The sequence below is a fragment of the Stutzerimonas stutzeri genome (assembly GCF_000590475.1).
Classification (GTDB): domain Bacteria; phylum Pseudomonadota; class Gammaproteobacteria; order Pseudomonadales; family Pseudomonadaceae; genus Stutzerimonas; species Stutzerimonas stutzeri_D.
Genome location: NZ_CP007441.1, coordinates 3157470 through 3215140, shown reverse-complemented (window position 1 = coordinate 3215140; position 57671 = coordinate 3157470). Strand labels below are relative to the sequence as shown.

Annotated in this window: 47 protein-coding genes (2 of these 47 cut by a window edge); 15 read left to right on the top strand and 32 right to left on the bottom strand. The window is 60.9% G+C overall.

Annotated features, from left to right (window positions below):
- Positions 1 to 467: the 5' portion of a hypothetical protein gene (locus CH92_RS14575; protein ID WP_025242506.1), read on the bottom strand. It extends 352 nt beyond the left edge of the window; the window shows 467 of its 819 coding nt (coding positions 1–467); it begins with the start codon at positions 465 to 467; its stop codon lies off the left edge, out of view.
- Positions 468 to 497: 30 nt separating this feature from the next.
- Entirely contained in the window at positions 498 to 2498 is a 2001-nt protein-coding gene (locus CH92_RS14570; protein WP_025242505.1) for a peptidase U32 family protein, read from the bottom strand.
- Between the two features lie 419 nt (positions 2499 to 2917).
- On the opposite strand from CH92_RS14570, the gene CH92_RS14565 reads away from it, so the two are divergent.
- Positions 2918 to 4945: a TonB-dependent siderophore receptor gene (locus CH92_RS14565; protein WP_235206156.1), complete on the top strand. Its 2028-nt coding sequence runs from the start codon at positions 2918 to 2920 to the stop codon at positions 4943 to 4945.
- Between the two features lie 394 nt (positions 4946 to 5339).
- On the opposite strand, the gene CH92_RS14560 is transcribed toward CH92_RS14565, so the two are convergent.
- The 8 genes from CH92_RS14560 to CH92_RS14525 form a co-directional block, all read right to left on the bottom strand.
- Positions 5340 to 5951: an O-methyltransferase gene (locus tag CH92_RS14560; protein ID WP_025242503.1), complete on the bottom strand. Its 612-nt coding sequence runs from the start codon at positions 5949 to 5951 to the stop codon at positions 5340 to 5342.
- Positions 5952 to 6175: 224 nt separating this feature from the next.
- Positions 6176 to 14719 carry a GH36-type glycosyl hydrolase domain-containing protein gene (locus tag CH92_RS14555; RefSeq protein ID WP_025242502.1) on the bottom strand — a complete coding sequence of 2848 codons (8544 nt, stop codon included), beginning with the start codon at positions 14717 to 14719 and terminating at the stop codon, positions 6176 to 6178.
- Between the two features lie 315 nt (positions 14720 to 15034).
- Positions 15035 to 15370, bottom strand: a complete 336-nt coding sequence (locus tag CH92_RS14550; RefSeq protein WP_025242501.1) for a DUF3325 domain-containing protein — start codon at positions 15368 to 15370, stop codon at positions 15035 to 15037.
- The gene (locus CH92_RS14545) at positions 15367 to 17049 is read right to left on the bottom strand and encodes a PepSY-associated TM helix domain-containing protein (RefSeq protein WP_025242500.1); all 1683 of its coding nucleotides are present in this window, start codon (positions 17047 to 17049) and stop codon (positions 15367 to 15369) included. Before CH92_RS14545 ends, CH92_RS14550 begins: the two co-directional genes overlap by 4 nt.
- Positions 17046 to 17348 carry a hypothetical protein gene (locus tag CH92_RS14540; RefSeq protein WP_025242499.1) on the bottom strand — a complete coding sequence of 101 codons (303 nt, stop codon included), beginning with the start codon at positions 17346 to 17348 and terminating at the stop codon, positions 17046 to 17048. Before CH92_RS14540 ends, CH92_RS14545 begins: the two co-directional genes overlap by 4 nt.
- A gap of 130 nt (positions 17349 to 17478) precedes the next feature.
- On the bottom strand, positions 17479 to 19560 hold the full coding sequence (locus CH92_RS14535) for a TonB-dependent receptor domain-containing protein (protein ID WP_025242498.1): 2082 nt from the start codon (positions 19558 to 19560) through the stop codon (positions 17479 to 17481).
- 139 nt (positions 19561 to 19699) lie between these two features.
- The gene (locus CH92_RS14530; RefSeq protein ID WP_025242497.1) at positions 19700 to 21031 is read right to left on the bottom strand and encodes a sensor histidine kinase; all 1332 of its coding nucleotides are present in this window, start codon (positions 21029 to 21031) and stop codon (positions 19700 to 19702) included.
- Positions 21031 to 21732: a response regulator transcription factor gene (locus tag CH92_RS14525; RefSeq protein WP_025242496.1), complete on the bottom strand. Its 702-nt coding sequence runs from the start codon at positions 21730 to 21732 to the stop codon at positions 21031 to 21033. Before CH92_RS14525 ends, CH92_RS14530 begins: the two co-directional genes overlap by 1 nt.
- Before the next feature lie 156 nt (positions 21733 to 21888).
- Here CH92_RS14525 and CH92_RS14520 point away from each other — a divergent pair, with 156 nt between their 5' ends.
- The gene (locus tag CH92_RS14520) at positions 21889 to 22740 is read left to right on the top strand and encodes a CAP domain-containing protein (RefSeq protein WP_025242495.1); all 852 of its coding nucleotides are present in this window, start codon (positions 21889 to 21891) and stop codon (positions 22738 to 22740) included.
- Between the two features lie 112 nt (positions 22741 to 22852).
- Here CH92_RS14520 and CH92_RS14515 read toward each other — a convergent pair whose 3' ends face one another.
- Positions 22853 to 23431 (bottom strand): hypothetical protein, encoded by a 579-nt coding sequence (locus tag CH92_RS14515; protein ID WP_025242494.1) that lies wholly within the window; start codon positions 23429 to 23431, stop codon positions 22853 to 22855.
- Positions 23432 to 23445: 14 nt separating this feature from the next.
- On the bottom strand, positions 23446 to 24051 hold the full coding sequence (locus CH92_RS14510) for a hypothetical protein (RefSeq protein ID WP_025242493.1): 606 nt from the start codon (positions 24049 to 24051) through the stop codon (positions 23446 to 23448).
- 338 nt (positions 24052 to 24389) lie between these two features.
- Here CH92_RS14510 and CH92_RS22135 point away from each other — a divergent pair, with 338 nt between their 5' ends.
- The 3 genes from CH92_RS22135 to CH92_RS14495 all read left to right on the top strand — a co-directional run bounded on the left by CH92_RS22135 (position 24390) and on the right by CH92_RS14495 (position 26507).
- Positions 24390 to 24542, top strand: coding sequence for a hypothetical protein (locus CH92_RS22135; RefSeq protein ID WP_167332190.1), 153 nt, complete (start codon positions 24390 to 24392; stop codon positions 24540 to 24542).
- A gap of 517 nt (positions 24543 to 25059) precedes the next feature.
- A complete protein-coding gene (locus tag CH92_RS14500) occupies positions 25060 to 25518 on the top strand; it encodes an Rrf2 family transcriptional regulator (protein WP_025242491.1) in 459 nt (152 codons plus the stop codon).
- Between the two features lie 98 nt (positions 25519 to 25616).
- Positions 25617 to 26507, top strand: a complete 891-nt coding sequence (locus CH92_RS14495) for an NAD(P)/FAD-dependent oxidoreductase (protein ID WP_025242490.1) — start codon at positions 25617 to 25619, stop codon at positions 26505 to 26507.
- A gap of 116 nt (positions 26508 to 26623) precedes the next feature.
- On the opposite strand, the gene CH92_RS14490 is transcribed toward CH92_RS14495, so the two are convergent.
- The 7 genes from CH92_RS14490 to CH92_RS14460 all read right to left on the bottom strand — a co-directional run bounded on the left by CH92_RS14490 (position 26624) and on the right by CH92_RS14460 (position 34847).
- Positions 26624 to 26971 carry a cupin domain-containing protein gene (locus tag CH92_RS14490; protein WP_025242489.1) on the bottom strand — a complete coding sequence of 116 codons (348 nt, stop codon included), beginning with the start codon at positions 26969 to 26971 and terminating at the stop codon, positions 26624 to 26626.
- A 287-nt stretch (positions 26972 to 27258) separates the two neighbouring features.
- The gene (locus CH92_RS14485) at positions 27259 to 28074 is read right to left on the bottom strand and encodes a helix-turn-helix domain-containing protein (protein ID WP_025242488.1); all 816 of its coding nucleotides are present in this window, start codon (positions 28072 to 28074) and stop codon (positions 27259 to 27261) included.
- A 227-nt stretch (positions 28075 to 28301) separates the two neighbouring features.
- Positions 28302 to 29537 (bottom strand): ethanolamine utilization protein EutH, encoded by a 1236-nt coding sequence (gene eutH / locus CH92_RS14480; RefSeq protein ID WP_025242487.1) that lies wholly within the window; start codon positions 29535 to 29537, stop codon positions 28302 to 28304.
- Between the two features lie 107 nt (positions 29538 to 29644).
- Complete coding sequence (locus CH92_RS14475) at positions 29645 to 30409, bottom strand: SDR family NAD(P)-dependent oxidoreductase (protein ID WP_025242486.1); 765 nt, start codon at positions 30407 to 30409, stop codon at positions 29645 to 29647.
- 234 nt (positions 30410 to 30643) lie between these two features.
- Positions 30644 to 32566, bottom strand: a complete 1923-nt coding sequence (locus CH92_RS14470; RefSeq protein ID WP_025242485.1) for a methyl-accepting chemotaxis protein — start codon at positions 32564 to 32566, stop codon at positions 30644 to 30646.
- Between the two features lie 112 nt (positions 32567 to 32678).
- Positions 32679 to 33980 (bottom strand): SLC13 family permease, encoded by a 1302-nt coding sequence (locus CH92_RS14465; RefSeq protein WP_025242484.1) that lies wholly within the window; start codon positions 33978 to 33980, stop codon positions 32679 to 32681.
- Between the two features lie 30 nt (positions 33981 to 34010).
- Positions 34011 to 34847, bottom strand: a complete 837-nt coding sequence (locus CH92_RS14460; protein WP_025242483.1) for an amidohydrolase family protein — start codon at positions 34845 to 34847, stop codon at positions 34011 to 34013.
- A 209-nt stretch (positions 34848 to 35056) separates the two neighbouring features.
- On the opposite strand from CH92_RS14460, the gene CH92_RS14455 reads away from it, so the two are divergent.
- Entirely contained in the window at positions 35057 to 35794 is a 738-nt protein-coding gene (locus CH92_RS14455) for a GntR family transcriptional regulator (protein ID WP_025242482.1), read from the top strand.
- A 119-nt stretch (positions 35795 to 35913) separates the two neighbouring features.
- On the opposite strand, the gene CH92_RS14450 is transcribed toward CH92_RS14455, so the two are convergent.
- The 3 genes from CH92_RS14450 to CH92_RS14440 all read right to left on the bottom strand — a co-directional run bounded on the left by CH92_RS14450 (position 35914) and on the right by CH92_RS14440 (position 38797).
- The gene (locus CH92_RS14450; protein WP_025242481.1) at positions 35914 to 37098 is read right to left on the bottom strand and encodes a GGDEF domain-containing protein; all 1185 of its coding nucleotides are present in this window, start codon (positions 37096 to 37098) and stop codon (positions 35914 to 35916) included.
- A 76-nt stretch (positions 37099 to 37174) separates the two neighbouring features.
- A complete protein-coding gene (locus tag CH92_RS14445; protein ID WP_025242480.1) occupies positions 37175 to 37642 on the bottom strand; it encodes an RNA methyltransferase in 468 nt (155 codons plus the stop codon).
- Positions 37643 to 37735: 93 nt separating this feature from the next.
- Complete coding sequence (locus tag CH92_RS14440; RefSeq protein WP_025242479.1) at positions 37736 to 38797, bottom strand: SDR family oxidoreductase; 1062 nt, start codon at positions 38795 to 38797, stop codon at positions 37736 to 37738.
- A gap of 86 nt (positions 38798 to 38883) precedes the next feature.
- Between CH92_RS14440 and CH92_RS14435 the strand changes: the two genes are divergently transcribed.
- Complete coding sequence (locus CH92_RS14435; protein ID WP_025242478.1) at positions 38884 to 39270, top strand: winged helix-turn-helix transcriptional regulator; 387 nt, start codon at positions 38884 to 38886, stop codon at positions 39268 to 39270.
- Positions 39271 to 39319: 49 nt separating this feature from the next.
- Here the strand turns inward: CH92_RS14435 and CH92_RS14430 are convergent, their stop codons facing one another.
- Together CH92_RS14430 and CH92_RS14425 are read right to left on the bottom strand one after the other, a co-directional pair.
- Positions 39320 to 39706, bottom strand: a complete 387-nt coding sequence (locus CH92_RS14430) for an ester cyclase (protein WP_025242477.1) — start codon at positions 39704 to 39706, stop codon at positions 39320 to 39322.
- A 112-nt stretch (positions 39707 to 39818) separates the two neighbouring features.
- Complete coding sequence (locus CH92_RS14425; RefSeq protein ID WP_025242476.1) at positions 39819 to 40922, bottom strand: DUF2855 family protein; 1104 nt, start codon at positions 40920 to 40922, stop codon at positions 39819 to 39821.
- A 74-nt stretch (positions 40923 to 40996) separates the two neighbouring features.
- Here CH92_RS14425 and CH92_RS14420 point away from each other — a divergent pair, with 74 nt between their 5' ends.
- From CH92_RS14420 to katG, 4 genes are all read left to right on the top strand, one after another.
- Entirely contained in the window at positions 40997 to 41653 is a 657-nt protein-coding gene (locus tag CH92_RS14420; protein ID WP_051517612.1) for a TetR/AcrR family transcriptional regulator, read from the top strand.
- Positions 41654 to 41890: 237 nt separating this feature from the next.
- Positions 41891 to 42337, top strand: coding sequence for an SRPBCC family protein (locus tag CH92_RS14415; protein ID WP_025242474.1), 447 nt, complete (start codon positions 41891 to 41893; stop codon positions 42335 to 42337).
- A 167-nt stretch (positions 42338 to 42504) separates the two neighbouring features.
- The gene (locus tag CH92_RS14410) at positions 42505 to 43248 is read left to right on the top strand and encodes a class I SAM-dependent DNA methyltransferase (protein ID WP_025242473.1); all 744 of its coding nucleotides are present in this window, start codon (positions 42505 to 42507) and stop codon (positions 43246 to 43248) included.
- 558 nt (positions 43249 to 43806) lie between these two features.
- The gene (gene katG / locus CH92_RS14405) at positions 43807 to 46038 is read left to right on the top strand and encodes a catalase/peroxidase HPI (protein ID WP_025242472.1); all 2232 of its coding nucleotides are present in this window, start codon (positions 43807 to 43809) and stop codon (positions 46036 to 46038) included.
- A gap of 204 nt (positions 46039 to 46242) precedes the next feature.
- Here katG and CH92_RS14400 read toward each other — a convergent pair whose 3' ends face one another.
- Both CH92_RS14400 and CH92_RS14395 read right to left on the bottom strand, forming a co-directional pair.
- Positions 46243 to 47871, bottom strand: a complete 1629-nt coding sequence (locus tag CH92_RS14400; RefSeq protein ID WP_025242471.1) for a BCCT family transporter — start codon at positions 47869 to 47871, stop codon at positions 46243 to 46245.
- Between the two features lie 465 nt (positions 47872 to 48336).
- Complete coding sequence (locus CH92_RS14395) at positions 48337 to 49032, bottom strand: GNAT family N-acetyltransferase (RefSeq protein WP_025242470.1); 696 nt, start codon at positions 49030 to 49032, stop codon at positions 48337 to 48339.
- Positions 49033 to 49316: 284 nt separating this feature from the next.
- Between CH92_RS14395 and CH92_RS14390 the strand changes: the two genes are divergently transcribed.
- Positions 49317 to 49955 (top strand): hypothetical protein, encoded by a 639-nt coding sequence (locus CH92_RS14390; protein WP_025242469.1) that lies wholly within the window; start codon positions 49317 to 49319, stop codon positions 49953 to 49955.
- A 113-nt stretch (positions 49956 to 50068) separates the two neighbouring features.
- On the opposite strand, the gene CH92_RS14385 is transcribed toward CH92_RS14390, so the two are convergent.
- The gene (locus CH92_RS14385; RefSeq protein WP_025242468.1) at positions 50069 to 50788 is read right to left on the bottom strand and encodes an FMN-dependent NADH-azoreductase; all 720 of its coding nucleotides are present in this window, start codon (positions 50786 to 50788) and stop codon (positions 50069 to 50071) included.
- Between the two features lie 117 nt (positions 50789 to 50905).
- Between CH92_RS14385 and gcvA the strand changes: the two genes are divergently transcribed.
- Positions 50906 to 51811: a transcriptional regulator GcvA gene (gcvA, locus tag CH92_RS14380; RefSeq protein WP_025242467.1), complete on the top strand. Its 906-nt coding sequence runs from the start codon at positions 50906 to 50908 to the stop codon at positions 51809 to 51811.
- 80 nt (positions 51812 to 51891) lie between these two features.
- On the opposite strand, the gene CH92_RS14375 is transcribed toward gcvA, so the two are convergent.
- Positions 51892 to 52749 (bottom strand): DMT family transporter, encoded by an 858-nt coding sequence (locus tag CH92_RS14375; protein ID WP_025242466.1) that lies wholly within the window; start codon positions 52747 to 52749, stop codon positions 51892 to 51894.
- 362 nt (positions 52750 to 53111) lie between these two features.
- Here CH92_RS14375 and CH92_RS14370 point away from each other — a divergent pair, with 362 nt between their 5' ends.
- Both CH92_RS14370 and CH92_RS14365 read left to right on the top strand, forming a co-directional pair.
- Complete coding sequence (locus CH92_RS14370) at positions 53112 to 53684, top strand: TetR/AcrR family transcriptional regulator (protein WP_025242465.1); 573 nt, start codon at positions 53112 to 53114, stop codon at positions 53682 to 53684.
- On the top strand, positions 53681 to 54631 hold the full coding sequence (locus CH92_RS14365) for a DMT family transporter (protein WP_025242464.1): 951 nt from the start codon (positions 53681 to 53683) through the stop codon (positions 54629 to 54631). The genes CH92_RS14370 and CH92_RS14365 overlap by 4 nt, the downstream gene beginning before the upstream one ends.
- 48 nt (positions 54632 to 54679) lie before the next feature.
- On the opposite strand, the gene CH92_RS14360 is transcribed toward CH92_RS14365, so the two are convergent.
- The 4 genes from CH92_RS14360 to CH92_RS14345 all read right to left on the bottom strand — a co-directional run.
- Positions 54680 to 55204: a hypothetical protein gene (locus tag CH92_RS14360; protein WP_025242463.1), complete on the bottom strand. Its 525-nt coding sequence runs from the start codon at positions 55202 to 55204 to the stop codon at positions 54680 to 54682.
- A gap of 253 nt (positions 55205 to 55457) precedes the next feature.
- Positions 55458 to 55766: a hypothetical protein gene (locus CH92_RS14355; protein ID WP_025242462.1), complete on the bottom strand. Its 309-nt coding sequence runs from the start codon at positions 55764 to 55766 to the stop codon at positions 55458 to 55460.
- 363 nt (positions 55767 to 56129) lie between these two features.
- The gene (locus CH92_RS14350) at positions 56130 to 56822 is read right to left on the bottom strand and encodes a phospholipase D family protein (protein ID WP_025242461.1); all 693 of its coding nucleotides are present in this window, start codon (positions 56820 to 56822) and stop codon (positions 56130 to 56132) included.
- A 108-nt stretch (positions 56823 to 56930) separates the two neighbouring features.
- Positions 56931 to 57671, bottom strand: partial view of a restriction endonuclease gene (locus tag CH92_RS14345; protein ID WP_025242460.1) — the 3' portion only. Its footprint extends 156 nt past the window's final position; the window shows 741 of its 897 coding nt (coding positions 157–897); its start codon lies off the right edge, out of view — the gene reads right to left on this strand; it ends in the stop codon at positions 56931 to 56933.

Sequence of the window (57671 nt, the reverse complement as noted above, 5' to 3'; positions counted from 1 at the left end):
TCATGTGGCCAGCACCATGTCTCTTGTTCCACGCTGTTCGACTTGCCCAACGACCGCACGTGATTGCAGTTCAGGCGCACCTGGTGGGCGGGCGCTGCCCGGCTTGCGGGGCGAAAGTCCAACCGGGCCAGCTTTATCGGTTCACCACCATGGGTTGGTGTGGTTTCTATTTCAAGTCGCTGCAGGTACTGCGTACAGAGCCCTCTGTGAACTCTATCGGGGATCTTGAACTGCACAGGGCCGGTACTCGGCGATTCTAAACGACGTTCCTTTTCATGCATGTATATCCAGCGGCCCATGCCGATGCTGTAGCTTGCCCGGCAGCGATCGGACGTTTGATTGTGGTACACAACGTAAGCGGTGGCCCGATAGCCCTCGGGTTGTTCAATGGTCACCTGTTGCGTACTGGCGCAACCAGTTAGAGAAAGCGCCGCGAAAGCGGCGCAATGGTATGTGGATTTCTTCATATCACTTCCTTGTGAGTCGGAGCGGCAGTGTCAGCGTGCCGGCTTGCTACGGATGGTCTTCATCAGGTCGGCCGGCGTGATGTGGCCGACCACGCTGTTGGCGCTGCCTGGCTGCGGCAGATTGAGGATGTTGCCCTTGATCTTGCCGATCACGTGCATCTCGCAAGGCTTGCAGTCGAACTTCAGGGTCAGCACCTCGTCGCCGTGTACAAGCTGCATCGGGGCGACCTTGGTGCGTACGCCCGTCACGCCCTTGGCCTGCTTCGGGCACAAGTTGAAGGAGAATCGCAGGCAGTGCTTGGTGATCATCACCGGCACTTCGCCGGTCTCTTCGTGGGCCTCGAAGGCCGCATCGATCAGCTCGACACCGTAACGCTGGTAGAAGGTGCGCGCCTTTTCGTTGTAGACGTTGGCGAGGAAGGTCAGGTGCGACTCGGGATACACCGGCGGCGGCACACTGACAGCCTTGCGGCTGCCCAGCGGACGGATGGCTTCGCGGGCCTCGGTGAGTGCTTCGATGGCCTCGCGGCGCAGGGCCTTGAGTTGCGAGTTGGGGATGAAGAACGCCTGGGGCGCGTCGACGTCTACTTCTTCGGCGTGGTAGATGGTTGTGCCCAGCTGGCTCAGCAGGTCTGCGATCTGGGCGGGTACTTGTTCAGGCTTCTTGGCTTCGCCGAAGGGGCCGGCCAGCGAGACAGTAGCGTAGGCGCCTTCCTCGCTAGTGACATGCAGCTCAAGCTCGTCTGCCTGCAGTTTGGCCAACCAGCGGACCCCAACGCGGCGCTCGGCAGAGGTCTTCAGCAGTGCGTTCTGCCAGTTGTGATCCAGGTTGCGGTTCAGCGGATGGTTCGGACGCAGCTGGCGCAGGGCCGCCGGCATCTCGTTAGGCTCGACGCGGTACTGCATGAGCGACTGGCCATCCTCTTCGGTCTGTCCCAGCGGCTCGACCACGCTGGCGCGAAAACCCACCACCTCGCGTTTGACCAGCACGTTCAGACCGTCACCGTTGGACAGTGGCTCGCGGGTCTGCACGGTGAGGTCGTGCTTGCCGACCTTGAGCACTTCGCCCACGGCCAGACCGGTGAAGGTCGGCGAATCGAAGGCGCCGATGTCGATCTTGCGGTCGGTGACGAAGTAGTCGGTGCTGCCGCGGTGGAAGGTCTTGTCCGGGTCCGGCACGAAGAAGTGATCGGTCCGACCGCTGGAAGCGCGGGTCAGGTCGGTGCGGTCTTCGAGAATCTCGTCCAGGCGCTGGCGGTAGTAAGCGGTGATGTTCTTCACGTAGCTCACATCCTTGTAACGTCCTTCGATCTTGAACGAGCGTACGCCTGCATCCACCAGCGCGCGCAGGTTGGCGCTCTGGTTGTTGTCTTTCATCGACAACAGGTGCTTGTCGAAAGCGACGACGCGGCCCTGGTCGTCCTTGAGCGTGTAGGGCAGGCGGCAGGCCTGGGAGCAGTCACCGCGGTTGGCGCTGCGGCCGTTTTGCGCATGGGAGATGTTGCACTGGCCGGAGAACGCCACGCAGAGGGCGCCGTGAATGAAGAACTCGATGGCTGCATCGGTAGCATCGCTGATCGCGCGGATTTCCTGCAGGTTCAGTTCGCGGGCCAGCACCAGCTGCGAAAAACCGGCCTTGTCGAGAAACTTGGCGCGCTCCAGGGTGCGGATGTCGGTCTGGGTGCTGGCGTGCAGCTCGATCGGCGGAATGTCCATTTCCATCACGCCCATGTCCTGGACGATCAGCGCATCCACACCGATCTCATACAGCTGCCAAATCAGCGCGCGCGCAGGCTCTAGCTCGTCGTCATGGAGGATGGTGTTGATGGTGACGAAGACCCGCGCATGGAACAGATGCGCAAAGGTCACCAGCTCGGCAATGTCCGCCACGCTGTTCTCGGCGTTGTGCCGCGCACCGAAACTCGGCCCGCCGATGTACACCGCATCGGCGCCATGCAGGATGGCTTCCTTGGCGATGGAAACATCACGCGCAGGGCTGAGCAGTTCGAGTTGGTGCTGGGGTAGGGACATGAGCGCGGACCGGGTGCGAGTCGAAAGTCGCGCATTGTAATGGCTTGCGTGCGGTTTGAGGGTGGCCGCTGGGCATGTGGAGAAATCGCGCCTGCGGACGATCCAGGCTAGTCGATCAATGCGAGCTTATGCCGAGATACGGTGTTCAGGTGGTGTCGGGGTCCGTTCTGTCCCTGTGCGAAGGCGAGCGTCATTCAAAAGTTCTTTTGTAAATGATTACATATCTCATTGGCGATTGATTACTATCCGCTGCTTGGAGATTTTGTAACAAATTTCATAACCCGCCTTTTTAGCAAACACACACACCGACGAGGACCTGAAGAATGACTGGTAGCAAAGCCGGACTTGGGAAAGCACAGACACCGTGGCGACGTACCACCACTGCCTTCTTGTGTTGCGCTCCGCTGGTTGGCCTCCCCATGAGCGGCAACGCACAGGAGACGAGCACAAAAGCGGACAAAGAGGCGTATCGGCTTGCTCCCATCATCGTCAACGCCAGCGCATCTGCAGGAGACGACGCAAGCACGGTCGTTGCCCAGGAACTGTGGGTCGGCGGTAAAGTGGCCACCAGCATCCTCGACACACCGGCCTCGGTATCAGTGGTGACCGAGAAGGAAATCGAACAACGCAGTGCCAGCACGACCGAAGAGGTTCTGCAATACACCCCCGGCGTTCTCACCGACTTCTACGGGACCGATGACCGCAACGACTACTTTAAAATTCGCGGGTTTGACGCCACGACCTACCGTGACGGACTGACCCTGGGCTCGATGCGCGGTATTCGCGAAGAGCCTTTCGCCTTTGAGCGCGTCGAAGTGCTCCGCGGAGCCAACTCCACGCTGTTCGGCCCCGCAGACCCAGGCGGCTCGGTCAACTTCGTGAGCAAGCAGCCGCGCTTCGAACGCTTCGGCCAAGGCTTCGTGACCTACGGCTCCTTCGATCACAAGGAAGCGGGCATTGATGTTGGTGACGCCCTTAACTCGGAGGAAACCCTCGCATATCGCCTCACTGGTAAGTTCCAGGACAGCGAGCGCGAATACGACAACTCCGAGGATGACGACGAGTTCGTGATGGGCGGCCTGACCTGGGAGCCGACGGCATTCACTTCGGCAACCGTCATCGTTGATTACCTGAACCGTGACAGCACGCCCAACAGCGGTGGCTACCCGCTCGATCGCGAGTACGACCGCAGCGACTTCTACGGTGAGCCCAGCTTCAACTACCAGAATGTCGAGCGCAGTAACGTGACAGGCACCGTCACTCACGACTTCGACAATGGCTTCACGTTGCGCAGCAACCTGCGTTACAGCGAGTCGACCGACGACTTCGGCTACGTCTACATCACCGACTCCGCCGCCCGGACCGGCACAGTGGTAGATCGCGATTACTTCGGCACCGACAGCGAAGCTCAGGAATTCATCGGTAACGTGATGCTGCAATACGATGCTCGTTTCGAGCGCATCGACAGCAGCACCTTGGTGGGCGTCGAGTACCGTGATGCATCGACTGAAGAGTCGTCTTTCTACGGTGACGCTGCTTCGATTGACCTCGCCAATCCGGTTTACAGCGGTGCGCCGACTAGCCTGAACGTCTACGCTCGCTATGACCGCGACTTCAAGACCAAATCGGCTTTCGTGCAGCAGAATTTCTCCATCGACCGGTTCATCGTCACCGCAGGTGTGCGCAACGATCGTCTGGATTTGTCCGAAACGGACATCACTGGGGCCACCGCCACCTCCGACTTCTCGGAAACCTCCCTTCGCGGCTCGCTGACCTACAAGGTCACCGACGAGATCTCCACCTATGTCAGCATGGTGGAATCTGTTGCACCGCCTGATATAGGTGTCAACCCTGAGCACGGCAAGCAGTATGAGGTCGGCGTGAAGTACGCGCCCGCTGGCACGAGTTCGCTGTATTCAGCAGCCATCTACGACCTCAACCAGGAGGACGTGAGCATTGCCGTCGTTCAGCCCAATGGCACCATTGAGCGCGAAACAGTCGGCGAATCGCGTGTGCGCGGTCTTGATCTGGAAGCCAAAACAGAGTTGACCGCCAACCTGAGTCTAATCGGGGGCTATTCCTACATGGAATCCGAAGTGACACGCGGAACTCTCAGCAGTGGCACGTCCATCAAAGGAAACGAGTTCAGTGTTGCACCGAACCATACGGCGTCGCTCTGGGGCTACTACACCTTGCCAGGTACGGAGATGAGCGTTGGCCTGGGCGCACGTTACACCAGCGCCTACTACTTTGACGCTGAAAATACCTCCGAGAGCGACGCGGCCACGCTGTTCGATGCCGCTTTCAACTACCGGATTGCCAGAGGCACCGACCTAGCGGTCAACGTTAGCAATCTCCTGGACGAACAGCATGTGGTCGGCTCGGCCACTGCGGATTACTACAACCCCGGCCGCGAGATTACTGCGAAAGTGAGCTACAACTGGTAATCAGCAGCGCTGTTTGGCCTCGCTGCTCGCCGGGCTTGTCAGCCTTCAGCGATGACGCAACGGTTTCGACCCACGAGCTCTTCCTTGAACTCGTAACTGGACGCTGGAGCGTCCTGGGTGGCGTTCCCACGCGGGAGCATGGGAACGCCAGCCGTGACGCTCTGCGTCACCTGGTGCAGACTCGCGTCCAATGCGTGATATCGAGCAGACCTGGCTGGCTTGCATAGTTGCGTGCGCTCGAATAGCGCCAATGTTCAGCGAGATCCACGCTACCCGCGTCGTACGGGGTTGTGGTGGGTATAGTCCAGCGTTGGCGCATCACCGCTTCGCTGCATACCATCGGGCAGGTTTTTCGGATCGCGTTTCGCAAATGACACACTGCAAGCGTCGCCGTTCAGCTATCGAGGCGGCTGACCTCCAAACCTGTACCCACCGGCAGCAGCACGCTGCTCAGCCCCGGCGTTTGCGCGATGGCGGCGCGGTATTTGGCGGCTTGCTCGCCGCCTGGGCGGATCATGTTGTCGGCGACGATGGTCGCGCCGGGATTGAGTTTCGGATAGAAACGCTCGAGGCAAGGCACGTACAAATCCTTCCAGAGATCGAGTAATACGAAGTCGATGCGCTCTGGCATGGCGTCGATCAGTTCCAGCGCATCGCCCACCTTGAAATCGATGACGCTGGCCAGGCCCGCTTGTTCGGCCATGTCGCGAGCGAAGTCGGACTTGTGCTGATGCAGCTCCATGGTCACGACACGACCCCCGCTGGCTTGCGCTGCCTCGGCGAGCCAGAGCGTCGAGTAGCCGAAGGAAGTGCCCAGCTCGAGGATAGTAGGCGCATCCAGGCTGCGGACCAGCGTATTGATCAGCTGCCCGGTATTCGGGCCGACCGCGAGAAACGCGTGGGTGCGCCAATCGGCGTTCGCAGCCTGTCCAGCCTGGCGTTGTTCACGCTCTTTCAGCAGATGTGCATGATAAGTGTCGAATACGGCTTTGACGCGATCGTCCATCGAATCCTCCAGAACAGGGATGCGCCAGTCGCTCCGGTGCAGCGATTGGCTGGGTGAACAGGTTAGGTGACTTTATCAACAGAAAGTTTGCAGGCCCAAGGGCCCGGTGGGCGTTTCGCAGGACAGCGCGTCGTATCTGTCGCCGATCAGAGCCGCTACCCATGTCGGATCAAAAGCCTTGCATATTTGTACAGTCAACGCTTTAAGGCCGGAGCGGTTGCCGGTTACAAGGTCAGCAGCACCCGATGAGTCCGTCCGTCCAATGCCAGTCGGACCTGGCCCTGGTGGCAATCATGGGGGGCGTCGTCCAGTTGCGCATGCTTGATGTCGCGATTGGCCTGGTCGGGATTTTCCACGCGGATGCTGTAGTGCGTTTCACCCAGCGTGATGCTGGCTTCGAACGCCGGCCAATCGCTGCTGATGCAAGGATCGACGTACAGCCAGTCACCTTCACGACGAATCCCGAGAATACCTTCGACGCCGGCGCGGTACATCCATCCGGCTGCGCCGGTGTACCACGTCCAGCCGCCGCGACCGTTATGGGGCGCGACGCCGTAGACATCCGCGGCCACCACGTAGGGCTCGACCTTATAGCGCTGGCTCTGCTCGGAAGTGCGCGCATGGTTGATGGGGTTCAACAGGGTGAACATCCTGCACGCCGCATTGCCGTCGCCGAGCTTGGCAAAGGCGAACATCGCCCACATCGCGGCGTGGCTGTACTGCCCGCCATTCTCCCGCAGCCCTGCCGGGTATCCCTTGATGTAGCCGGGCTCCTTCTGCGTCTTGTCGAACGGAGGAATGAACAGCAGGGCCAGGGCGTCGTCTTCGCGGATCAGGTGTTGCTGCACCGAGGTCATGGCCCGCCGTCCGCGGCTCGGGTCGGCTGCGCCGGAGAGCACGGCCCAGGACTGGGCAATGGAGTCGATGCGGCACTCGTCACTGTCCTTCGAACCGAGCCAGGTGCCGTCGTCGAAGGTTGCGCGGCGATACCATTCGCCATCCCAGGCCTTTTCTTCAAGAGCTGCGGTAAGCGCCTGAGCATGTTCGCGCCAGCGTTCGGCCCGTTGAGCGTCGTCAATGTTGCCTCGACTGTCCGCCAGCGGCGCAAAGAGCTCGATGGTGCGCAGCAGCAACCAGCCGAGCCAGACGCTCTCGCCTTTACCGTCTTCGCCGACGCGGTTCATGCCGTCGTTCCAATCGCCACCGCCAATCAGCGGAAAACCCAGCTCGCCGGTCAGCTCGAGACACTGATCGAGCCCGCGGGCGCAATGTTCGAACAGCGAGGCGGTGTCTGCAGCCACCATTGGCTGGTAGAACGCATCGTGCTCGCCGGGCTTGAGCAACGGGCCTTCGAGAAAGGTGACCGGTTCGTCGAGGATCGCGGCGTCACCGGAAACCTGGATGTAGGTCGCGGTGGCGAAGGATAGCCAGACGCGGTCATCGGAGATGCGCGTACGGACGCCCTGACCGGAATGCGGCAACCACCAGTGCTGAACGTCGCCCTCGGGAAACTGGCGACTGGCGGCGCGCAGGATGTGGCTGCGGGTCGCCTCGGGTTGGGAAAAGGTCAGCGCCATGCCGTCCTGCAACTGGTCGCGGAAGCCGTAGGCGCCACTGGCCTGATAAAAGGCCGAGCGCGCCCAGATGCGGCAGGCGAGGGTCTGATAGAGCAGCCAGCCGTTGAGCATGATGTCCATCGCACGGTCCGGCGTTTTTACCTGCACCGAGCCCAGCGCGGTGCGCCAGTGCTCCGTGACTTCCTGTAGCACGGCGTCCAGATCGATCTGGCGATAACGCTCGACCAGCGCGAGCGCTTCATCGGGCGAGGCGCACTGGCCGAGGAAGGCGACAACTTCGATGCTCTCTCCAGGCGCCAACTCGACGATGCACTGCAGCGCAGCGCACGGGTCCATGCCAGCGCCGATTGTGCCGGACAGCTGTGTAGCGCCCAGCAACGCGGCCGGTGTTGCCGGGCCACTGTTGCGGCCGAGGAATTCACGCCGATCGGCCGTCCAGGCGGTTTGCCGCCCGCCGAGGTCGGCAAAGGACACGCGTCCTGGAAAGGCGCTGCTCCAGGGGTTGCGGGCCGTCAGCAGGCCAGTGCTGTCGTCACGCTGGGTGATAATGAAGGGTGTCGAAGCACCTCGCGAGGTGCCGAGTACCCATTCGTTGAAGCTGGTAACAGACAACCGGCGTGGTACCGATGACAGGTTGCGCAGCGTCAGGCGAGAAATCTTGATCGGATCGCCAAGGGCCACGTATTGCAGCAGGTCCAGGCCGATCCCTTGTGTCTGGTGTTCGAAGCGGCTGTAGCCATGGCCGTGGCGCGCAACATAGAGGCCGTTGTCGCGGATCGGCTGGGCGGTAGGCGTGAACAGCGCGCCGCTTTCCTCGTCGCGGACGTAGAAGGCTTCGCCGCATGGATCGGTGACCGGATCGTTGGACCAGGGCGTCAGCTGGTTTTCCCGGCTGTTTTCCGCCCAGGTGTAACCGCTGCCCTGTGTCGAGACTTGAAAGCCAAAGCGCGGATTGGCGATCACGTTGATCCAGGGCGCCGGCGTATTGCGGCCTGGTTCGAGCAGCGTCACGTATTCGCGACCGTCCTTGTCGAAGCCGCCCAGCCCGTTGAAGAATTCCAGGTTCTGCGCCAGTTCTCGGGCCAAATCAGACGCGGAGGATACCGGTATGAGACTGCTCGGTTGCGCCGCCAGGAACGGCTTGGCCAGTGGCTCGGCAGGACTCAGCTGATTGGCCAGCTGGTTGGCGATCGGCCCGCGGCGGGCGATCAGCGACACGCGAGCGACGCTGCGCAGCAGGGCGCGCGCCTCGGTGCTCAGCAGATCGGCACGCAGCATGTACACCGAACCCTGGGCGAGCTCGGCACCGAAACGCGGACGCGACTGGCTGCTGCGAACGGCGGTTTCGATGGCGATCTGCAAATCCTGCAGGTAGGAGCTGGCGTGCTCATTGAGAATCACCAGATCCACCGCCAGGCGCTTCATTCGCCAGTATTCGTGGGCACGTAGCAGCTGGCGTACCTGGGCGATGTCCTGGATGTCATCGATGCGCAGCAGGACGATGGGCAGGTCACCCGAAATCGCGTGCGGCCATAGGCCGGACTGGGCGCCGGCGCCCTGGATGATCGCGGTCGATGGCGCGCGAAAATGGGGGTCGGCGTAAAGGATCGGTGCCGCCAGTCGCTGAAAGTCAGCGGCTTCGGCCGGCTTGATGTCCAGGTGGCGCAGCTGCACCTGAGCCTGGGTCCAGGCCAGGGTCTTGGCGCGGTCATAGGCGCTGCGGTCATGATGCTTCTCGATCAGGCTCAGCAGTTCGTCCCGCGAGCCGGCCACCAGTGTCCAGAAAGCCACGCGAGCGACCTTGCCCGGCGCCACCCTGATCCGGTACTTGAGCGAGAAGATCGGGTCGAGCACCGTTCCGACGCTGTTCGACAGCGCTGCCCCTTCGGCGACGACCGCCGCCTCCGCGACGCTCGGGCGTTGGCCGATGAAACGAGCCCGATCGGTTTCGTACTGCGGATCGGCCACGATCTCGCCCTCTACCACCGCAAAGTGCGCGGCCCAAACCGGGTTTTCACCCTGGCTGCGCAGGCGACGGGTGGCCGTCAAGGCGCCATATTCCGGCAGGTAGCCGGTGACTACGAACAGCTTGGCGAACGCCGGGTGTGCGTTATCAGTGGACGGCGTGGTGAGCACCACTTCGCTGTAGGAGGTCAGCTCGATTTCCCGCGCATCGCGTCCGCTGTTGGCGAGCGAGACGCGGCGCACTTCACTGTCGTCCTCACCGGACACCAGGACGTCCAGCGTGGTGGTCAGGTCCGGATCGTGGCGAATGAATTCGGCATGATCCTCCCCGAAAATCACTTCGTGGCTGAGGGCGGTGCTGCCCAGCGGCTGACCGCAGGCCGGCCAGACACGGCCGTCCGCGGTATCGCGCAGGAAGACGAACGAGCCGTAGTTGTCACGGCTGACGTCTTCGCGCCAGCGGCTGACCGCAATGTCGCGCCAGCGGCTGTAGCCCGAGCCAGCGGCCGTAAGCATTACGGCATAGCGGCCATTGCTGAGCAGATGGGTGATAGGTGCGACCCCAGCGGCCGAGCCCTTGAGCCGGCGCAGCGACTGGGGATCACTGCCGCCTTCGGCAGCGCGGGTCTTCACTTCCTCGGCACGCGGATGGGCAATAGCGACATCGCGCGGCATGCGTTCCTGCAGCAACAGCTCGCAGGCCTGGATTATCGGTTCTCGGTGGAAGCGTGCCCGCATCAGGCCGGTCTGCAGCGTATTGGCGATGGCGACGATGGTCATGCCCTGATGGTGCGCCATGTAGTTGCGCACGATCACGAATGACTGGCCGTCCGGGATACGGGCCGGGGTGAAGTCCAGCGCCTCGAAAAAGCCGTAGCGCCCCAGTGCACCCATTCCTTCCATCCGGCGGAAGTTGGCTTGCGCACCGGGAGCGTCGATCATGGTCGCCAAGCCTGTGGCGTAGGGTGCGATCACCAGGTTTTCCGCCAGCCCGCGCTTGAGGCCCAGGCCGGGCACGCCGAAGTTGGAGTATTGATAGGTGAATTCCATGTCGCGGGCGTTGTAAGCCGATTCCGAGACGCCCCAGGGCGCGTTGCGTCCGTTGGCATATTCCTGCTGGCGCTGCACTACCAGGCGGTTGGTCTGCTCCAGCAGACTGCCGGCCGGCGCGCGCATGACCAGTGACGGCATCAGGTATTCGAACATCGAGCCCGACCAGGAAATCAAGGCTGAGGCGTTGCCCAGCGGGGTCGCCGTGCGGCCGAGGCGGAACCAGTGGCGGGTAGTCACGTCGCCCTTGGCGATGGCGAACAGGCTGGCCAGCCGCGCCTCGGACGCCAGCAGGTCATAGCAGCTCGGGTCAAGGCTGTTGTCGCTGAGCCCGTAGCCAATCGACAGCAGCTTGCGCTCGGGGTCGAGCAGAAAGGCGAAGTCCATATCCATCGCCATTTGTCGTACCGAAGCGGCGAGACGGTGCAGGCGGGCCTGCATTTGCGTCAGCGATTCGCCTGACTGCTGTCGGTCCCGGCCATGCTCGGCCAGGGTCTGGCCGAGTGAACCGAGCCAGAAGTGAAGGTCTTCCGAGCCGTTATCCGAACTTGCCGGGCAGATTTCCTGCGCCAATCGAGCGGCTTTTTCCGTCAACTGGCGGAGCGTCGCGGAAAGGGTGTCGAGTGCCTTGGGATCGGCCAGTTGCGTGCCGATTTCATCGAGCAGGTCCATCAGTGGTCGGCCCCGTTCGCCATTGGCTGCGGGCAGGTCTGTGACGGTCTGGCGGATCAGGCGCAAGGTGTCCTGCAAGCCCGGTCGGGCATTGGGCGCCAGAGGTGCGTCGAGCCATTCTTCACAGGCGTTGGCGGTGGCGATCAAATGGCCGGCGAGATTGCCGCTGTCCACGGCCGACACGTAGGCCGGCTCGAGCGCGCGCATGTCCTCGGTGGCGTACCAGTTGAAGAAGTGGCCACGATGACGCTGCAGGCGGCTCATGCTGTCCAGCGTCGCTTCCAGACGATCGAGCGTCTGCAGCGTGCCGGCCCAGCCGAAGTCGCGGGCGGCAACCGAGGAGAGCAGGTACAGGCCCATATTGGTGGGCGAGGTGCGCCGCGCGATGACCGGCTTGGGGTCTTCCTGGAAATTGTCCGGTGGCAGCATGTTGTCGGCGGGCGTGACGAAAGTTTCGAAGAACCGCCAGGTGCGTCGTGCAACCAGACGCAGTTCTTCGGCATCCGGTTCGGCGAGTTTCTGGTTGCGGGCGATCCTGGGCGAGCGGCTGGCCCACAGGGCGATGGCGGGTGCACCCAGCCAGAGCAGGGCGAAAGGCACCACCAATGGCCAGGATGTCGGTGCGAGCGACAGCGCCACAACCGTAGTGGCCAGGCCGAGCGCGGTGCCGCCTGCCATGCTGCGATAGAAGCCGCTCAGGGTCAGTCTCGGGCTGATGGCCGACTGTGCGGCAGTGGTCCATTCCAGCAGGTTCCGGCGGGTCCGGTACAGCCGCGACAGCGTGCGCACAATGGCGTCGACCATTCGCCAGGCCTGGTCAGGCAGGAAGATCAGGTTCAGCAGAGTTTGCGAACCCGCCATACGCAGCTCGCCCAGCAGGCGGTGCAGATGGCTCTGTGCACTGATACCGCTGCGACTCGGCAGGAGCGCGAAGCAAAGCGGCAGCAGGCCGGGGACGGCCATCGACGCCAGCACCAGCAGGGTGCCAACCAGCGCCGCGGGCTGCGGCAGCAGCCAGCACAACAGAAGGGCCAACAGGCTCAGCGGGGCCATCAGCGAGCGGCGCAGGTTATCCAGCATCTTGAAGCGGCCAATGATCGGCAATGCCTGGGCGCCGTTGCGTGGGCCGAATATCCAAGGCAGCAACTGCCAGTCGCCTCGGGTCCAGCGGTGCTGGCGCTTGCCCGATACGTCGTAGCGTGAGGGAAATTCCTCCACCACCTCGACGTCCGTCGCCAGGCCCGCGCGGGCGAATACACCTTCGAACAGGTCATGGCTGAGCATGGTGTTTTCCGGCACGCGGCCGGCCAGGGCGGCCTCGAAAGCGTCGATGTCGTAGATGCCTTTGCCGGTGTAGGAGCCTTCGCCGAATAGATCCTGATAGACGTCCGAGACGGCCGCCGCATAGGGGTCCATGCCGCCCGGGCTGGAGAACACGCGCTGATAGAACGAACCTTCGCGCCCCACTGGCAGGGAAGGTGTGACTCGCGGCTGGAGAATCGCGTAGCCGTTGACCACGCGCTGTTCGGGCACGCTGAATCGCGGCCGGTTCAGCGGATGTGCCATCTTGCCGATCAGACGCATGGCAGTATCGCGGGGCAGGCGAGTGTCGGCATCCAGCGTGATGACATAACGCACATCGGTTGGTACACGCTGGGTGCATCCCGGCAGCGGCATGTAGCTGGTGTCGATGGCACCGCGCAATAGCTGATTCAGCTCATGCAACTTGCCGCGTTTGCGTTCCCAACCCATCCAGCGACCCTCGCTGGGGTTGTACTGACGGCGCCGATGCAGAATGAGGAATCGGCTGCCGCCAGGGGCCGGGCCGTAACGCTGGTTGAGTCGGGCGATGGCACCGACCGCGACATCCAGCAGGTGCGCATCGCCATCGAGGATTTCCTGGTCCGCGTCCAGCCCGTCGGTCAGCAGGGCATAGGTCAGGTCGCCACCTGCCCCGGCAAGGTGATGCACCTCGATCCGTTCGATCTGCTCCAGCAGGTCGGCTTCATTGGTCAGCAGCGTCGGTACGGCGACGAGGGTGCGCAGCGACTCCGGCACGCCACTGGTAAGGTCCAGGCCGGGCAGCGCCATGGCGCCAAAACGCCAGTTCACCAAGCGGTTGACAATCGTCGTGGCCAGATCGGTTATGGGCAGGAAGGCGATAAGCGCCAGCAGCGCAAGCCAGCCCGCGCCTACGCCGGCTCCGCCCAGAGCTTGTAATCCGAGCGTGAGCAGCAGTGTCGTGAGCAGGAGGATGGCGCCCACATAGCCGACGATGCCCAGCTGCACATGAAAGCGGCTCAGACGCAGGCCCAGGGGTGGGCTGAAGCCGATGGCGCGCTCCAGCGCGAGGCGGCCTTCACCGATCAGGTGATAGCCCGGGTCGCCCACTCGCTCGTCTTGCGTCAGGTCGGTAGTTGGCGCTGAAGCTGCCGCGGCAAGTGCTGCGCCGGCGATTTCCAGTTCAGTGGCGGCAGAGCCCCGCGCCAGCTGCTCGATGGCACTGCGGTAGAGGTTGCGCGTGGGGAAATCCATGGTGGCAAAGGCGCTTTCGGCACGCAGTCGCTCATCCACCAGGCTGATGCTTTCGAACATCTCGGTCCAGTCAATATCCGAGATGAGCCGCATGCTGGTGATGACGTTACGCACGCTGACGTTCGAGGCACCCTGACGCTGCTGGGCGTGTTGCACCACCTGATCGATGGAGGTGTCCTGCCGTCCCAGTTGCTCCTCTAGCCACTCCAGGGAAGGTGTGGTGCGAGGGTCCTGGTCGCGCAGGCGCTTGGCCAGCTCCGCAGCGAAGACTTCCGATAGTGGCGCGTCGCCACGCAAGGCGATTTCATCGTCCAGCGCTTTCTTCGCCGAGGTGGCTGACAGCAGGCGGCTGGCCATTGCGTCAGCGGCTGCCCGGGTTTCGCGGCCAGCGGTGATCTGGTCGCTCAGCCGGCGCAGGTTTTCGATCAGCACGATGCGCAACGTAATGGCGACAGCCCAGAGCTCGCCAATTGTCAGCGGCTGCACCTGTTGATAGGCGTTGATAAAGCGTCGCAGCGTCTCGGGGTCGAAGTGGCTGTCGGTGTGGGCAACAAAGGCCCAGGCCATGCCGAACACGCGGGGATATCCAGCGAAGGGGCCTTCGGCCAGTTTCGGCAACTGCCGGTAGAACCCCGGCGGCAGGTCGTCGCGGATCTCGCGGATTTGCGCTTCGACCAGGTGATAATTGTCCAGCAGCCATTCGGCAGCCGGTACCACGCTGCGCCCCTGTTCCAGCTCGGTTGCGCTGGCGCGGTAGGCGGCCAGTAGCACGACGGCGTTATCGTTCAGACGCGCCTGCAGCGGCAGCACGGCTGGTGGGCGGGACGTGACGGGTTGGGCGGTGGCAAGGCTGCGGGCATGCAGTTCGAGCCGCTCGGTGCCGAACAGCTCTTCGCGAACGGGCGCGCGCCCGCTCCATAGGGGAGACGGCCCGGGGCGTCCGAGGATGTTACGTAAAATCGAATTCATGAGCGCCTGTCCGGCCAGCGGATCTGCATGGAACAGGCGTGAAAGCGCCGGCTCCTGTTAAAGGAACCACGGCGGCAAGCTTTCGGAACAACTGGAAACCGGTTGCCGGTTTCTACCAAATCGCCGTACGGCCTCGGGCATGAGCCAGCCCGCTGAGCGGGTGGACACAGGATCAAGAATCGGCGAGCCATTCAAGCGGCGGGGCATCTGGGCCCCACCACTTGCAGGAAGGATGCTGTCGCAGCAATTGCTCCACGATACAGCAATGGAGGCGCTATTGTCGGAGCGTGGCCGGGCGCCGACTCGCCGCGATCTTCAGGCTAGCGCAGTTGCCGCCCAGATCAGCCCGCCGGCCAGGGGCAGGTTCACCACCAGGCGTGGCGCATAGGGGATCAGCATGAGCAAGGCGAAGCCGGTCAGCGAGATCAGGCCGAACCAGGCGACTATTGCCATGCCGCCGGGCCAGACCTGTCCTGCCACATACACGGCGAAGCCGAGCAGAAGGCTGCCGGCCGGAACGCAGAGGCGACGGAGTTGCGCAGGCATGCGCGGGCTGACCAGCTGTTTCCAGTGGCGCTCTTTCCCGAGACAGAAACCCAGCATGCCGGCGTAGGCCAGCACGAGACTGGCGAGTAGCGCTGAACCGTTCATGAAGAGGCTCCGGTGACGGGGCGGTTGAGAGGGGCAGACCGCGCCTTTCGGGCGGCGACGGCTTTAGGAATCTTCCAGGCTGTCCAGACGAGCAGCAGGCCAGTCACCACCATGCTTGCGATCAGCGACAGGCGCATGCTGTCGGCGGTCAGGTTTCCGGTCATCAGGTCCAGCAGCGGCAGGCCGAGCGCCAGTACTGCCGAGGCGAAGATCTGCTCTCGCCACGCGCGCAATGGCTTGCGGACCCAACCGTGTAACCAGCTCAACGCCCAGATGCCGAAGAACACCCGCAGTTCCCAGTCCTGACGGCCTTCCAGCGCGGCCGGTAGCAGCCGATTGCCCCACAGCAGTGCGATACAGGCGAGGGAAAGCCCGGCGACCACGGCTACGTTCAGGCTTTCGACGACCCTCAGGAAATGCGGGTTGGCCTTGCTTTGCTTGCGTTGCTTGACGGTATAGAGGACCAGCCCGGTCGCGATCATGCCGCAGCTGACCATGCCGCAGATAAAGTACAACCAGCGCATCGGATAGCCGCCGAACTGCGCGAAATGCAGGCCGGCCATCACCCGTTGAGTCAGCTGGCTGGCGCCTGAGGGCTCCGGGGTCTTGATCAGTTCCCCGGTGACGCCATTGAAGACGATGCCTTCACCTTTGGTCAGCTCGATTCGGTTGCCCAGCACAGGGCGCGCCGTGACCTGGGCATTGGCCCTGCCCGGGTTGCTCACGGCCAGACCGCCGATCATGCCCTCACCGTAATGAGCTTCCGCTCGGCTGACGATTTCGCCCAGCGCGATCAGAGGTGCTGCCGGTGCCGCAGCGGTTCTTGCGCGGCCTTCGCCCCGGGCGGTCTCACCGCGTCCGGTCTGCGCTTCACGTGGCGCCTGCTCGCCACGTGCCGCCTGATTTCCGCGGGGGTTCTGCTCGTTGCGTGCGGCCTGTTCGCCTTGCGCCGCCTGCTGTTCGCGCTGACCTTGCTCCGCTGCGCGGGCTGGCTGTGCGTCGCGGAAATAGGCCTGACGGTCACCGTCATACAGCGCATCAACGGCTGCCGGCATGTAGACGAGGAAAAAGATCGCGAGCCCGGTATAGGTAATCATCAGATGAAACGGCAGCAGCAGAACGGCGCTGGCGTTGTGCCCATCGAGCCAGGAGCGCTGCCCCTTGGCGGGGCGGAAGGTGAAGAATTCCTTGAAGATCTTCTTGTGGATGATGATCCCGCTGATCAACGCCACCAGCATGGCCATGGCGGCGACACCGACTGCCCAGACGCCAATCGTTCTCGGCATGTGCAGGGTGTAGTGGAAACGGAAGAAGAAGTTGCCACCGACGGTTTCCCTCGGTTCGACGATCTCGCTCGTCTGCGGGTCCAGCTGCGTGCTGCCAGCGCCGCGACGTCGCTCGCCGACGGATACGCTCAGGTCCGGAGAGCGATCGGTCGGCAGGCTGATGTTCCAGTTCGATTCGTCAGGGTGTTTCTCCATCAGCCAGCGCTGGGCCAGGTTGGCAGCCGCCGCAGGCGATGGACTGTGGTCGGCGAGTTCGGGCTGCATCCACCAATTGATCTCCTTGTCGAACACCGCGAGGGTGCCGGTCAGGAAAATGGCAAACAGCACCCAGCCGAGCAGCAGCCCGCACCAGGTATGGAGCCAGGACATGGATTGCGTCAGGGTGCCTTTCATTTCAGTGCTCCCAACAGCTGAGGCCAGAAGCCGATGGCTGCCAGTGGCAACGCCATGCACACGCCAACGAGCACGCGCTTAAGTGAAGCTGCGGCAAAGGCCCAGAGAATGAAGGCCAGATAGATCACGAAAGACAGCAGAGAAGAGATCGCCAGCGCATCGACCTTATCCAACGGCAACACCTGCGCCAGGGCCGCAGTGAATGCGTAGGTGAAGGCGTAGCCGCCTAGGATGGCGAGCGCAGTACGGATGGCGATTTCAGGCCATGCATTTCTCGATTGCGATACGGAACGAGTCACGACAGGCTCCCAATAGGAACAGCTGAAGTCATACGAAAACGCCCGACACTGGCTTTATCAGCCGGTCGGGCAGTCAATTCGAAGCGGCGTGGCGCGCCTTCCAGGCCGCGCCCCTTACCGCATCTGTTGTTTAGAAGTCGACCGACATGCCTACGACCAGGCGGCGACCGTCGAGCACCACGGCGTAATCGTCATTGGTCACTTCCTTATTTGCCACGTTGTAGAGCCCGGCAGTCAGGTCGACGTTACGGGACACTCCGTACACCGCGCCGATGTCGACGAACCCGTAGCCCGGCGTGCCTTCGCTCATGCTGGTACGGCTCAGGTAATCGGAGGTACGGCTGCGGTAGTTGTACTGCGACCACAGGTTAAGCTTGTCCGAAACGCGCCAATCCAGATTGGTGTTGAACATGTGCCGGGGCTGCTTGTTGAGCGGCTCACCCTTGAACTCACCGGTCTTCTGTTCGGAGTCGGTAAAGGTATAACTGCTCATCCAGGTCAGGTCGTTGGTGATGTCGTAGTCGAGGGTGAATTCCACACCCTGGATAACGGCTTCATCGATGTTCCGGGTCGTGCTGAGGAAGTAGAAGTTGTTGCCACCGAAGTTACAGGCGTAATTGGCAACGTCGTTGTTGCTAGCAGCATTCGGGCTAGTGCAGAAGCGATCTTCTGCGATTTTGTCTTTGTAGACCGTATGGAACACCATCACGCTGGAACCCAGGCCGATTGATGGATCATCGAATACGAAACCGATTTCGTAACTGGTGCTGGTTTCCGGTTCCAGATCGGCGTTGCCGATGCTCAGCGCGCGTGGCAGCGATTGACCATTGGCGCCTACGTTTGGCGAGCCACCGCCGCCGGTACGGCCACCGAAGCCTTCGGTGGATTGAGTGAGAGACGGCTGCTTGTAGCCAGTCGAAACGCCACCTTTCAGAGTCAGGGTTGGCATCAGGCTGTAGACGCCGTAGATGCGGGGGGATAGGTAACCACCAAAGAACTCGTCATCGTTGTAGCGCAAGCCGGTGGTCAACGAGAAGTCTTCGGTAATGCCCCATTCCACTTCGCCGTAGATCGCTGCCAGCCAGCGATCGGCTTCGTGTACGCCCCCTGCGATGCCATCGTTGAACAGCACGTTCTGGCCATTGACGAACTCTTCGTCCTTGTACTGTCCGCCGAGGGTGATCGTGTGTTGGCCCCAGAAAAAAGTCCCCTGGGTGTTGAAGAGATTGACGGTCTCTTCCATCGACAGGTCCTGCACCCGCTCGGACACGTCGCGTTGCAGATAGCTATTCATCAGCCAGCCGCCATAGTTGCCGTCGTGCGACAGCGTCCAGACTTCCTTCTCGAAGCGGTTGGTCGATGCCTGCCCCTCCAGCAGGGTATCGGTTACAGGCGAACTCTTGCCTGCGGTATGCCGCGATTTCTGTGTAACTTCGCGATAGCCAAGGGTGAACCGGTCGGCTTCGGTGGGCGTTATAAACAAGTCAGCGCCGACATTGCTCTCGCGGGTTTCCGGCTTGCTTTCACCGGAATTGAAGGATTCACCGCCGACGTAATCACTTTCATAAGTGTGGGTATAGGCGCCGCTCAGCTGCAGGCCCATCAGTCCGGGAATCAGCGCGCCACCGGCGAACAGCTCGGTGTGGTATTCGTCGTCGTTGTAATCGTTCTGGGAGAACATCTTCTGGGCGCGGACGGTCCCTGCCCATTCGTTGGTGGACTGGCGGGTAATGATGTTGATGACGCCGCCCATGGCTTCTGAACCGTACAGCGAGGACATCGGGCCGCGGATGACTTCGATGCGCTCGATCATGGCCAGGGGTGGCAACGCCAGCTGCTGCTTGCCGCCAGAGGTTCCGTTGGTCTGGGTCTGGCGACCTGCAGAGATTGGCCGTCCGTCCACCAGCACCAGGGTGTATTCGCTGCCCATGCCGCGAATAGTGATGTCTTGCTGATTACCGCCGCCGGAGACATACACGCCTGGAACGTTTTTCATTGCATCGAGAACGCTGGTGTAGGACTGTTCTTCAAGCTGCTCGCGGGTGATCACCGAAATACTGGCTGGAGCCTCTGCGATGTTCTGCTCGAAACCCGCAGCGGTCACCACCGTGGTGGGCTGTAGTTCGATCGGCTCTTGTGCCTGGGCCGTTGCGCTCATCCAGGTTGCCATGGCGATGGCGCCAGCCAGCCGGCTTCGATTGAAAACTACCATTCCCGCGTTCTCCCTGAGCTTATGCATTGTTAGTCGGCGACCGAAAAGGGGCCGCAAAAAAAGCGCGTTACCTTCAAGCGGCTATCGCGCCGTTCGCAATGCTAAGTATTCTCATTTGAGAGTAAAGCTCATTTACAATCTATACACTTCGCAATCGGATGGTCATGCGCAAGCCGGACTCGCTGTTTTGGGCCCAGATGTCGCCGCCCTGCATCTGAACCATGCCGCGGGCGATCGCAAGGCCCAAGCCGAAACCATCACCACCGGGGCGGGCCGCGCTGAGTCGAGCGAAGGGGCGGAAGATCACCGGCAGCTGGTTGGCAGGCACGCCCGGCCCCTGGTCCTCGATGCGCAGCCGCCAGTGGACGCCGTCGCGATCAGCCGACAGGCGAACGGTTCCTCCTACAGGGGAATAGCGAATGGCGTTGCGCAGAATGTTCTCCATGGCTTGCGCCAATGCGTTGAGATTGCCAAGCACCTGGCAGTCTTCGGGCAGCTGCGCCTGGATGCGCTGACGCGGCCAGCCGGCTTCGAAGCAGGCGTTCTCGCTGAGCACGTCCCATAGCGCAGCCACGTCCACCGGCTCGCATTCGAAACGGGGTTGTTCGCTGTCCAGCCAGGCGAATTCCAGGGTACTGTCGACCAGCTGCTGCATGCTGGTGATTTCCCGGTCGGTGCGGCTGCGCATTTCCTCGGCACTCAGCTCGCTCTCGCAGGCGACGCGCAAGCGGCTCAGCGGGGTACGCAGCTCGTGAGAAAGGTCGCGCAGCAATTGCTGCTGCTGGGCGATGGAGTCTCGCAGACGCTGGGTGAGGTATTCCAGTGAGCGGCCCAGTTCGCCGAGTTCATCGTTGCGCCGGGCTATCGACGGCGGCAGCAACGAATCGAGACGGTTGCCGCGCAGCGCATTGGCCTGCCGACGCAGGCCGTCCAGCGGTGAAACCAGCAAACGATAGAGCAACCAGCAGAACAGCACCGACAGCACCACCAGCGGTAAATACACGACCCCGGCGGTGAGTAACGCGTGATGGCGCCAGGGCCGGAAGCGTTCTGGCAGACGCATTATCAGCAGGGCGCCGCTGTCCGCGATGGGCACGGAGATGAGCGGCAGGCCCTCATAGCGCCGGCTCATCGGCCGTTCGTAATGCCGTACGAAGGTGAGCATTTGCCGTTCTTCGTCGCTCAGCGTCTGCCCGCCGAGGGGTTGTAGCTTTTCATCCACCACAACCAGCCAGCTCGACTCGCGCTGGCGCATGCGGGCGAGCCATTGCCCCAGTGTCTGTGGTCCCGCTTGCAGAGCGGCATGGGCCTCCTCGGCATAGCCGGCAAGGATTTCGTGAGCCTCCTGCGACAAATAGGAGTTGGCCCGGTCGATGTGACGGCCAACGTAGCCGCTCGCCCAGATCATCGACAGGCAGAACCCGGCAACAAGCACGACCAGACGCCAGAACAGCGAATGACGATTGGGCATCAAGGGGCCTGCAGCTCTAACACGTAGCCCTTGCCCCACACGGATTCCAGGCGCAGCTCGATGACCCGTTCGCGGGCCAGTTTGCGGCGGATGTTGCTGATATGCATGTCCAGGCTGCGGTCATGTTGCGAATAGCCGCGACGCAGGGCCTGCTGATAGAGGAAGGGCTTGCTCAGCACCTCGCCGCTTGCCTCATGGAGCACTTTCATCAGCCGGTACTCGGTCGCCGTCAGACCGATCCAGCGACCCTCGTGATGCACGTCGCCGCGTTGATCATCGAAGCGTGTCCGGTCATCGTTGGCGGCTGATGGCACACTGCGTTCGTAGGCTACACGGCGGAGGATCGCTGCGATGCGCACCAGCAACTCGTCGAGGCTGAACGGTTTGGGAAGGTAGTCGTCGGCGCCGCAGTCGAAGCCCTGGATGCGATGCGCCTCGTTGCCGAGGGCGGACATCATCAGCACTGGTGTGCGCCGCTCAGTCCGTAGTCGAGTCAGTAATTCCATGCCGCTGAGGTCCGGCAACATCACGTCCAACAGGATCAGGTCATAGGCCGAATCTCGGGCCAGCGCCAGGCCCGTCGGGCCATCGTCGGCGAGCGTCACTTCAAACCCCCGGTTCTCCAAAGACGTTCTAAGGTGCGGACCCAGTACCGGGTCATCCTCGATCGCCAGAATTTGCTGAGCTGCGCACGTTGTCATGGAATGTCCCGACGCAAATAAGAACGATTATAGATTGAGCGAGTCGGCAAACCGCAAGGGGAGCCGTTGCAAGTTGCGTTTTGCCGCACGGGCTCGACTTCCGGGGTGCGTCCGATGCATCTTCAGCGTCCCACCAACCGTTGCTGGAGATACGCCGTGCGCCTGCTTTCGTCTTCTTTGCTTTTAACGGCTCTGCTCGGTGGCAGTGATCTTGTGGTAGCCGCTGACGTGGGAGAGGAGGCGCAGCTGGTCGACTCGATCAATGCTTACCGCAGCGAGGTGCAGCGCTGCGACAACCGCGCCAGCGAAGAGCTGACACCGCTTCAGCCCGATTCGCGTCTGCTACTGCCGGCGACCAGTGCCGGCGATTTGCAGGGCGCGTTGGCCCGCGCCGGTTATCCCATGGTCAATGCGCAGGCCATCAGCCTGTCCGGCCCGCGCGATGCGGGCGCCGCCATGCAGGCGCTGCGTGAAAGCTTCTGCCGCGTGGTGCTCGACCCGCAGTACGCCGACGTGGGCGTCAGCCGCGCCGGCCGCGACTGGCGCATCGTGCTGGCGCGTCCGCTGATCGGCGGCTACCTGAAGGACGCCCAGACCGAAGGGCGGCAACTGCTCGAGGAAATCAACCGGGTCCGTGCGATTGCGCGTCGATGCGCGGGCAAACCTTTTGCCGCGGCACCGCCGTTGAGCTGGAACGCGACACTGGCCGGTCTTGCCGAAACCCATGGTCGCGCCATGGCCAACGGCAACTTCTTCGGCCACCTCGACCGCGAAGGCCGCACGCCGGGCGACAGGGCGGAACTGGCAGGCTATGCCGGTACACCGGTCGGTCAGAACATTGCCGCCGCGCTGGACCGACCACACCGCGTGGTCGAAGGCTGGCTGGCGAGCCCGGGACATTGCGCCAATCTGATGAACCCGAAGTACAGCGAGCTGGGGGCCGCTTATGCGGTGGACCCGCAGAGCGATGCGGGGATCTATTGGGTGGGCATGTTTGGAGGGCAATAAACGGCAAGGCGGCAGCCGAGATGGCCCGCGCGCGATCCGTCGCGTCGGGCCTACGTCAGATCAGTCCGGGCCATCTTGGCGTTTTAGCCTCCTTTGCGAGGCACCGCCTGAATCAGATCAGGTCTTTGCTTGCCGCTTCTTCTAGATTGCTCTTCGTCAGTTCGGTCAAAAGCCCATCGGCCGACTCGTTGAACGGCAAGGCGAAGACCAGAAACAAGTGCATCCAGGTCGTCAGCTTTTCCTGTTTCTCTACCCGGCCGAGCTTCTTGCCATTACCGTCGCGGAACATCATGTCCATGATCAGTGTGTTGTCGAAGGTGCCTGGAACCAGGAAGAAGGTGGCACCGGTGATCACTGCCAGTCCGAGGTTGCCGGTTTCCTGATTGCGCAGGGTGACCGTGACATAGAGATCCGACGTTTGCTGTTCCGTACTGACCCGGGAAAAACGTCCGCTATCCGTAAACGATTGTTTGATAAGGCTTTCCAGCTTGGCAATGTTGGGATTGTTTGCCGTGGGCGTGCCGTTCACCGAATACTCGGTCTGCACCTTGATGTATGCAGTTGGCTTTGCTTGTGCCGGTTCGGCGAGCGGCCATTGTTCGACCTCAGGCAACGTATTGTGCGAATAGGTCATGCAGCCCTGCAGTGTCAGGGTAGCTGCAATGGCGAGGAAGGCGATCAGTGCTTTCATGTTCGGCATCCTTGTCAATGTACGAGCTGTTGGGTGGCGTCTTGTAGCAGCTGTTCGACCAATTCAGTCAGCTGCCGCGAGCCTAGCGATCCGTTGAAGTAGTCGTAGTCCCACAAACCGGTGTTCTGGTTTCGCACCAGCGTTTTCTGAGATAGCGCCACCTGCTTGCCAGCCGCATCAATGATCTGCAGCTCGGCGGCGAGGTCGTACTTGTCCACATAAATAGGGCCGTTGACCCAGATCCACACGGTCAGCGTCAGCAGCGCGCCCGGAAAATAGCCGGGGTGCGGGGTGCGCTTGCCTTTGAGCGAGGTGAAGTTGAATTGCAGCTGGACGTCTTTGTCGTCCAGTTTGGTGGGAAAGCTGATCATGCGCTCGAAGTACTCGCCGCGCTCGACATGCTGGGCGATCTGCGCCGTCAATGCGTTGCTGATGTTTCTGCGCTGGGTCTCGTTCACGCGTGTGTCGGAAACTTCCACGTCCTTGAGCATTGCGCCGGCAGGCACCGTGTGTTCTACCACTTGCGAAGGCAGACCGATCGGTCCGGACGGGGTGAAGGAGACGCAGCCTGTCAGCGCCAGACCCATCAGAGCGGCGGCTAGGTATTTCAAGTTGATCATGAGACATCCTTGGAGATTCTTGCACAAAGCGTTGGCTTGCCGTGGATGGTCGTCGGCGCTCTCTGTGGAGTGATCTTTCGCCATCCTTGGGCGCGGCGAAGTCTAGCGTCACATTGCCACCATTGGCGGGGCAGTTCTCCGTCAGCGGTACTGGTTCTCATTGTTGGGCCTGCGCGCCGACGTACGGTCTAGACAGGCTGGCAGGACTTGGAGCTTGCGATTCCGTACGGTCGTTACAAAAAGGCCTAGTTCGTTTGCCAGTGCTACTGGCACTTTCGCGAACCTCGGCGCGGCTCGCAGTTCCAACGAGTGACCACCCTGGACTGAGGACTTCTGACATGACCGATCCAAAAGATCCGCTCAAGGACGGCCTGACGCCGCCGGACTACGATGAATACGGCGATGCACCCGAGTCGGGCGAGAACGCCGAGCCGGAAAGGGACGGTGATCCCAGGGACGAACCGAATCCAGGAGAAAGCCCACTTGGGTAGTTTCGCCGGAACAGCCCAGCCGTATCTTTAACGAAGGCGAAAGGCGACTCTCTGGACAATCTCGCGCTCACCGCCTACAAAGGCGCGCGTTGCATTTGGGTGTAGGACGATCCGCTCCCGGAGCGTGCGCAATTTAGCGAGAGGCAGTGGAACTGTGAGAAAGAAGAAACCCGTAGACCCTGTTCGCCAGGCTGAAAAGAACCGTGCGCACAGAATTGGCTGGATGATCGCTCTGGCTGGCATCGTGGTGGGGTTCGTTATGGTGATGATGAAGCCCTAGGCTGTTCCGCCACGAGGGTTGCCCTCGGTGAAGCGCTTGTGCGCCTGGTGGGGCTCGATGCTGCAGCCGAGGCGTTGCATTACGTCGCACCCGTAGGGGAAAAGACGGATTACCTCGAGCGGGCGTTGAGCAACATCGATCCTTATCTGCCCTGGTGCCAAACGATTCGCCGCGTGGCCTTCACACCGGTTGCGAGGTATGGTGCGAGCCGACTTGTCACCGACCGAATAGCCCGCCATGAGAACCGATAGCCGCCTTTCCCGCATGCTCCACGTCCTGCTGCATATGGCGCGGGACGAACGCCCGGTCACCTCCGAGCAGATTGCACAAATGCTCGGCACCAATGCGGCGGTGGTGCGCCGCACCATGACGGGCCTGCGCAAAGCCGGCTACGTACGCGCGGAGAAGGGCTACAACGGCGGCTGGAGCCTGTCGGTCGATCTGCAGCACGTGACCCTGCTCGACATTCATCACGCCGTTGGTGGGCCGCGCATTTTTGCCATCGGTGCCGATCGCGACAACCCCGATTGCCTGGTCGAGCGGGTGGTCAACGCGGCGCTCGAAGAAGCTTTGCAAGAAGCTGAAGCCCTGCTGTTGCAACGGCTGGGCTCGCTGAGCCTGGCCGATCTGTCGAGTGAGTTCAACACGCTGTATAGCACCTGCCAAGCGATGCCCGCCACGCATAAGCCTCACTGATCAATCTATATATGAATTGTCATCGAAAGGCACTTTATTTTCGTTCGTTTATTAGTGTAACTTTAAAAGATACATAAATAACCGAAGAGGTGAGCGCTGTGTTCTATGACGTGATCATTGTCGGCGGAAGCTATGCCGGACTGTCCGCCGGGCTGCCCCTGGCACGGGCGCGCAAGCGGGTCCTGGTGATCGATGCCGGGCTGCGACGCAACCGGTTCGCCACGGCATCCCACGGTTTCCTGACGCAGGACGGCGCGCCGGCGGACGAAATTGCCGCCGATGGCCGCGCCCAACTGATGAACTACGGCACCGTCGACTGGCTGCATGCCGAGGTGACCCTCGCCGAGCGCGACGATGAAGGCGTCTGCATTACCGATGGGCGCGGGAATCAGCATCGAGCGCGCCTGTTGATCCTGGCCAACGGCGTCGTCGATGAGCTGCCTGCGATTCCAGGGCTGGCCGAGCGGTGGGGTAGGCAGGTGTTTCATTGTCCGTATTGCCATGGATACGAACTCGACCAGGGCCGGATTGGCGTGCTAGCGACATCCCCGCTCTCGATGCATCAGGCGCTGATGCTGCCGGACTGGGGCAGTACGACGCTACTGCTCAACGATGCGTTCGAACCCTCCGCTGAGGAGCTGGGCCAGCTTCAAGAGAGGGGTGTTGCGCTGGAGCGCACCCGGGTTATTCGCCTGAAAGAGGGCGAACCGATGAACGCGGAGTTGGCCGATGGCCGCCAGTTGTCATTCGATGGCATCTTCCTCGCTCCGCGTACGCGTGTCTCGGTACTGGTCGGGCAGCTGGGTTGTGAAATGGAGAACGGCCCGCTCGGCCCTTTCATCAAGACCGACCCCACCCAAGCGACATCGATTCCCGGCGTATTTGCATGCGGAGACGCCACACGAGCAGCGGGATCGGTGCCCTTGGCGGTAGGCGATGGAGCGATGGCAGGTGTGGCAGCGCATCGTGCGCTGATGTTCGGGCTCTGAAGGGTAGCGTTGCGGACGTTCGGGAGGGAAAACGCGACTCGCTTCTAGATTTCAATAAGCCGGAGCCGCCGGAGGCGTTCCCACGCCAGGCATGGGGACGCCAACTGCGTGATTGGTCAGGCGAACACGAAATACTTGCGGACTGTCTCGACGACTTCCCAGGTGCCGGTCATGCCTGGCTCTACCACGAAGATGTCGCCGGCTTTGAGGTGGATGGGCTCCATGCCATCTGGCGTGATGATGCAGTAGCCTTCCTGGAAATGGCAGTACTCCCATTTGACGTACTCCACTCGCCATTTGCCGGGCGTGCAGATCCAGGTACCTATGATCTTGCTGCCGTCATCGGAGGTATAGGCATTGAGGTTGACGGTATGCGGTTCGCCTTCGATTCGCTCCCATTTGCAGGCATCGACGACGGGCATAGGCTGGGTATCGCGCAGTACGGTGATCGGTGGGTTGGCCATAGGGGCTCCTGGTGAGGCAAAAAAGGTTGTCCACCATAGAGCGGCGTTACGTTGTTCAGATGTCTGAGTTCGACACCTGGATACTCATCTGCGCTGTGCGGGGCTGGTTTGTGCAGCCGCCAGCCGCCAGCCGCCAGCGGCTCGGTCGAAGGTCGCTAGGTAGAAAACGGCGGGCGTTCATCCGTGCTTGCGTCAGGGCCACCGCCCGTCCTGCATGGAGGGTCGATATAACGTGTGTCGCGCTGTGGGAACTCGGTTAGGCGATTGGGTAGACCGGCGCGCTGAGTTCAGTCGCTAGCGCCCGGGCTATCACCGGTCAGATAGCTGATAAACAGCCGAAAGAGCTCGGCATGCGTTGAAATGTTCAACCGTTGGTAGATGTTGTGCTTGTGCACCTTGACCGTCCCTTCGGATATGTTCAGCTTGTCGGCGATTGAGGCGTTGCTGTGTCCCTGCAAGATGAGCTTGGCAATATGACTTTGGGCTTCGGTAAGCTGGCCTTGTAGCATCTGGATGAATGCATCTTCGCCCGGGGACGACGGCGCGGCGCTGGCTTGGGGCTCACCCTGGCCTGGGCGGTATTGCAATTCGAAGAGCGCATTGAGTATCGGGGCCAAGTGCGCGATCGCGTCCATTTCATCGTCCTGAAATCCTCCATTCTCCAGGCCCTTCATCAACGAATAGACCGCGGCCACCTGGGGCCGTATGGGAATGATGAAACCGATCTCCTCGATGGACGTGCCATGGTGGGACGACACGCAAGGGTGGATATCTTTGGAGATCGAATAGCCCGAGGAGAAAAAGCTGTCCGGAGCCAGATCACTCATCCGCCACAGCCCGGCCGGGTGGTCATTCATGCAGGCGACATAGAAAGGATCCAGCAGATAGCCGCCGCGAAGATAGGCGTTCAGGGTGCTCTCCGGTACTGAGTGCCTGTAGCCGTTGTGAATGAGTACCGCTGGCGTAGTGGCGCGAAAAAGGTAAGCGCAGCTCATGTCGTAATCGATGAGCGGCGCTAATGCCGAGTCGATCGCCGCACCCAAGCCGTCCGTGTTCACGGCGTTTATCAGCGTCGATACGGTAATCGCGTCTTCAGCCTTCATAGTCCGCTCTGCTCATAGTGCAGCCTGGACACCGAATGGCTGACTGCTGGCCTGGTATTTCTTGCATGGTCCGCTTGGAAGATAACCCATGAGGGACGTTCGCTCTAGCACCGCCGCTGGTGAGAGGCGAAGGTGCAGGACGATAGACAGACCGCTCATGCTCGCCGGGCGTCGAAGACCGCGACAAACCAGGCCCTGCCCGCGGGGCAGGGCGTCCGTCCCGCCAGTCAGGACAGCTTGGGCGTCGCCTCGAAGAGGACCTTTTGGCTTTCATCCCTGCGTCCCATTTCCAGCGCCTTGGGCACTGCTAGCCAGTAGGCCAGGAACATGCCGAGCAGGCCGCCGACCAGTTTGCCAACGATCAGGCAGGGGATGAGCGTCGGCTGAAAGTTCGCCGAATAGGCCAGATGGTCACCGAAGGTAAAGGCCGCGCAAACCGAGAAGGCAATGACTAATACCTTATCTTTGGGTGGCATGGCCGAGACCAGGCGGAACATGGCCAATATATTGGCTGAAGCCGCCAGGACGCCGGCCGCACCGACTGCCGAAAGCCCGAGGGCAGACGCCACTTTCTCGATGGGCTTGGACAAATAACGCTTTATCAGCCAGACCATCGGAAACGCGCCGCAGAGCATGATCCCCACATAGCCGGCGATCTCCAGCGCGCGGAACTGATCTTCCTCGTCGGCGATGATCGGGGCGAAGCCCCAGCTGCCGAAGACGGTACTGAACACCGAAGTGAAGTATTCGACGATGGAGGCCACCAGAATCAGCGTTACGGCGGCATACATGAGTTGGCCCATTTTCAGGAACAACGCGACCATCAATTCCGGTAGATAGCGCAGCGCCGCGGCTAGCAGTGCGCAGAACAGGATCAGTGGCATCAGGTTCTGAAGTAACAAGGGGAGGGTGAAATGAAGCGCCTGCGTGGCCTCCCCACTGGTGGCGATGTCAGGTCTGACGCCCAAGCCAAGGAACTCCATCATCATGGCAATGATGATGATGCTCACCGGTATGCTCAGCAGACCCGCCATGATGCCGAGGGCCATGTACTTATGGTCGGACTTGTCCAGCATCGCCAGCCCGACCGGGATCACGAAAATCAACGTCGAGCCGGATTGAAAGCCGGTGATCAGACCAAGGATCCATCCTTCTGGGCTTTGTGAAAGCGCCTGTGCCAGTTGGTAGCCGCCCAGGTCTGATGCAATGAAGATAGGCCCGGCAATGCCGGCGTCCGCCCCCATCGCCAGAAATAGCGGGCTGATGAACTGGCTGATGAAGCTTGATATGAACGGGATGGCGGCCATGATGCCTGCCACAGGTATGAAAATGGGCCCAATGCTGTGAATGCCGGCATTGAATTCCTGACCTAGCTCGGACTCCGGGCGGATGACGACAGCCACCGCGCCAATGACCGCGCACGCCATGATGATGTAAATGACGAACGTACCTATATGTTCCATAGCTGCCTCAATCTAATGTTGAAGGTTGTTGTTTTGGCAGTAGCAAAAGCTAAAAACAGCAGGCTTCTAAGGGTCGTATTCTTATGGAGTGACCCTGTTTGAGTGAGCTATAGCGCGGTGTAGCCGTTGTCCACGAACAGGTGGGTGCCGTTTATGAAACTGGATTCGTCACTGGCAAGGAACAGCGCAGCCGAGGCCACTTCCTTCGGCTCACACAGGCGCCCCTGCATGGCATGAATATCCTGATCGGAAACCGACACACCGAAACCGCGAAGCAACTCCAGCTCGCGTTGCCCGTGGGCGGTAGCGATAAACCCTGGGCAGATCGCGTTGCTGCGTATGTTCTGGTCGCGGTATTCGACCGCAATGGCACGGGCGAACATGTGACAGGCGCCTTTTGTGGTGCAATACAGCACTTCCATGGGCGTACCGGCCACTGCGGAAATCGACGACGTGCAGATAATGCTGCCACCACCGGCCTCGAGCATCTGCGGCAGAACGGCCTTGGTGACCAGGAACATGCCTTTCACGTTGATGCTCATCAGCCGGTCCCAGTCCGCTTCACTGGTTTCGAGAAAAGGCCCGGCGGAGATGGTCCCAGCATGGTTCATCAGCACCGTGATCGGGCCGAATCGCTCCTGAGCCTGCCGCACTGCCCGATGGACCTGGTCGGCGACGGAAACGTCCGCGGGCACGAAGCAGGCCTCGCCGCCGGCCTCATTGATGCGTTCAGCCGCCGCCTCGCCATTGCTGCCTGGAAGATCCAGGATGGCCACTTTGGCGCCTTGCTCGGCGAACAGTTCTGCAGTGGCCAGCCCGCAACCGCCGGCCCCTCCGGTAATCAGTGCAACCTTGCCGTTCAGTCGACCCATTAGCGTCTCTCCTACGTGTAAACCCGAAAGCAGGTGTCGACGTCACGCTAGGGAGAGTGGTTGCAGGTGTCTATATATCTGCCGGTATAGACGGAGTAAGGCTCTGTTTTTACATAATATTTCAAGAAAAAAAGTCGTGACCGCGGTTTGGCCGAGCGCCGTCCCACGGCTAGCCTGGCGTCTTCGGTTGGGGCCGCTCAGCATGAGGTCGCATGCTGAGCGACACGCGCCGCCCTATACGCGGAAGCGGCTGACCATCGCCTGCAATTCGCTGCCAAGGCGAGCCAGTTCGACACTCGATGCGGCGGTCTCGTCACTGGCCGTTGCAGTCTGCTCGGAGATGTCGCGCACATTGATCACGCTGCGGCTGATCTCTTCGGCGACCGCGCCTTGCTCTTCGGCCGCGGCGGCGATCTGCTGGTTCATCGCCTGAATGTTCGCGACCTTCGAGGTGATGTCAGTGAGCGCCAGTCCGGCTTTGCGCGTCAATTCGACGCTGCTTTCGGTCAGGTTGTGGCTGTTCTGCATGGCGACGGCCACCTGTTGCGTGCCCTGTTGCAAGCCGGCAACCAGCTGCTCAATTTCTTCGGTCGATTTCTGTGTGCGCTGAGCCAGACCGCGAACCTCGTCGGCGACCACGGCGAAGCCACGTCCCGCTTCACCGGCACGTGCAGCCTCGATCGCCGCATTGAGGGCCAGCAGGTTGGTTTGCTCGGCCACCGCCTTGATCACGTCCATCACACTGCCGATTCGGTTGCTTTCGGACTCAAGCTTGGCCATGGCTTCGGTGGAACGCAGCATTTCCTGGGACAGCCGTTCGATCTGGGTAATCGCCTCGGACACCACCGCATCGCCCGCACGCGCTTCGCGATCCGCGTCACTGGCGGCTTGCGAAGCATCTTCGGCATTGCGCGCGACTTCATGCACCGTGGCAGACATCTCATGCATCGCCGTTGCGACCTGATCGGTCTCGATCTTCTGACCGTTCATGCCGACGCTGGTCTGCTCGGTGATAGCCGACAATTGCTCAGCGGCACTGGCCATTTGCGTCACGCTGTCACGGATACCGCTGATGAGCTCACGCAAGGTCGCCGCCATGCCCATCACGCCCTGCTGTAGCGCCCCCATTTCATCCTTGCGCTCGATGTGGCGTTGGTCGGTCAAATTACCCGCAGCAATATTGCGGACGACCGCAAGCGTGTCTGCCAGAGGCTGGGTAATCTGCCGTGTGATCAGCCAGGCGGCAAGCATGCCGATGAGTAAGGCCAGCACGGCAACCGTCATCTGGGTGAGCCGGGCCTGTGCGGTCTCATTCGCACGTCTGGCATCCTGGGCTTGGGTCAGGGCCTGGCTGAGACGGCTGATTTCGGCGGTCTGGCTCGCCATGTCCTGACGTGCCGCTGCAATCGCTTCGGTTTGAGCGACCACCGCTTTCAGCGCGACCAGATACCCGTCCAGCGCCTGCTCGGTGATAGCCACCTGAGCGGAAAAGCTCTCCCCGAGCACGGCTTTCAGGCGCGCGGCGGATTGCCGAGCCTGGGAAATTTGCTGCTCGACCTTTGCCGCGACTTCGAGGGTGGGCGTCGTGTTGTAGCCACGCATCTGGTAGCGCACCAACTGCCAATTCATGCGCAGCTCAGAGATCGCCTTGAGCCCCGCGTAGCGGTTTTCAGCGTCGGCCGGCATCCGCTCCACCGCCTTGCCCATGGCATCGATGGGCTCGCTGGCGAGCGCTGCATGCTTGCCCATGTCCGCTCGGGCTGCAGTGCCGGCAGCATAGGCATCGCGCATCTTCATCAGCGAAGCGCGGTAGCCCTGGATCTGCTCACCTTGCTTGCGTAGGCGCGCCATGTTTTCGGGGTCGGAGAAATTTGGCGAGACCTCCTCGAGCCGCGCTGCAAACCGATTCAGCGCCTCATTCACGGCCTCGGCCGATTTTTCATCACCGTTGTCGAGCATGTATTGCAGGCGCGCAACTCTCAGCTCGCCCAGCGCTTCGTTCAGCGAAGCGATCTGTGCCATCAGCTCGCCGCGGTGGGTCACTTTGCCGAGGCTGAGCCAGCCATAAACGGCCAATGTGGCGGTGAGCAACAGTACCGAGCCGAAGCCGATCGCCAGCTTCCTGGTCATGCTGAGATCGGCAAACCAGTTCTTCATTAAGTGTTTTCTCCTGTCCATAAATGGGTTCTGGTGCCGATAGGTCTTGGCATTGCCTTGCGCGCAGAGGGCAGGTGCTGCCCGGTGCCGAGCACCGGGCTATCGCGAGGGGTCAGTAGACGAAGGTCAGCAGCGCGTTGAAGATCAGGGCCGCGACGAAGCCCAGGGGCGCGGCGCGGAACAGCAACTGCGGGAATAGCGATGTGCGGCTCTGCTCCGTCGGACAGGAGCCAAGGATCAAGCTGCCACCGGAGGAGAACGGCGAGATTGAGGTGGCCTGTGCACCGACAACGATGGCGATAAACAGGACTATCGGATCGATCCCGAGTGCCGTGGCGATCGGCGGCACCATCGGGAACAGCGCTGGCGTGACCACGCCCAGGGTGCTGGAGAACAGCGACATGAACGCCGCGACCACGCCGAAGACGATCGGCACCATGATCGGCGGAATGCTGTTACCCATCCACGACGCCAGTACAGCAATAGTACCGGCCTTGATGGCGACCGAAATGAGCATGCCCACGCCACAGATCATGATCAGCGTGGCCCAGGGCACCGAGGCCATGGCCTTGCGCTCGTCGCCCAGTTTCAGCAGCAGCGCGATGACCGAGAACAGGCTGGCAATCAGGCCGATGTCCATCTTTGAATTAATGAAGCTGATGGTCGTGTTATCGGGCAGGGCGATGTGTGCGATCGGTGCCGCCAGGACGATTGCCATCATCGTCAGCGTCAGCCACAGCGTGATCTTCTGCTCCCGGTTTAGCGGCGTTGGCTCGGTCGCCACATAGGCCGATGCCTTCATCGCCTTGCCATGCCCGGTCAGGAACACCAGCACGGAGATGACCAGCAGTGGGATCACCAGGGTGCTGACGAAAATCCCCGCCGCATTGATGAACGCCTCGTTTTCCGGGATGCCGGCGTTGACCATCAAGCCGCGGAAGATGATGCCGCTCTGGCTGGAAACGAAGTTGGCACCGCTCAAGGCGCCATAGTTCACTGCCATCCCGCCGGCGATCAGGCTCATGCCGGTGCGCTCGCACAGCAGCAGGGTGATCGGCGCCATGAAGGCCAGGACCGTGTAGTAACCGGCGCCCATCGCCGAAATGACCGTCGCGGTGAAGAAGACCGCGAACGGCAACAGCTGCGGCACCGATCGGCAGTGATAGATCAGATGCTCAGCCAGCTTTTCCAGGGTGCCATTGACCGTGGCGAAGCTGTAGAACAGGCAGACCGAGAAGATGATGAAGAAAATCTTCAACGGCCACATGCTGATGACCTCGGACGGGCTGAGGCCCATACCGAAACAACCAATCAGGTAGGCGAAGGCGATGGCGAACAGACCGATGTTGATCTTGGTCTTGTAGCCAAGGGCGACGGCGACGACGATGGCCCCGACGACGAGCATGCTCATCATGTGAAATGTCCTGTTGTTGTTATGGATCGTTTAGCGGGAAACGTCGAAGCCGAACAGCTTCGCCGGGTTATCCATCAGCACCTGGGCGCGCTCACCGGCGTCCGGCAACAGTGCCTCGATGAAGGCGACCTGCCGGTCGTAGTCGGTCTGATCTTCGAACTGGGTGTTGGGCCAGTCGCTGCCCCAGAGGAATCGCTCGATGCCGCCGCTGGCCTCACGCACCTGCGCCAGTACCCGAGATGCCTGGGCCAGGCCCGACCGGCTGCGGTAGGGCGCCGAAAGTTTGAGCCATACGCGCTCGTCTCCGAGCAGTTCAAGAAAAGCCTTGTGGTTGGGCTTGCTGTCATCAATGCCACCGGTCGGCAGGCCGAAATGGTCAATGACCACCTGGACGCTGCCGCATCCCAGGATCGACGGCACGATCAGCGCCACATCGTCGATACCGCGCTGGATCTCCACTTGCCAGCTCCGCGCCGCCAACCGCTCGAACAGCGCCGCCCAGGCAGGGCCGGCGTAATCGCTCAGGTTCTTGCCAATGAGGTTCAGGCGAATACCCACCACCCCGGCCGCGGCCAGTTCGTCCAGCTGCGTCTCGCTGATATCCACGTCGACCACCGCCACGGCACGCAGGCGCTGTGGATAGCGGCGGAGCGCATCGAGCATGAACCGGTTGTCGGTCCCCAGAAAGCTCGGCTGGATCAGCACGCCATGCGACAGTCCGTTGCGATCGAGATGCTCGAGATATTGCTCCACCCGTGCATCGTAATGCGGGCTGTAGCGACGCTCCGGCGCCATCGGCAGGTCTTGGAGAAAGGTGTGAGCGTGAGTGTCCACGCCGGTTAGGGCGGGCGGTTGAAGGCCGGTCATAAGCAGATAAACCTGGTCGATTGTTGTTGTGACAAGCGCCTTTCGTCTTTTGACGTCAGGTCGCGAAACGCAAGCCGGAGCTCGCTGTCTTATTTGTACTGATATCTAGTCATATATATGAATAGATGACCATATATGCAGCGGTAGATATCTGTCAATCCACGGGTCAATGGTAGAGTGATTGCGCTGCGGAACAGGACCGGTAAAAAATGAATGCTTCGACACTCGGATACGACGAGCGCTTGCCGCTCTATCAGCGCCTGCGCGAAGAAATGCTGGCCAAAATTGCGGCTGGTGAGTGGACGCCCGGTGCGCCCATTCCGACCGAAGCCGAACTGACCAAGCTCTACGGCGTGGCCATTGGCACGGTGCGCAAAGCCGTGGATACGCTGGTCAATGAAGGCCTGCTATTGCGCAGCCAGGGGCGTGGCACCTTCGTCCGCAGACCCAACTTCGAGTCCTCACTGGCGCGCTTTTTCCGACAAGTGAATGCGAGCGGCGGGCGCGAGATACCTACCAGCCGGATTTTGTCCAAGACGCTGCAACAGCCGTCGCAGAGAGTAGCGACGGCGCTAGAGCTGGGTAAGGGCGAGCAGGTCGTGCATATGGAACGTTTGCGTATGGTCGAAGGCCGCACGCTCTTCCACGAGGAGATCTGGCTGCCCGCCACGCGCTTCGGTGCGCTGCTGGAAATCGATTCCGAAAATTTCGGCGAACTGCTTTATCCGTTCTATGAAGAGCAGTGCGGTCAATGCATCGCCTCGGCCAAAGAAACCCTCACCGTCGGCTCCGCCGACAGCGCCGTGGCGAAAACCCTGTCGATCGAGAAGGGCGCTCCGGTGGTCATCATCGAGCGCACGGCCCTGGGCTATGACCGGTCTGCGCTGGAATACCGTATGTCCCGCGCGGCGGCTGAAGGGTTTCGGTATCAGATTGATATTTCCTGATCGGCGGTACTTGAGCCGGTCCACGTGACCCACAGAGTGGCACACAGCTCCGCCTTGTACGCGTTGCGTTCAAGGTGTTTCGCTAAGGCGAGCATGCGCCGTCGTGTGCCGTCAGACGGTTATTGCAGATCAGTGCCGGGCGCGGCTTGGTTTGTCAGGGTGCGATCAACCAGGCGGATACTGTTTCGCCCGCCACGCTTGGACTCGTAGAGCGCAACATCACCTTGCTCGATCAGCGCCGCCAGGCTGGCTGGAGGCTGATCGAACACACTGACGCCGATGCTCAAGGTGACGGGCTCCGGTGTGGTGAAAGCTTGAGCCGCTGTGTCATGGAACTGTTTGCGCAGTACATCGCCCAGCTGCACGATTCGCGCATGGGACGCGTCGCTCAGCAAAATCACGAACTCATCGCCGCCCAGGCGAGCCGCCAGCGCGCCTGCGGGCAGGGTCAGACGTATCATTTCGCCCAGGGCGACGAGCAATCGGTCGCCCGCCGTATGCCCGTGCAGATCGTTGATCAGTTTGAAGTTATCGATATCGATCAGCAGCAGTGCCCCCGGACGGGTTGGGGACACCTCGCTTAGCAGGCGCGGAGCCCGAGCCTCCAGGGCGCGCCTGTTGTACATGGCGGTCAGTGGGTCCCGCGCGGCCAGCCGCGCTATTCGCTTCTCCCGGCGGTAGCGCACGGTACCGGTCATCGACAGCGCAATCAGCATGATCGCCATCACCCCTTCGACCAGCGAAATCTGGATGATCCTGCCCCGGAAAGCGGCAAGCTCGATCAGCGTGCCTGGCACGAGCGCCGGTATCATCTTGGCGAAGTAAAACAGGCTGTGCCCCAACAGCACATAACGTAGCTGCGCCGCGCCCGCGCCTAGCGATTTGGCGTGCGGGCGCAGCAGCACGCTGGCCTTGAGCGTTAGCAGCGCCACCAGAAAAGAATTGAGCAGCAGGATGACCTTCGACCACGGCTGTTCGCCAGGCAGAAGCAGCAGTGCGAACCAGGCGACGAACACCAGAATCCAGGCGCGTGCAAGACGCGCTTCCGTAAACCGGGCAACCCCTAGTAGGAAAAGCCAGTGCGCGGTCACCAGCAGGCCGTTGGCAAACCAGATGCCGATTAACAGCAAGCCGTTGACACGCAGTAAGGCCAGCGTCGAGCCCACGGTAATCAAGGCAAAGCCTGCGCTCCAGAACAGCAGGGAGGACTCGCGGACGGTATGCCACTCGATCGCCAGGTACAGCGCAGCCGCCAGCGCGAGTGCGACGGTGAGCGTCAACATGGTTAGGGGATCGAGTGCCATGTCTTATCGGCCTGTTTGCAAAATTGAGAGGTGTAGGGGTAGCGAAGGTCAACATCGCGATGACGCCAGCGATGTTTCAGAATTGAGGACCGGAGCGGGTGTTATTGCCCTTGGCCATGCGGTCGTAGAGCACCACGTTCACGGTGGCTGCCAGGTTCATGCAGCCATTGGTGGGAATGTAGACGACGTCCTCGCACCAGTCACGGATCTCCTTGCTTAGCGAGCCGTCTTCGGCGCCGAAGATATACAGGGCGCGGTCCGGGTGGGTGTACTGGGGCAGGGCGCGCGCACCCTCGACCAGCTCCACCGCCACCGGTATGCAGCCGAGCGGGAGGATCTTGCGCAGGTCGTCAATGTTGATCAGCGGAATGTCCTGGTGGACTTTCTTGGTGTCGGTGATGAAATCCTTGGCGCGGTCATACCGGGTGCCGGTGTAGAACACCGAGGCGGCGCCATAGCAGCCCGCGGCACGCATGATCGCGCCGACATTGGACGGCGATTTGGGATTGCTCAGGCCGATGCAGGCATATCGTTTGTTGCTCAAGGTGTGCGGCTCACAGAAAGGCGTACTTGCGCGGGAACGCGCAAGTATACGGCGCGAGCGCGGTGCGGTCGCTAAAGCCCCGTCTGGCGTCGTTCAGGGAATGAGCCGGTTGGCCCGCAGCTTGTCGAACACCGCGAAGAACGCCTCGTCACTCGCCTGGTAATCCAGGAAGCCGAGCTTTCGGCTCTTGCTCATGTCTGTCACCACCTCGATAGGCCGGCCCAGATCCGCATCGGTGTGCCACGGCGAGATAAGTTTGGCGATGTCCGGCTCAGCCAGGCTGAACTGCTTCGACATCTCGGTCCAGGTGGCCGCGTCGTCTGCCATCTGCTGCTCCAGCGGGGCGGGCTGGCCATCGAACGGCGCCGCCTCGATGCCGAACCACTCGGCAATGCGCGACCACATCCACTTCCAGCGGAACACATCACCATTGACGATATTGAAGGCCTGATTGGCCGCCGCTGGCGTGGTCGAGGCCCAGCGCAGGTGCCGCGCCAGCTGATCGGCATCGGTCATGTCGGTCAGGCTGTTCCACTGCACATCCGAGCCCGGAAAGCGGAAGGGTCGATTGGTATAGCGGCAGATCGAGGCGTACACGGCCAGCGTAGTCGCCATGTTCATCGCGTTGCCCACGGCGACGCCGGTGATGGTGTGAGGCCGGTGCACGCTCCAGCTGAAGCCGTCGCGGTCTGCCGCCGCGAACACCTCGTCTTCCTGCGCGTAGTAGAAGTTCTCCACGTCCAGCCGCCCCTGTTCCTCACGAAACGGCGTCTGCGGCAGCGAACCCTTGCCATAGGCTTCGAACGGACCGAGGTAATGCTTGAGGCCGGTGACCAGTGCCACGTGGCGAATCGAGCCGGACGGCCGGACCGCTTCGAGCACATTGCGCACCATCTGCGCATTGACGCGGATATTCTCCGCTTCGCTGTCCTGGCGAGCCCAGGTGGTCAGAAAGATGTGCGTGGGCGAAACGCTTTTCAACGCTTCGGCCAGGGCGGATGGGTCCAGCAGGTCCGCGCTGATCGGCGTGATACCCGCTTCGGCGTTCGGCCGACGGGCCAGCCCGGCGACCCCCCAGCCGTCTTTTGCCAGCAGGCGCGACACCGCGCTGCCAACGATGCCACTCGCGCCGACCACCAGTGCTTGATTTGTCATGTCCAGCCCCCACAAAACGAAACAGGCCTGCACCTTACCCACTCGAAAACGCCGATCCAAGTCGGCACCAAATGGTAACCATCCCCATGCAACCCGGCTCTGACGAAGAACAGTGGCGTGAAGATTGCGCGCCGAGACGCGTGCTCGAGCTTTTCTCGACCAAATGGACAAGCATGATTTTGCACACCCTGCATGCGCGCCACTGCGGCGTTGCCCGCAGCGGTGCGCTGCATCGCAGCCTACCGGGCATCTCCAAGAAGATGCTGATTCAGACGCTTCGCGAGCTAGAGGCGAGCGGGCTGATCGAGCGGCACACGATTGATTCGGTGCCGCCGGCGGTGAGCTATGCGCTGTCGCCGCTGGGCAAGCTCATGGTGCAACCGATCGAGATGATCTACGACTGGGCGAGGCAGAACTCCACTGCGCTGGACCAGCTACAGGCAAGAAGCACGTCGCGCCGGCGGCAGCGGTAGCCAATCTGAATCAACGTTTATGGCCCGCTAGCGGCTGGCCGTCGCGCAATCAGAGCTGATCGCCCACAGCGGCCTTGTCGATTACTGACCAGACGCTTCGGATCTTTCCCTCGCCGAATTCGTAGAACACGTTTTCGATGAAGGCTACTCGCTTTCCGTTCACCGCATAGCCGAACAACTCCCCGATGGGTGTGCAAGCGAACCGCAGCTGTGCCGCCACATGGGGCGGCTCGGCGATGAGCAGCCCGATATTGAATTGCAGATCGGGAATCGCTTGAACGTCACCTTCGAGCATCTGGCGATAGCCACCCAGCCCGACGAATTTGCCGTTGTAGAGCACCTCGTCATGGACGAAACGCTCCAGCTCCGGCCAGTTACGGCTGTTCAAACAGGCGATGTAGCCTCGGTAACAATCAGTGATTTCGTCGCCTGTCATCGTCGTCCCCCAGAGTGAGTCAGATAGTCAGGCTAGCGGCTTGCTCGTTACATGCCAGCCGTAGCGGCCTGCTGCGTTTGGCTGGCGTTACCTATGCAGCGGCGATGAGTGCTCAGTCGAGCATCACCGCGTGGCCCTCCAGCGGGTTTATCTCACCGTTGATCAAAGATTCGGCCAGCGACTGCGCCGCTTCGAGGCCGGCGTGCTCGTTCACCTGCATCCAAGGCTGCTGCGTATCGCTTACCCGAGCGATAAATGCCAGTTGCGCCTCGTTGAAGCGGCGTGTCACCTCGGCGGCGCCCCAGTCGGCGTTGCGTTTCTTGATCTGGTAGGGCGCGAAATAGGGTTGTGGCTGCGGGCCGGACAACGCTTGGTCGGGCTCGGCATAGTCCTGGTTCTGCGCCGATCCGGCATAGCAGTCATAAACCAGCGCGTCCTTGAAGTGCGCATGGACCTGACGTCGAAGGCTGGTGCTGCCGGAGAAGTCCACGTACAGGGTGGGTACGCTTGGGTCGAGCGAGCCGAGCTGGTCGTAGCCGAGCGCCTGGCGATAACAGCCCAGGCTTTGCACGAACTCGGTATTGCCGGGAGAGGTTAGGCCGATCAACTGCACGGTCGGATTGTCCTGCAGGCAGAAGGCCGTGCCGTATGCCGTCTTGCTTGAGGCGCTGGACATCAGGATCTGCCGGGCACCGAAGAAGGCGTTGTCGTCGAGGAAATCGGCCAGCATGAACGAGGTGATGAACAACGGGCGCAACAGCATCTGGTAGTTCTCCCTCCCGGCGCGGTAGGCGTCGTCGCTGCTGATGCGCTGGTATTGGTTGTAAGCCGATGTCAGCGCGAGCCGATGTTCCGCACCGTCGTAAAATCCACGTTCGGTAACTCGTACCGGTTGCATGACGATATGGCTGGCGATCGGCCAGAAGCCATAGAAGCGTTCATCTTTCGCCAGACCATCGACTGTGCTTTTCACGACTTCGGCGAAGCCCCACGCTGGCATGTGGAACCACTCGGCGTCGCCAGTCGGGTAGAAGTCCCAATAGCGCAGGTGAGGGGTGTCGCCGAATGCTGCGTAGGTGACATTGTTCGTGGTCAGCGCCAATCGGCTGATCCGCAGCAGGGCTTCGCCGGCCTTCAGCTCCGGGATCGGCCGGTTCTGAATGCGGGTCTGCTCCATGTTCTTCTTGTTGTTCTGCAACTGGCGAATGACGCTCATCGATGGCACCTTGGGGTTCGTAAATGGATGGCATTGACTGTAATCCTTTCGTTTCATCGCCGGGTTCGGATTCCATGAGCACACGATTGCCGAGCGCCAAGCCGCTCAAACGGCCTACCCAGCAGCGCGCCAAGGTCACGGTTCAGGCCATTTTCGACAGCTATGTTCGGATATGGCAGCGCGACGGCTGGTCTCGTTTGACGACCCGTGCGGTCGCCTTGGAAGCCGGCGTGGCCATCGGCACCCTGTACGACTATTTCCCCAGCAAGCACGCGTTGCACTCGGGCTACGTGCGCTATTGCGTTGAGCAAATGCTGGAAGCCATCGACGCGCAAGCGGTAAAGCCAACGGCGCTGGCCTGGCCTGAACGTATCCGGCGACTGGTACGCACGCTTGCCGGGGTCGAGCCGCAGCTGCCGTGGTTCCACCCGGATATGCTCGAACTGGAAACACTGGTGGCCGAGCTCAAACACCAGCGCCGGGCCTATGAGGATCTGTTGGGCGCCTGGCACCGAGTCATCGACGTGGCGACTGATCTGCCGGTGCGCCCGACTGCTGCGACCCTGGAAGCACTTCATCTTTCGGTATGGGGCGGGCGTCGCTACGCCATGCTGGTGCAGCTCGAAGCGGATCGCATGCAAGCCTGGGCCGCCACCATGGAACATTTGTGCCTCCACTCGCTCTCCGGCTCGAACGACGTGGCTTGTCCGCACTTGATCGAGGTTGGTTAGGGCAATGCCTGATGGACCTCATTGTTATCGGTGATGAACCTTCGGCGCGCTCGTATCCGATGAATGTGCAGAACATCGAAGGCGCGCCAGGCCGATGCGGGCACATCGCTTGGTGCTCAGGATGGGCCGCTCACAAATACGAGGTGCGCGTAAAGAAGTAAGCGTGGCGTCGAAATCGTTCTCCTTCGTTCGACTATCAAGGCCATCAAGGCAAACCCGCAACCAAAGGAGACAGCCATGCCCAGCACGATCCGCCTTCACCGCGTCTTGCGAACTTCGCCCGATCGCCTCTACCGCGCGTTTCTCGATCCAGACGCCAAGGCCAAATGGATGCCCCCGAATGGCTTCACTGGCAAGGTGCATGAGCTCGATGCCCGTGTTGGTGGCAGTTACAGGATGTCCTTCACCAATTTCTCCACGGGTGCGACCCACAGCTTCGGTGGCCAGTATCTTGAGCTGCTGGAAAACCAGCGAATCCGCTATGAAGACAGGTTCGATGATCCGGGCCTGTCCGGCGCCATGGAAGTGACCGTGACCTTCACGCCGGTATCCTGCGGTACCGAACTGAACATCACTCAGGCAGGCGTCCCGGACGTCATTCCAGCCGAGGCCTGCTACCTCGGTTGGCAGGAATCGCTGGCGCTCCTGGCGAAGTTGGTCGAGGCAGAGATTGCGGATGAATAATTGATTGCACCGCGAGGATGGTGGCGGAGCTTCAGGGTGCCTGTCAGCCGCAAGCAATCGGCCACCTTCCTCATGGACGCCACAGTCGTGATATGGCCATTCCACCGTGGCGGGGTTGAGATTATGATGCGCGCCCCTCAACGCTCCCGCTCGACCAGCAGGCCATCATGCCCGGCAATGCTCTGTATACCGACCTGTCGGGCTATTACGACCTCATGTGCGCCGATATCGATTACCGCGCGCAGAGCCACTGTATTCAGCGACTCCAGCAGCTATTCGGCAATGGCGGCCGGCGGCATCTGGATCTCGCCTGTGGCACCGGACCGCACGTGCGGCATTTCATCGATGCCGGCTATACGAGCGGCGGGCTCGATATCAATCAGCCGATGCTCGACCGTGCGGCCCTGCGCTGCCCGGAAGCGCGCTTTGCCGTGCAGGACATGTGCGCTTTCACCCTGGATCGGCCGGTCGACCTGATCACCTGCTTTCTGTATTCCATCCACTACAGCGGGAGCGTCGAGCGGCTGAAAGCCTGTATCGCCAGCGTGCACGGCGCCTTGGCGGCGGGCGGGCTGTTCTGCTTCAACGCGGTGGACAAGCACAGCATCGACAACCGCTCGTTCGTCTCGCACAGCGCCCGGCATGCCAATGGTCTGTTCAATTTCAGCTCCGCTTGGCACTACCCAGGCACTGGCGAGCAGCAGCTTTTGAAACTGCGCATTGAAAAGACAGCTGTCGACGGAAGCCAGATTTGGCAGGACGAGCACCGCATGGTGGCGGTGAGCTTCGGGGAGCTCAAAGAGCTGTTGCAGCCGACCTTCGAAGTTCATGCGCTCGAGCATGATTACGAAAGAATCATGCCTTGGAACCAAACGTCTGGGAACGCGATATTTGTTTGCGTGAAGCGTTGATGCTTGTCTGACGGAAGCTTTCGCAAGCCATGGTAAGCGTCTAGAGTCAATGACGCTCTTTCGCCGAATTTACAGCTGCTCGCCTTATGCAAGGGCGGCTGGTATGGCTTGGTGGATAAGCAACGCGTGAACCCTACGACTCCGTACTGATTCCGACGGTGGAGGGTTCAGATAGGCGAGGGTGATCCGGCAGCGGCTCCAGGACGTGCAGAAATACCGCGTTGTACCGGGCGATGAGCGAGATGGCAGCTGATTGCGACGACGCTGATGGGAGAGCGCTATCTCAGGCGTCGACTTTAATCCCCTTTCCTAATTTATTTCGACCGGCACGCGGCAGGAGGGCAGTGCATTGGAACTATCGCGCCCATAGCGAAATTTCATATCCCGCCTTTTACAGAGTCGCGGGCCGCTGTAAGCCGCATTATCAGGCGCTTTCAAGACCGTTTAAGGATTTTGCCGTTAGGAAGCTGTTAACTGTATGGATCAGTCGGTCTTGGCCAAGTGCTAAGTTCATTGAGCGGCGCGTGAACGCGTCAACGACAACCATAGGAGCAGAACATGAACGCTGAGTCTGGAGAAAATGCTAGCGGTGGGTGCCCGCTCGGTCATGGCGCTGGTGCGCCCCGCAAACGCCCAGGTAATCGGGATTGGTGGCCTGAGGCGCTGAGTCTCAATTCACTCAATCAACACTCGCCGCGCTCCAATCCCTACGGCGGCGATTTCGACTATGCCGCCGCGTTCAATTCCCTCGATCTCGATGCGGTGATCGCCGACCTGCATCAGGTGATGACCGACTCGCAGGACTGGTGGCCAGCCGACTTCGGTCATTACGGCGGTCTGTTCATCCGGCTCGCCTGGCACAGTGCTGGTACTTACCGAATCACCGATGGCCGCGGCGGCGCCGGCGGCGGTCAACAGCGCTTCGCGCCGCTTAATAGCTGGCCGGACAACGCCTCGCTCGACAAGGCGCGGCGCCTGCTGTGGCCGATCAAACAGAAGTACGGGCGCAAATTGTCGTGGGCCGATCTGTTCGTCCTCACCGGCAACGTCGCGCTCGAATCCATGGGTTTCAAGACGTTCGGTTTCGCCGGTGGACGCGCCGATACTTGGGAGCCGGAAGAATTGTACTGGGGGCCTGAGGGCACCTGGCTGGGCGATGAGCGCTACAGTGGCGAACGCCAATTGCACCCGGGCCTTGGCGCGGTGCAGATGGGCTTGATCTATGTAAACCCGGAAGGCCCGAACGCCAACCCTGATCCGAAGGCCTCGGCCATCGACATTCGCGAAACCTTCGCGCGCATGGCGATGAATGACTACGAAACCGTGGCGCTGATCGCCGGTGGCCATACCTTCGGCAAGACCCACGGCGCAGGCGACCCCTCGCTGATGGGGCCTGAGCCGGAAGGCGCCGTCATCGAGGATCAAGGCCTGGGGTGGCGCAGCAAGTTCCAGAGCGGGGTCGGTGGCGACGCCATCACCTCCGGCCTTGAAGTGATCTGGAGCCAGACCCCGACGAAGTGGTCGAATTACTTCTTTGAAAACTTGTTCAACTTCGAGTGGGAACTGACCAAGAGTCCGGCCGGCGCGCATCAGTGGCAAGCCAAGGATGTCGGCGAAATCATTCCCGACCCGTTCGACCCGAACAAGAAGCGCAAGCCGACCATGCTGACCTCGGACCTGGCACTGCGCTTCGATCCGATCTATGAACCGATCTCGCGGCATTTCCTGGAAAATCCGGAGGAGTTTGCCGATGCCTTCGCCCGCGCCTGGTTCAAGCTGACCCACCGTGACATGGGCCCGATCGCGCGCTACCTCGGGCCGCTGGTGCCGAAGGAAACGCTGATCTGGCAGGACCCGATCCCCGAGTGCGATCACCCGGTTATCGATGACGCGGACATCGCCTCGCTCAAGCAGAAACTGCTGGGCATGGGCTTTTCGGTCTCTGATCTGGTGTCGGTCGCCTGGGCTTCGGCATCGACCTATCGCGGCTCGGACAAGCGCGGCGGCGCCAATGGCGCGCGCATTCGCTTCGCGCCGCAGAAGGACTGGCAGGAAAACAACCCGGCACTCCTGGCTCGCGTGCTCGAGAAGCTCACCGAGATCCAGGGCGAGTTCAACGGCTCGGCCAGTGGCGGCAAGAAGGTTTCCATGGCCGACCTGATCGTGCTAGCTGGCTGCGCCGCGATCGAGAAGGCCGCGCAGGAGGGTGGGGTTAACGTCAAGGTGCCGTTCACGCCCGGACGGATGGATGCGCTGGAGGAATGGACTGACGCGCAATCGTTCGAAGCGCTGCGCCCGGTCGCGGACGGCTTCCGTAATCATTACTACGAAGCCCACTTCATGGCGCCCGAGGAAGCGCTCGTCGACAAGGCCCATCTGCTGCGGCTCAGCGCGCCGGAAATGACCGCTTTGGTCGGCGGCATGCGCGTGCTCGGCACCAACGCGGACGGTGGCAAGGAAGGCGTCTTCACCAATCGCGTGGGCACGCTAACCAACGACTTCTTCGTCAACCTGCTGGACATGACGAACGAGTGGACCGCGACCGAGCACAAGAACCGCTTCCAGGGCCTCGACCGCAAAACCCGCCAACCCACCTGGACCGCCACCCGCGTGGACCTCATCTTCGGTTCGCAATCGGAGCTGCGCGCGCAAGCCGAGGTGTACGGCATGGCCGACGGCAACGAGAAGTTCGTGCATGACTTCGTCAAAGCCTGGGACAAGGTGATGAACGCGGACCGGATGGACATTGGCAAGCCAGCGGATATTTTCAGCCAGAAACTCTCCGCCTAAACCTCTCCACCTAAACCTCGCGGCGGCGCCTCAGGGCGCCGCCAACGAGCTCGATCCCAAGACGCACGTGCGTTCCAAAATGAATTCTGTAGCGTGGAAAACGGCGAAGCCTTTTCCACGCGTTTGTTTCAGGCCACCTCGCGACTTCCCACCTCGCTAAATGGGCTACGAGGCGGGGCACGATCTAATCGCGTTGCCTCTGCGTCAGCGTCGGCGCGGTACCACGACGAGCTCGCTCTTCAGACCGATGACGATGCTGACGCACATCAGCAGCAGGACAAAGGTGAACGGGAAGCCGGTCGTCACCACCATGGATTGCAACGCTTTGAGGCCGCCGCCCAGCAGCAGGGCGATGGCGACCAGACCTTCGAAAACACACCAGAAAACGCGCTGAGGAATAGGGCCGTCGTCCTTGCCGCCGGCCGTGATGGTGTCGATGACCAGCGAGCCGCTGTCCGATGAGGTGATGAAGAAGACGGCGACAAGCACAATGCCCAACAGGGACATCGCCTGCGTAAAGGGCAAGAGGTCGAACATGTGGAAAAGCTTCACCTCCAGCGCCGCATCCGCCACAGCGCGGTAGCCGTCATTGATGTATTGGTCGAAGGCGACGCCGGCAAAGATCGACATCCACAGGATGCAGACGGCAGAGGGGACGATAAGCACGCAAATTATGAATTCACGCACCGTGCGCCCGCGACTGACCCGGGCAATGAACATCCCTACGAAGGGCGACCACGAAACCCACCACGCCCAGTAGAACGAGGACCAGCCCTGCGCGTAATTGTCGTCCTCGCGTCCAAAGGGCATCGACAGCTGTGGCAGATAGGCGAAATAGCTGACGACCGAATCCGCGACCCGCTCGACGATTGCGCCTGTCGGGCCAAACACGAACACGGCGACCAGCAGCACGAACGCCAGGATCATGTTGATTTCAGAAGCACGCTTGACGCCGCCTTCGAGCCCACGCAGCACGGAAACGGTCGCGATGCCGGTAATGACCGCAATCAGCAGGATCTTTGTCGTGTCGGCAACGGGAACCCCGTAGAGGAAGAACAGGCCGGCATTGATCTGTTCGGCGCCAAGCCCGAGCGAGGTCGCGAGACCAAAGAGCGTCGCAAGCACGGCCAGTATGTCGATGGTATGACCGACCCAGCCCCAGACACGTTCTTTGAAGATCGGATAAAAGGCGGATCGTATTGCCAGCGGAAGGCCTTTGTTGAAGGCAAAAAGCGCCAGTGCAAGTCCCACGACGGCGTAGATGGCCCAGGCCTGAAGGCCCCAATGGTAGAGCGTCGCGGCGAGCCCGAGCCTGGCGGAGCCTTCCACATCGCCGGGCAGTCCACCGAGCGGTGCCCAACTTTCAGGGCTGCCGGCGTCCTGCGCGACGGAGCTTACAAAGTGCGTCATTGGCTCACCGACGCTCCAGAACAAGAGCCCGATACCCATGCCCGCCGCGAACAGCATGGAAAGCCATCCGGACAGCGAGAAGTCCGGCGTCGCGTTCGGCCCGCCGAGTCTGACCTTGCCGTAGGGCGAGACCGCAAGCGCGATGGCGAACACCAGGAAAATGTTGGAAGCAAGGATGAAAAGCCAGTCGAAGCGGACTGTCACCCAATTCATCGCTGCGGTGAATAGGCCGGTGGCAAACTCTGGAAACGCAAGGGTGAAGATGACGAACACTACCGTCATCAGACCCGAAATCGCGAAAACCGGATTATGAATGTCGATGCCGATCGGGCCGAAGCTCGTGACGATGTTGTCCTGGCCGATCTGGTAATCGGTATCGATCAAATTCCCGCCTGCCGCCGGGCTTTCGCTGGTGTCGGTCATTGCCTACCCTCCAATGCTGATCAAACCTGTCCTTGCGTGTCCTGCCCGCGCGGCTGCCTCCTACCCTTGGTCTCCGTAATCACGAGTTGGGTGGCTGCCAGGCCAATAGGAATAACCACACTTCTGGCAATCGTGGTCGTTGTCCGTTCCTCAGACATTAGGCAATGCTTCCATATGATCAACTTCAAGACCGCCCCAATTGCGACAGTGGCGTCTGCGTCACCGTCACAGAAGGTCTCATTGAGGCACGGCGATAGGTAAGGACTGGCTGGCTTTTCCTTTGAGTGCGTAGCCTATCCGGGGCGGCGAACTGACGGATGTGCAACAAACATCCGAGCCGGGTGAAGCCAGGCAACTCACTGAAAAAAAAGATGGGGCGGTTGGAAGCGGCGAAGCTTTTCTCAGGTAGTACCGCTGCTTAGCGCGATGTCAGCTGCACATCAGAGGGTGCGCCTTCTCGCCGATTCAATGCAGGCGCTTGGCCGGTGCGTAGGTCTGGATCAAGTGTTCCGCCTGCTGCGTCAGTTCGTCGAGCAGGCGATCGCGCTGCTTCTCGGCGTCGCTCATGGCGTCGGCGCCGTGCTGCTTCACCAGGTAGGTATGAATCTGCCGGACCTCTTGGGACTGGAAGATCGGCTGCAGATCTTGCACCGCCACCACGCCATCCGACGCCCGGCTCCGGGTGTTCATTACCACCTGAGGGCCGCGAGCCGCCAAAGGCAAAAAGCCCAGCGCCTCGAAGTAGTGGACCTTGCCCGCCACGCAGGCTACTTCCGCGTGGGGATAACGCGTCACCATCGCCTCGATCATGGCGCGGCCAATGCCCTGTCGGCGGTGGCTTTCCTGCACCGCCAGATACAGCAGCGAGCCCGCTTCGGGATCATCCACATACGGCAGGTACAAGGCGAAGCCGAGCAGCCGCGCCGGGTCCTCGGTATCCAGCGCCATGATCAGCTCCGGCTTGCCCGCCTGCGCACCGTCCATGCTGTCCAGATAACGATGCACCTCGAAACCCACTACGTACTGATACAGCTGATACAGCGGGTTGCTGGACGGCAGCGACACCGGGCTGATGTCGCTGAGGTAGTCCACCACCATCTGCAACACCTGGCTCTTCATCGATTCCGGCGGCGGGGTGTTCAGGTGGGTGAGGGTGAACATAGGGGCTCCGGCTGGGCATAAAAGGCGCCATTGTAACGGGCGACGGGCGACGGGCGACGGGCGACGGGCGAGGTAGAGGCTGAATGGTTTTGTCATGGGCAATAGCCCTTGTAGGCCTGCATCGGACTTAACTGGAGACGCTCTGCGACGTTCGATCAGATTGCCGGAAATCCTGCAGGGCAGTAGTGTGGCGAACGGCCACTATTGGTGGTCGGATTCATGCCTGGCATTCGAGCGCCTACATTCGAAAAGGCGACGGATGCCCACCACACAAGGACTTGTAAATGAACTCTGCTTTTCTGGCTTCGCTCAAAACCTCGCTGCTGGTCGTGCTGGCGGTGAGCATGGTGGGTTGCGTCACCAACCGCTCTGTTGTCGATGTCTCCGTTCCGGTACTTAACGGTACGACCGGGCAGAGGGTGGTGATCACAACTATCGATGAACGGACCTTCGAAGCCAAGCCACGTAGCGCCGACATCCCTTCTCTAAAAGGCGGCGAAATCAACGACACCTCGATCACCGAGCGCGCCTTTGCACGCAAGCGCAATGGATATGGCAAGGCACTGGGTGACGTGGTGCTGCCCTCAGGTCACACGGTCAGCCAGTTGGTTGGCGCTGCCGTATCCAATGCCTACACGCAGTCCGGCTACCAAGTGGTGGAAGGGCAGGGTGCGGATGCCCGCCAGGTCACGGTGCGCATCAAGGAATTCTGGACGTGGTTCTCGCCAGGTTTTGCTTACGTGACCGTCAACAACAAAGCGAACCTGGTCATCGAGGCTGGCGGCCAATCGCCTCTGGTTGTCGCCACTGAAGTGAACGACGGTATGCAATTCGTCACAGACAGCGACTGGGCGAAGGTGACCAGCCAAGGCCTGCAGGAGGTTACTGCCGCTATCGGGAAGAAACTCGAAGCGAGTCAGTAACCCCACCGCTACTGCCGTCTACCGCGCGTCTGCTTAGCCGGCGCGCGATCGTTGGATCAGCAAGGCTGCGTTCGCAAGCAAGTGTGAAACCGCAGCCTTTCGCACCATCACGTCTATACAGCCTCAGCCTGCCGTCGATGGGCCCGGCTCGGTGGCGTTTCTAGCCCCGCCTGAAGCTCCGCCACCAGCGCATCGACCTGATGCAGCGCTTCGGCCACCGACGCGGCCAGCACATCACCCCCCGTTTCCTGGCCTTCAATCGCAATTTGATGAATGCGAGTGATCCCGATGAAATTAAGCGCAGTCACCAGGTTCGGCTCCAGGTGGTTCATGTGCGCCATTTCGCCTCCGGGACCAAAGCCGATACCACCCCTGGCGGTGAGGATGACCGCGTGCCGTGGCCGGTCTGCCAGCAGGGGTACGTAGGGATCGGGCAGTTTGGTTTCATCGACTTCAACCGTCCGGCCCGGGCGCACGACCTGGTCAATCCAGGCCTTGAGCGCGGCGGGCATGCCGAAGTTATAGAGCGGCGTGCCGATGACCAGCACGTCGACGGCAATCAGCTCGTCGACCAGCCTGTCGCTTTCCGCCAGCGTTTCCTGCATCCACGGCGCGCGTCGTTCATCCGGCGTGAAGGACGAGGCGATCCAGTCATGGTTGATGAACGAGGGCGGGTTCTGGCCAATGTCTCGATAGGTAATGCCATCCTGCGCGCGCTGAGCCCGCCACTGGCTGATGAAGCGGTGGGTGAGGGTGCGGCTGTGGGAACCGTGCTCGTCCTTGCCGGCAAGACCAGGGCGGGCGCTGACATCGAGGTGTAGAAGGTGCGTCATGTCGAGTCTCCTCTGTGACTGAATTCATCTGTCATTCGCGGTAGACCCAGCCTAGGGTTAGGCTTTAAGGGCGACAAACGATCAATATTTCCAGGTACAGATGAGGAAAACTCAGTTATGGCGTACCGCCGATTACCGTCGCTTTCCGCATTGCGTGCCTTCGAGGCCGCCGCCCGACACGAGAGTGCCAAGCAGGCCGCCGAGGAGTTGTCCGTTACCGCTACGGCGATCAGCCACCAGATTCGTTTGCTGGAAGAATCGCTCGGCGTCTCGCTGTTTCTAAGAAAGCCACGAAAGCTCGAGCTGACCGCCCAGGGGCGTGAGCTGCAGCAGGTGCTGGAAACGGCGTTCGATACTATCGCCACGGCGGTCGAGCGTCTCAGCGCGAAGCCCTGCCGACAGGCGATCACGCTCAGCACCACACCGGCCATAGCGGTGCGCTGGCTGGTGCCCTGGGTCTGCATGCTGCGCGACTCCCATCCCGATATCGATCTGCGCTTCCATACCTCCCATGAGCCGGTTGCGCTGGATGGCGTCACGGCGGATGTCGCCATTCGCTATGGCGATGGTCGCTGGCCGGGATTGGTGGCGGAGAAGCTGTTCGACAATACCTTCATCCCGGCCTGCAGCCCGCTGCTTGGCTTGCACGATGCGGCCGAGCTACCTAACCATTCGCTGATTCACTTTCATGCTCAAGCCGCAGCCTCCGCCCCGATTCATTGGGCTGCATGGCAGAAAATCGCCAACGTACCGGGGTTGGACGTCAGCGCCGGACTGGTCTTCTCCGACGAGACCCATGCCATCTCCGCCGCCCTAGGCGCCCAAGGCGTGGCCTTGATGAGCCGACAACTAATCGAGGGTGAACTGAAGGAAGGGCGGCTGGTGCAGCCGTTTGGACCGGAGATGCCGGGCAAGCCGTTTCACCTCGTGTATCCGGAAAGCCGTCGGGATGACCCGACGATTCAGGCTGTGCGGGATTGGGTGATGGCGGTGCCGGGCGGGTTGTGTGACGTGACGGGGTGAGGCGTGGATGGGCGCGTGCTGACGTGCTCAAACCTTGCTCAGCGGAAAAATAATTCTGCTGTCTTTCTTCGCTGGTCCGTTCAGGCTGGCAGCGGCGGGCGTGGGCGCAAGGTCAAGCCGGCGTGTACCACCAGCGTCGCGATGACCAGCGCTCCGCCGTAGAGCGTCGCGCTGCCGGGCGTCTCTTCGAGAAAATACCAGGCCCACAGCGATCCCAGCACGCTTTCCAGTAGATAGAAGAGCGCCACTTCAGCGGAGGGCAGATAGCGGGTCGCGTTATTGATCATCAGCGTCGCCAGCGGCATCTGCACCAGGCCCATCACCGCCAAAGCCCAGTAGCTCGTTGCGCCCAGGCTGAAGGGCTGAGCGTTGGGTAACGCAATCAGCGCAGCCGCCAACCCACCGAGGGCGATCAGTGGCATCCGATCGATGGCCGGGTGGCGGCGCAACAGCGTGAGATTGGCGCCCACCGCAGCCGAAGACAGCAGCGCATAGCCGTTACCGGCCAGATCCGTCGGGGTGAAGGCGCCGGCGAATACCACCATGATCCCCAAGGCCGCCACGCCGATCGCAACCCAGGTGTGCAGCCCCACGTGCTCACGCAGGAAAAACCGCGTGAACAGCGCGGCGAACAACGGTGCCGTGCTGAGCACGACCACCACATTGGCGATCGTGGTATGGATGACCGCCAGCACGAAAAAGATCGAAGTCAACGCCAGCAGCAGCGCCGAGCTGGCGCTGATCAGCGGACGCTTCGTGATGCTGGCCCGGCTTTTGGCAGACAGCGAAAACACGCCCAGGGCCACGAACATCAACAGCCCGCGCCAGAACACGATGTTCCAGCCATCCGCCTGCGCCAGACGCACCAACAGACCATCGAAGCTGAGTACGAAGATACCGCTCGTCACGAGCAGCAAGCCGCGTGCTGAATCTTTCATTTGTCGGTCCTCGGTGAGCTGCTGATGGGCATGTTGTTGTTGGCTGGGCAGCCTAACAACAGGCGCGCCCGGATACTTCCCTCGATGGTGGCCTCGGTTGTTTTCTCCGACCTGCCCAGAAGCGGCCTGGGCACGGCGGTTCGCGACCTTGTCAGCTGGGGCTCATGTTGGTAAGGGCAAGGCGATTGTCACGAGCCTTTAAATAAATATATCCGTCCCCTTTGTTTTTTAGATCTCTGTCTGGATCTTTGGCCCCGCTTGCCTCCCATGTCGTGATTGCCCGCATAGAGGTCGCGAATGGTGTCTATAAAATCTTACCGGTCGGTATAGTCAGCTCAATGCCTACCTCGAAGAGTTCACTAATGGATAGAACCCGTGAGCGCCTGGTTGATGCCGCGCTAACTCTCTTTGTCTCGCAGGGCGTGCACATTACCGGTGTGGTGGCGATCGCAGCGTTGGCGGGCGTGACCAAAATGACGCTGTACAGTTATTTTCCCTCCAAGGACGCGCTGATCGTGGCGTGCCTTGATGAACGTGACCGTCGTTGGCGTGAAGAGGTAGCGAGCACCTTGGCGAAGCATGCCGAACCGATTAACGGCATGCTCGCCTTCTTCGATTTGTATGAGCGCGTTCTGCTGCGTGACAGTGGCCGTGGCTGCCTGTTCGTCAACAGCGCAGCTGAATTCCCATCGTGCAGTCACCCGGTGCGTTTGGCCGTGAGCCGGCATAAACAAGGGATTCGTGACGACCTCAGTGCACTGGCCACCAGAGCAGGCGTTAGCGACCCGGCCTCGATTGCCGATGGGCTGTTCATCTTGCTGGAAGGCAGTTTTGTCAGCGGCGCCATGGGCGAGACCGCACGGTTATTCGACACAGCAAGACGCGTGGCACTTTGCTGGATCACAGCGCAACGCCAGCAGGAGCAGAGCGCATGAAGGTAGGGCTGCTTGCCGCGATTGCTGCCACGTTTTCTTGGTCGCTGCTCTACATCTTTCCAACCCTGATCGGCGATTACAGCCTGTTCGACCTTGCTGTGGTGAGCTATGGCTTCGCCGGGCTGGGTAGCTTGCTGGTTCTGTTCATATACCGCAGCGAAGTAAAGAACCTCAGGTTGGCCGACTGGGCGTGGGCCGCGCTGTTGGGATTTCTGGGCTACATCGGTTATTTCTTTTTGATCACCACCGCCGTCTTGGCCGCCGGGCCTGTGATCCCTCCAGTGATGATGGGTTCGGTCCCCATCGTTCTGGCTATTGCTGGCAACATGCGCAGCGCCAGCGTGCCTTGGCGCGCCATTGCCGGACCACTGATTGTGGCAGCTTTGGGTATAGGCCTGGTCAACGTGAGCGCGTTCGATATCAGCAATGCAATGCAGATGCGCACTACCAGTTCGATACTGCTTGGGCTGTTTGCCTCTCTACTGGCAATCGCATCCTGGACCGGCTTCGGCTTAATGAACGAAAGTGCCCTGGCCCGACGTCCAGGCATGTCGCCCATGCTCTGGTCCGGCATGCTGATTTTTATGTGCAGTCTAGAAATGCTGGCTTTCATCCCCGTGGGGCTGCATCTGGAGCTTTCCAATTACGTCAGCCAACCAAGCGTGTTGGTTGGTACAGATGCGCTCTTTATATGCGGGTTGATTCAGGGGTTTGGCGCGACGCTTGCCGGTGCCTGGGCATGGTCAGTAGCAACCCGTCGCCTGCCTTTGGCGCTCAGCGCGCAGTTGATTGCCAGCCAGACGCTCTATGCAACCGCGCTCGGCCTGCTCGTTCACGACCGCTGGCCCGCTCCCACCGAAGCCATCGGGACAGGCTTGCTGTTTCTCGGGGTGGTATGGGCAATCCAGGCCTTTTATCGCAGGCAAACATGCACTTACGGCAAGTAGGGTGGAAAACGGCGAAGTCTTTCCACGCGTTACTCTCAGGCTACCTCGCTAAACCGAACGTCCCGCATCATGGTTTGGCTGTGATGTGAGGCTTTTTGTCTTGGCCGCAAGAACAGCAGCCTGAATCGCGCTCAGCGTTTTCTTGCCCGCCGGATATTCAAACACTTTGCTCTCGGCCAGGGTGTAAACGCGCTCGCCGTTGTTTAGCGTGACCTGCAGAAATGCCAGGTGATCCGTCCAGGAGCGATAACGGCGCACCATGAACAAGCTGTGTTTGGAAGTGACCGAGCGGATGCGGGTCAAGGGTATTTGCCGGTGACCCGCGTCGCGGGTAATCACCAGCTCATCGTTATGAATAAACGCAGGGCCACATTTCTTGATCCGGACATATTCAACGGCAAAGCGGCCCCACATTATGAAAAGCACCGGCACAATCACCCATATCTCGGCGCGTTTCATGTCGGGCAGTGCGAACAACAACATCACGCCGACTGTCACGAAAATGGCGAGCGTAACGAATCGGTAGAAAAAGACGTTTTGGAATTCCATGAGGCTTAGAAAGCGAGTGTCCATACGCGTGTTATCCCTCGAAGTTGTTTAAGAGCGCTGATGCGCTATAGGGCATTTGAGCAGAGCAGGACGCTGGCTAAGCTTGAAAAATGTGGTCTGCACCCTGTGTCTCGTGAGCCCGTTCAACTAACGTTTGGCCACAGCTTTTGCATCGCCTAGTAGGAAGGTCTTGCGCTCCCTCGCGCCTCGCTTTCTTGGCTCGCCGGCCAGGGCAAAGAAAAGTAAGCAAAAGACAACCGCCCCGGCTGCGTCTGGGTTAGTCGCTACGCTCGCTCTCGAAACGTCTCGCTAAATAGCCCATCACGATACCGGCGACGATACCGATGGCTCCGCAGGTTAACCCCATGTGCCTGTTCGTCATGAAGCCGACGTTTTTCACATGGATTGGCAAGCCGAGCAGCCCGGTAAAAAGTAGCATCGCAGCCGACATGGCAATGAGAAATATGCCGCCCGCTCGCCACGACTGGGTGGGAATGCCCTTGCTTCGGCAATAGACATAGGTGATGCCTAACGGCAGCGCAAACTGGGTAGCGAGGAATAGGATCAGGTTGCTGCTGTCGTTCATCGTTGTCTGCTTCTGTGCGACTCCGAGCACGGTATTGCATCTGCCTGACATGCCGGGTGATCTGGCACGCAAAACGGTAGAGAGAGTAGGAATGGAGTAAGTGACGCTAAAAGATCATTTACAGGCCCTGCACGGAATGCAGCCGCATCCACGCGGCTCACTCTCTTTCACAACGATTTCGCTCGGTCTCCTGAAGGTGCGATTACTGTCGTCTAACAGCACGTGCGGTACGGGCTGGAAAGCGCAGGGGCATGCAAGGACAGAGGTAGGGTGAAAACCGTGAAGCCTTTTCCACGCGTCACTTCCAGGCAACTCGCTCATATTCCGTGCATCTGCTTTTCCAGGCTATCCCGTTTGGCAAGCTTAGATATCCAGCCCCACCGGCCAGAGGAAGTAAGGACCGAACTTCGGGCTCATGCGAAACTCACCGCCAGCTTCCTTACCTTTATCGGTCAGGTAGTTCTTGCCGTCGCGAAGCTCAAGAAGCCCTTGGCTTAATAGCTTTTCTAGAAGCTCGGGCGTCTTGAGCCCCAGCTTTTGCGCCATTTTTGAACTGGTCAGCTTGTTCACGCTGTCGTCAGTTTCACCGGCTGGCTCGCTGTCCTTGGCCACAACTTCCAACGAAATACGTACTTCGTCGCTGATGCGGATGATTCGTTGGGCTTCTTCATAGGCGTCGCGGTAGAGGTCGGTATCGCTCTGTCGATCAATGAGAACACCCATCTCATTGTTGTTTACCTGGCTGAACTCATAGAGGTTGAGGCTGGTGATAATGCAGCTTTCTTCGTTCAGGTAGCACTTCGCATGAAGGTTCTTACAGAAGCTCGTGCGGATGTAGCTCAGGCCTTTGAGCCAGTTGACCTCTTCGGGCTGCAGCTCGCTTTTTCCATACACAATCCGAACATCGATTTTCAGTCGATCCTTATCTTCCAACAGCTCCTTGATGCGCTCGTTTAGCCGCAGGAATGGGCTGATCAGAATCAGGCGGTCTTTGGCCGTCTTGATCATCTCTTCTAGGTAGTAGTTTGTTGCGCTGGTGTTCAGGAACTTGGCCACAAGGCCCTCCATGGTGGTGGATAGCGAATCGGGCGATTTCACACGCTTTATCTGGACCGTGCAAGGCGGGGCCGTTCAGGCTTGCCATCCGCACTTCTAGAACATCCGCTATGCGGGCATTTCGTTTCGTGTGGTTTTGCACTTCGGATAATGCGAGCAACCCCAAAACGTATTCCCGACATTGCTTCCTCGTTTTGCCACGCGCTGAACCATCGGTGCTTGACAGGTGGGGCAGGCGGGTTGTGTTGGGTGAGGGGTCTGGACGACTGGGTCTGGTGAAAGCGATTTCGGTTGGTAAGGCGCTTTGTTGTTTGTGGATTGCGAATTCGGACGAGCCGCGGTCGCTCGGCTTTGACGAATCATGTCGTTCAGCTCGGCGCCTTCGATCAGTTGCAGATTCTTGCCCTGGGCGAACGCCATGGCATCCTCGGTAAATCGACCGGAAATCACGACGAAGCCGCCTTTCGCCCCTTCGGCGGCCATGACGCCGAATAGCTCACGTATTACGTTCACCTGAACCAGTTGGCGGCGCCATTGTTTGCATTGCACCAGGTACTTTTCGCCATCCTTTAAGAGCACCAGATCGATACCGCCATCGGCTCCGCCTTGGCCAGTCTCCTGAACGGTATAGCCCTTGCGCCGGAATGCTTCACCAACCAATAACTCGAACTCGCGCCAGCTAATGGACTCCAGCGTGTTCTCCTCGCTTGCCACGGAGTCGAAAAGCTTCTTGCGCCGAATGCGGGCAAAGATCGAAGCGATGGCGCCGATTACCAGCGCAGCGGGGAGCAGGTACTGTGCGGGCGCCGCTAGTCCACGAAACATAATGCTGGGTAACTGACCGCCAAG

Bases quoted from the DNA above. Each gene is read 5' to 3' on its own strand.
- CH92_RS14395 (WP_025242470.1), bottom strand. From the start codon at position 49,032: ATGTTCACCCTCACCCACCTGAACACCCCGCCGCCGGAATCGATGAAG.
- CH92_RS14535 (WP_025242498.1), bottom strand. From the start codon at position 19,560: ATGGTAGTTTTCAATCGAAGCCGGCTGGCTGGCGCCATCGCCATGGCA.
- CH92_RS14355 (WP_025242462.1), bottom strand. From the start codon at position 55,766: ATGAACGACAGCAGCAACCTGATCCTATTCCTCGCTACCCAGTTTGCG.
- eutH (WP_025242487.1), bottom strand. From the start codon at position 29,537: ATGGAACATATAGGTACGTTCGTCATTTACATCATCATGGCGTGCGCG.
- CH92_RS22135 (WP_167332190.1), top strand. From the start codon at position 24,390: ATGACCGATCCAAAAGATCCGCTCAAGGACGGCCTGACGCCGCCGGAC.
- CH92_RS14385 (WP_025242468.1), bottom strand. From the start codon at position 50,788: ATGACGCACCTTCTACACCTCGATGTCAGCGCCCGCCCTGGTCTTGCC.
- CH92_RS14440 (WP_025242479.1), bottom strand. From the start codon at position 38,797: ATGACAAATCAAGCACTGGTGGTCGGCGCGAGTGGCATCGTTGGCAGC.
- CH92_RS14415 (WP_025242474.1), top strand. From the start codon at position 41,891: ATGCCCAGCACGATCCGCCTTCACCGCGTCTTGCGAACTTCGCCCGAT.
- katG (WP_025242472.1), top strand. From the start codon at position 43,807: ATGAACGCTGAGTCTGGAGAAAATGCTAGCGGTGGGTGCCCGCTCGGT.
- CH92_RS14525 (WP_025242496.1), bottom strand. From the start codon at position 21,732: ATGACAACGTGCGCAGCTCAGCAAATTCTGGCGATCGAGGATGACCCG.
- CH92_RS14475 (WP_025242486.1), bottom strand. From the start codon at position 30,409: ATGGGTCGACTGAACGGCAAGGTTGCACTGATTACCGGAGGGGCCGGC.
- CH92_RS14490 (WP_025242489.1), bottom strand. From the start codon at position 26,971: ATGGCCAACCCACCGATCACCGTACTGCGCGATACCCAGCCTATGCCC.
- CH92_RS14470 (WP_025242485.1), bottom strand. From the start codon at position 32,566: ATGAAGAACTGGTTTGCCGATCTCAGCATGACCAGGAAGCTGGCGATC.
- CH92_RS14560 (WP_025242503.1), bottom strand. From the start codon at position 5,951: ATGGACGATCGCGTCAAAGCCGTATTCGACACTTATCATGCACATCTG.
- CH92_RS14390 (WP_025242469.1), top strand. From the start codon at position 49,317: ATGAACTCTGCTTTTCTGGCTTCGCTCAAAACCTCGCTGCTGGTCGTG.
- CH92_RS14435 (WP_025242478.1), top strand. From the start codon at position 38,884: ATGCAACCCGGCTCTGACGAAGAACAGTGGCGTGAAGATTGCGCGCCG.
- CH92_RS14450 (WP_025242481.1), bottom strand. From the start codon at position 37,098: ATGGCACTCGATCCCCTAACCATGTTGACGCTCACCGTCGCACTCGCG.
- CH92_RS14570 (WP_025242505.1), bottom strand. From the start codon at position 2,498: ATGTCCCTACCCCAGCACCAACTCGAACTGCTCAGCCCTGCGCGTGAT.
- CH92_RS14545 (WP_025242500.1), bottom strand. From the start codon at position 17,049: ATGAAAGGCACCCTGACGCAATCCATGTCCTGGCTCCATACCTGGTGC.
- CH92_RS14425 (WP_025242476.1), bottom strand. From the start codon at position 40,922: ATGAGCGTCATTCGCCAGTTGCAGAACAACAAGAAGAACATGGAGCAG.
- CH92_RS14375 (WP_025242466.1), bottom strand. From the start codon at position 52,749: ATGAAAGATTCAGCACGCGGCTTGCTGCTCGTGACGAGCGGTATCTTC.
- CH92_RS14370 (WP_025242465.1), top strand. From the start codon at position 53,112: ATGGATAGAACCCGTGAGCGCCTGGTTGATGCCGCGCTAACTCTCTTT.
- CH92_RS14555 (WP_025242502.1), bottom strand. From the start codon at position 14,719: ATGAATTCGATTTTACGTAACATCCTCGGACGCCCCGGGCCGTCTCCC.
- CH92_RS14430 (WP_025242477.1), bottom strand. From the start codon at position 39,706: ATGACAGGCGACGAAATCACTGATTGTTACCGAGGCTACATCGCCTGT.
- gcvA (WP_025242467.1), top strand. From the start codon at position 50,906: ATGGCGTACCGCCGATTACCGTCGCTTTCCGCATTGCGTGCCTTCGAG.
- CH92_RS14515 (WP_025242494.1), bottom strand. From the start codon at position 23,431: ATGAAAGCACTGATCGCCTTCCTCGCCATTGCAGCTACCCTGACACTG.
- CH92_RS14420 (WP_051517612.1), top strand. From the start codon at position 40,997: ATGAGCACACGATTGCCGAGCGCCAAGCCGCTCAAACGGCCTACCCAG.
- CH92_RS14485 (WP_025242488.1), bottom strand. From the start codon at position 28,074: ATGAAGGCTGAAGACGCGATTACCGTATCGACGCTGATAAACGCCGTG.
- CH92_RS14460 (WP_025242483.1), bottom strand. From the start codon at position 34,847: ATGACCGGCCTTCAACCGCCCGCCCTAACCGGCGTGGACACTCACGCT.
- CH92_RS14400 (WP_025242471.1), bottom strand. From the start codon at position 47,871: ATGACCGACACCAGCGAAAGCCCGGCGGCAGGCGGGAATTTGATCGAT.
- CH92_RS14500 (WP_025242491.1), top strand. From the start codon at position 25,060: ATGAGAACCGATAGCCGCCTTTCCCGCATGCTCCACGTCCTGCTGCAT.
- CH92_RS14465 (WP_025242484.1), bottom strand. From the start codon at position 33,980: ATGATGAGCATGCTCGTCGTCGGGGCCATCGTCGTCGCCGTCGCCCTT.
- CH92_RS14455 (WP_025242482.1), top strand. From the start codon at position 35,057: ATGAATGCTTCGACACTCGGATACGACGAGCGCTTGCCGCTCTATCAG.
- CH92_RS14360 (WP_025242463.1), bottom strand. From the start codon at position 55,204: ATGGACACTCGCTTTCTAAGCCTCATGGAATTCCAAAACGTCTTTTTC.
- CH92_RS14565 (WP_235206156.1), top strand. From the start codon at position 2,918: ATGAGCGGCAACGCACAGGAGACGAGCACAAAAGCGGACAAAGAGGCG.
- CH92_RS14510 (WP_025242493.1), bottom strand. From the start codon at position 24,051: ATGATCAACTTGAAATACCTAGCCGCCGCTCTGATGGGTCTGGCGCTG.
- CH92_RS14550 (WP_025242501.1), bottom strand. From the start codon at position 15,370: ATGAACGGTTCAGCGCTACTCGCCAGTCTCGTGCTGGCCTACGCCGGC.
- CH92_RS14365 (WP_025242464.1), top strand. From the start codon at position 53,681: ATGAAGGTAGGGCTGCTTGCCGCGATTGCTGCCACGTTTTCTTGGTCG.
- CH92_RS14410 (WP_025242473.1), top strand. From the start codon at position 42,505: ATGCCCGGCAATGCTCTGTATACCGACCTGTCGGGCTATTACGACCTC.
- CH92_RS14530 (WP_025242497.1), bottom strand. From the start codon at position 21,031: ATGCCCAATCGTCATTCGCTGTTCTGGCGTCTGGTCGTGCTTGTTGCC.